Source organism: Bacillus sp. DWP3-1 (genome assembly GCF_049896565.1).
In the GTDB taxonomy this organism is placed as follows: Bacteria; Bacillota; Bacilli; order Bacillales; family Bacillaceae; genus Bacillus.
In genome coordinates this window covers 342,939-400,609 of the sequence record NZ_JAFCUN010000001.1, presented here as the reverse complement: position 1 = coordinate 400,609, position 57,671 = coordinate 342,939, and the positions used below count along the sequence as shown (strand labels likewise).

The window sequence follows — 57,671 nt, the reverse complement described above, 5'->3', positions numbered from 1 at the left end:
CTTACTACAACAATATGACCTGCTTTTTTTTGAATCATGGCTGGCAATAGGTGTTGGGTGAGCTCATATGGACTTGTGACATGCAGCTGCACCATACTGGCTAATACATCTTTTTCTGTATCTGTCACTAATCCGACATGACTTTTACCGCTATTTAATACAAGAATATCTGGGGATACAGGCAGACGGCTGACGAGCTCATCTGCTCCGCCCATTTTAGCTAAATCCGCTTGAACGACGTGCGTCTGAATATGACTTGTTTCTTCCAGCTGAGCGGCAAGCTGCACGGCTGCCTGTTCATTTTTGTGATAATGGAGCATCACGTGGCAGCCTTCATGGGCAAGCTTTTTGGCTGCCGCCTGCCCAATCCCGCCACTGGCACCTGTTATCAGCGCCCAACGACTCATCACATGGATTCCTACTTTCTATTTGAAATATCTATTCTTTTCGTTTAAATGGGAACCAGTTAGCTGATCCGAACAATTTCACCATCACAGGTACGAACAATGGTAGCACAACGAGTGCGTACAGCAAAAGTCCTGTTAGAACAAGTGTTGCAATCTGCAGGAGAGACAGCACTCCTGAAGGAAGCATTGCTGCAAAGGTTCCTGCCAAAATAACAGCAGCAGACATAATGACAGAGCCCATATTCTTCATTGATTCGGTCATAGCAAACTGAATGTCTTTTGTTTTGTATTCATTGAACCGCTCCATTAAGAAAATCGAATAATCGACTCCGAGCGCCATTAATATGACAAATCCAAAGAATGGAACAGCCCAGTTAATGCCCGGGTATCCGAAGAAATGGGTGAAAATAAATTCTGTCATCCCGATAGCTGTAAAGTAAGTCAAAATAAGTGAACCAACCAAGTACAGCGGCATAACAAGCGAACGGAACAGGATCACCAGGATGAGGAAAATACCGATCATCATGTAAAGAACCGTCTTATTGAAATCTTGGTCTGACAGCTGTTTTAAATCAGCGTTCATACTTGATACACCTGAAACGCCGAATGATGCATCTTTTAGGTTCGTTTCAGGAAGTGCCCGCTCGACAGAAGCTTCTACTTGTTTGATCGTCGACAGGGCTTCATTGCCATATGGATTTTTTTCTAAAATGACATCAATTTTTGTCATCTTGCGGTCATCCGACATGTATGAATCAAATACTTGCTTGAATGCTTTATTTTTCAGCACGTCTTTTGGGATAAACCAGCCGGCCATGTCTTGATCTGGTGCATTTTTCAGTTCGTCTAAGTAGTCACCTGCACCCATTAACCCGCTTGAAATTTTCTCCAGTCCACTTGCGCTTTTGTTCAGCCCATCTGTCAGCTTGGTCAGGTCATCACCAAAGCCGCCAATCTTTTCTTTCATTTGTTTTTGACCATCAATCACTTTGCCAGCTCCATTTGCAAGCTTCGGCATATTATCAGCTAACTGTCCTTGACCTTTAGACGTTTGATCAAGTCCAGTTTCAATTGCGTCTAAGCCAGCAATGAGCTCATCGATTTGACTCGTCAAGACTTTCTGCTGCTCTGAAGCTTTTGCGATAAAGGCATCCGCTGCTTCAAGCTGTTTTTTGGCTTCTTTTGCTTGTTTGGCATAGCTGTCTGCCTGTTTCACCCCTTCTTTTAACGTCGTAGAAAGTTCATTATATGAAGCTTTGATGGCTTGATACGATTGATTTTCTTTTACCTGCGGAATTTGTTTTTCGAGTGTACTAAATTGTTGATTTGCTTGTGTGATTAATGCTTTTACATCCGCTGCGGCAGAGGATGACGTATCAACTTGCGCTAATGCTGCCTTTAATTCTTTGGAAATGCTTTTATATAGCGCAACTTGCTGATTCACTTGTGCGACTTGAGCCGTTAATTCCTTTTTCGCACTTTTAATTTTTTCTTTAATCTCTGCTACACCGTTTTTGTTTTGATCGATTCCGCTTTGCAGTTTTCTTAACATTTTCTCGACATTTTGAATGCCTGTTTGTACTGATTCAGTGCCAGAAATCAGCTGGTTAATGCCTTTTCCAGATGATTTGATCTGCGGCGTTTGATCTTCAATAGATTTACTCATTGTCGTCAGTGCATCTTGGATTTTTTTCAAGCCTTCATTGCTTTTATCAAGTCCGGTATTCAGCTCTTTGGCTTGTGATTTCACGTACAGATCACTCAGCCCTTTACCGACAGGACGTGTCGCACTTCTCACTTTACTTACGCCATCTGTTTGTTCAATTGCACGGCTGAGCTTTTCAACGGCAATCAATCCTTTATTGTTGTCTAACAAATCAGCTGATTTGACGACAATCGTTGCCGGCAGTGCTTCTCCTGGCCCAAATTTGTCAGAAATGGTATTGAATGCATTGACTGATTCGTATTTATTACCGATTTCATCTAAGCTGTTATACGAAAGCGTTCCTTTATACATGAGAATGGGCGGAAGCGTAATGATTCCTACGATTAATAAACTGAAAAGTGGTTTTTTAAATGAAAAGCGTCCTGCTGTTTCCCACATTTTTGACTGCGGATGAGCAATATCACCTTTAATCGGCCAAAATAACACTTTTCCTAAAACCGCCATAAAGAACGGAACAATCGTGAGAAGCGCCACAATCAGCACAGCGACACCAACTGCTACTGCAACAGCTGATTTATAGAGCTGGAATTGCGCCAGGCCTATACAGGTAAAACCGATTAGCACAGCAATTCCGCTGAATAAAACGGTCTTTCCTGCTGTTTTATACGTAATCAGAATCGCCTCAATTTTATCTTTACCGTGTGCGATCTCTTCTTTAAAGCGACTGAGAAGCAGAATGCAGTAGTCCGTTCCTATTCCAAACATGATCGCGACCATGAAAATTTGGGTAAAGGTCGAGAGCGGGAAGTCGAGATATTTAACTAAATAAGCCACGATGGATTGACTCACCAAGTAAGACAGAGCTACTGCGACTAATGGTACGAAAGGCGCCACAGCTGATCTAAAGACAAGGACAAGAACGATGAGAATAAACCCAATCGTAATGAACTCTGTTTTCTTCAGACCTTCTTGCGAGCTTGTGATCACATCATCATCAATTAACGGCTGTCCTGTCATTTCAAATGTTAGGTTTAAGCTCTTCAGCTTTTCATTGACTTTTTCTTTAAAATCGGAAGCTTTGATTTTGTTTGAGTCATATGTAACTGGAACAAGAAGCGTTGTTTCATCTTTAGAGAGCATTTGTTTTTTGATATCTTTATTGGCTTCAAAATAAGAAGTGATGTCCTCTACATGAAGATCTTGATCTTTTTCTATAATCTCCATTGCCTTTTTTAAAGATGTTTCTCTTTCTTTTACGATGTTCTTTTCTTGAAAGACAATGACGATTGATTTTTCTGTATCGCCGTTTTCTGACATTTTCTTTAATAACTGATTCGCATATGAGGACGGATAGCCGTCTGGTACAGAAATTTGCCCTTTTTCTTTTGTTAATTGCGCCATATTAGGAGCGGTGATGAGTAACACTGCCGCTAATACGATCCATAGAATCGTGATCAGCCATCTACCCTTTATGATTGCTCTCATTAGTACTTTGTGCCTCCTCTTCGATGATCACTTGATAGATCTTTTCATATGTTTGAATAAATGATTCCATTTCTTTTTCTTCCAGCTTTTCAAAATAAGATCGAACTAGATCCTGAAGCTGCTTTTCCATTCGGCTGACCACATCTTTGCCCTCTGGCGTGACGTATAGGTGAACATTTCTTCGATCGGCTTGATCATGCTCACGGACAATATAGTTTTTCGTAAAAAGACGATTTGTCATGGAGGTTACAGCACTTTTGTTCACATTACATACATTTGCAAGGTCAGTTGATGTACATCCAGGATGTAAATTGATGTATCGAAGCGAGTAATACTGATCAAGCGTCAGCTCTTTATCAAGCTTTTCCGTGATCATACCCGATACCTTTTTTTCCATCATGAGATAGACGTCTGCATATCTCTGAATGAGCTGTGCAATTTTATTTTGTTCCATACGCTGCTCCTTTTTAGTTTAAGTGTTTAACTATTAAAGAGTTTAACTAACGAACAAATTGATTGTCAATGAAAATTCACACAATTAACATGCTTTTATCAATTAGACATAAAAAAGACAAACTCATTTGATCTGAGTTTGTCTTTTTTTATTTATTTTGTTTTCGGGACGACTTTGAAAACGGACATCCGTTCTTCATCAATTTCTTCCTCTAAAATTTGCTGAATGTCGGCTAATTGGATTTGTTCCAGCATGGTCACGACATCAAATAAGCTCATGTCTAAAAATGCATATCGAGTGAATTGGTTCGCAATGTATTCGGGAGAGTTCATGGCTTTTAAAAAGCTGCCGATTTTCTTCTTGCGCGCGAGCTCAATTTTTTCTTCTGACATCAAGTTCTTTGCTTGAAGAAGTGTTTCTTTTAATACTTTTGCCAGTTGATCAGGATCATTTGTATCTCCGCCAACTGACGTGAAGCCAAAGCCGCCTTCTTCCGTATAATCGTAGCTGAAGGTCTCATCAATTAAGCCTTTTTCATACATTTGTTCATATTGTAAGGAGCTTTTACCAAACAGCGTCTCTAAAATGAGATTCATCCCGAGCTCATGTTTTAGCAGCTGATTTCCTTTTTTATGAGGATTCTTTGTTTTCAACCCGAACATACATTTCGAGCCTTGTACGTTCATTGGAAGTTCGTATTCTTTTCGGTACACACCTTCAGGCTCATTGATGTCTTTTCGTTTAATCTCTGGCTGGTCTGTAAATGGCTTTTTCGCCTGATTCGCTCTGACTTGATCTAATATTTGCTTCGGATCAACGGGACCGACAACAAATAGAAGCATATTGCTCGGGTGATAGAACGTTTCATAGCATTCATACAAATGATCTTTTGTAATCGGAGCAATACTTTCTACTGTTCCAGCAATATCAATTCTCACGGGATGCTCTTGATATAGATTTTCAATCAGACCGAAGAATAAACGCCAGTCCGGATTGTCATCATACATGTTAATCTCTTGGCCAATGATGCCTTTTTCTTTTTCGACCGTTTTTTCAGTAAAATAAGGCTCTTGAACAAAATCAATGAGTGTCTCAAGGTTTTGTTCGACATTTGAGGTGCTTGAGAATAAGTAAGCTGTTCTCGTAAACGTTGTAAAAGCGTTTGCGGATGCTCCTTGCTTACTAAATGTATGAAATACGTCTCCATCTTCTTTTTCAAACAGTTTATGCTCTAAGAAATGGGCAATTCCGTCAGGCACTCGAATCATGTCTTCTTTGCCAAGCGGCACAAATTCGTTATCGACAGAGCCATATTTGGTTGTAAAGGTCGCATAGGTTTTGTTAAACCCTTGCTTTGGCAGCACATAGACGTCAAGTCCGCTCTCCATTTTTTCGTGATAGACCGTTTCTTGCAGCTGGTCGAATTGAATTGTTTTCACTGTCATGAAGCACCCTCCGTTCCTTTAAGAAAATAGGTCGTATCCCATTCGATTTTCTGACCCACTTTGATGATGTCCTCTTTTGTCACTCGGTCAAGTGCTTGTAAAAAGGAATCAAGCGTTTCTCTTGTTGGCACAACGGCATGCTGATACAGGTATTCTGCTGTCCCATAAGATGTATCGATCGTTTCAAGTAGCTGATTTTTGACGACAGCCTTTGTTTGGTCAATCGCTTCATCTGAAAAATCACCCTTTTGCATCGCTTCAAATTGTTCTTTAATAATGTCTACTGCCTGCTGGTAGTTGCCGACTTCAATTCCTGACATGACCATCATCAAGCCTTTAAAGCTCTCAAGTCTAGACACAGCGTAGTACGCAAGACTTGCTTTTTCCCGAACATTGATGAATAGCTTCGAATGCGAGAAGCCGCCAAATATGCCATTAAACAAATGCAGCGCCGGATAATCTTCATCTGCAATCGTCGTATGCGTGCGAAAGCCGATATTCAGCTTGCCTTGCTTCACGTCCTCTTCATCAATGACTTCTTTTGCTTCTTTTTGCGTTCTTGTTGAGTCAGCGTGTTGTTTGACCGGTTCTCTATCACTTGTTTTGAAGTATTGAGAGACCATTCGGCTGATGTCTTGTTCGTCAACATCTCCCACAACATAAAGATCAAGCTGATTCGATTGAAGCGCATGCTCATAAGCTTCAAAAAGCGAGTGAGCTGTGATCGTTTCGATATCTTCCATTTCTCCATTGACGTGCAGTGCATATGGTTCACCTTTGCACATTTCCTGCACAAGCCTTAAGTTCGAGTAACGCATTTTATCATCATACACTGCTTGAATTCGCTGTTTTAAAGTACGTTTTTCTTGATCTACATATAATTGACTAAACGCTCCATCTTCAACATACGGATGGAATAGTAGATCAGATAGTAAAGCAATTCCTTTTTCTAGTAAAGGTGTTTGATCCTTTAAATATTTTTCATTCGCCATTTCCAGGCGGAAGGTAATGATGTGATTCTCCCCTTTTTTCGCCATGTCTGCTGAAACAGTAGCACCATAAAGCTCATCAAAATAAGCACGCAATTCTCCTGTTTTCGGCATTTTTTCTGTTCCTCTTAACAGCACATGCGGGAAAAGTGAACGCATGGTGACGTCATCTTTCGATAGAGGCGCAAGCATTTTAAAAAGGATTGTGACCGTTTTAAATTTTTCTGTTTTGACAATATGAGTATGAAGACCAGGTGTGTCTAGTGTCTTCTCTTGTAAGTACGTCATGAGAAACCTCCTTTGTTCATCCTATTTATTATGTATTAGAACATAGCTGATATATACGTGAAACAGCCATTTAATAGACATTATATCAATCAGAGGAAAGGATAGGAAATAAAAACGCCTCTGCTATGAGCAGAGGCGCCGGTCGTTATTTCATTCTAAAAGGCCACCAATTCCATTTTCCAAAAATACGAACCATGACCGGAATAAAGAGAGGTAATACAACAAACGCATATAATAAAAGTCCAATGAGTATGACCGTTGCAATTTCAACAAGTGATAATACACCAGACGGCAGCATGGCGGCGAAGGTCCCCGCTAATATCGCGACTGCTGAAATAATGACAGAACCCATATTTCTCATCGCTGATATCATTGATGCTTGCACATGCTCTCCCTTCCATTCATTAAAGCGATCCATTAGGAAGATCGAATAATCAATGCCAAGGGTGACAAGAATGACAAAGCTGAAAAATGGGACAGCCCAGCTAAGACCGTCGTAGCCAAAAAATGTTTTGAAGATCCATTCTGTTAATCCGACGGAAGTAAAATACGTTAAAATGAGTGAAAGTGTTAAGTATATCGGCATGACGATTGACCGTAATAATATAATTAAAATGATAAAGATGCCAACTAACATGAAAATGACCGTTCGAATAAAGTCACCGTCAGATGTTTCTTTTAAATCTACATTTAAACTTGAGATACCAGACACACCGTAATTTGCATTCTTTAACCCGCTGACAGGTAAATATTGATCAAGGGTGTCCTCAATTTTGGCAACGCCTTTCATCGCTTCATTGCTGTATGGATTCACATTTAAAATAACTTCTAAGGTTGTTAATTTACGATCTGGAGACATATACGTTTTAAAGATTTGCTTAAATTCATGGCGTTTCAGCACTTCTTCTGGAATAAACCAGCCCGTTATTTCTTCATCTGGCGCTTGCTGAAGCTGCTTTAAATAGCCGTCCGCCTCGGTGAAGCCGCTTTTGACCTGCTCGAGCCCTTCAATACTTTCACCTAATCCATCTGTTAATAATGTAAGTTTTGATGAGAGCTGATTAAATCCTTTTTTGATGGCTTTTTGTCCGCCTGTCAGTTGATCTGCGCCATCTTCAATTTTAGGCATTTCTTTAATCAATTGTTTTTGTCCTTCATTTGTTTGTTCAAGACCGTCATAAATTTGATCGAGCCCGTCCATGAGTGCTTGCACTTGGCGTTTTACGTCTTTTTGCTTGCTTGATAAGGTTTGAATTACTTGATCTGCTTTTTTGATCTTTTGTTTAAAGTGAGAGGCTTCCTCTTCATACACACTCATTTGGTCCCCAGCTTGATCAAGCATTTCTTTTGTGTCTTTGAATACTTTCTTGATTTCTTTATATTCATCCATATCTTTTACTTCTGGAAGCCGTTTTTCAAGTGCTTCAAACGATACATTTTCATAGGAATTTTTTACTTTTTTAATGGTGGTCATCAGCTGCTGATTGGATTTCGCATGACGTTCTAGCGTACTCACCATTCGCTTAAGCTCTAGAATCATCGCTTCACTGCTGCGATATTCTTGCTCTAATTCCTTTTTCGCTTCTTTGATTTTACTTCGGATGGTCCCGACGCCATCTTTACTGCGCCTTACCCCATCTTCTAAAGAGATCAAGGACTCCCTTACTTCTCCAATTCCGCTTTTGATCGCTTTTGTTCCATCAATCAGCTGGTCAATGCCTTTAGCGGATTCTTGAATTTTTGGTTTTTGTTTGAGAAGGGCAAGATTTGTTTCGGTCAGGCCATCTGAAATTTTCCCGATTCCTTCGTGGCCTTTGCCAAGTTCTCCTCCCAGCTCTTTTGCTTGAGAGGTGACGTAAAGCTGACTTAGCCCGTCTCCAACAGGCCTAGTGACACTGCGGACTGTTTTTACTTCGTCAATGTCATTTAATTTACGGGTCAGTTTTTCAATCATGACAATCTTTTCTTGGTTATCTAACTTATTGTCACTTTCAACAAGTACATTCAGGGGCAGCGCTTCCCCAAAGCCAAATTGCTCTGATATCGTATTAAATGCAGACACTGATTCATACTTTGTCCCAATCTCATTTAAGCTGTTATAAGAAAGAGTTCCGTCATACATCAAAATAGGAGGCACAGTAATTAATGCAACTAAACCTAAACTGATCAGCGGCCTTTTAAATGAAAAACGCCCAGCCCATTCCCACATTTTACTTTGCGGGTGGCGAATGTTTTCTCTTTTAGATGGCCAAAAAAGGGATTTTCCGAAAACAGACATAAAAAAGGGAACGATGGTGACTAGGGCAATCAGCAGTATGCCAACTCCAACAGCAACACTAACGGCTGATTGATACAATTGAAATTTGGCAAACCCAATGCTTGAGAAGCCGACTAACACGGCTAAGCCACTGAAAAAGACCGTTTTCCCTGCACATTTATATGTGATGATAATCGACTCTTTGACATCACGACCTTGACCGATCTCTTCTTTAAAACGGCTTAACAGCAAAATACAATAATCTGTTCCTATACCGAACATAATAGCTACCATAAAAATCTGAGTAAAATTAGATAGAGGAAATTGCATATATTCTACTAGAAAAGCCACAATACACCGGCTGACGGCATAAGAAATGCCGATCGTAATGAGCGGAACAACAGGTGCCAAAATCGATCTGAAAACAATGATTAAAATAAAGAAAATAAAGATCATCGTAATAAGTTCAGTTTTCTTCAGACCTTGTTGAGAGCTTTTAATGACATCTGAATCCACAAATTTTTGACCCGTCATTTCATATGAGACATGATAGGGCTTTAAAACTTCCTCAATTTGTTCTTTAATCTTCACAGCTTTTGTTTCGTAGTGGTCGAATTTGAATGGAACAAGAAGTGTACTTTTATCCTTTGATAAAAGTTGTTTTTGAATGTCCGGATCTACATGAAAATACGAAGTAATTCCGTCAATGTGGAGGTCTGGGGCATGAGTCATGAGTGCAGATAAAGCCTTTTTTAATTCCTGCTCTTTCTCAGGGAACAGATGTTGTTCGGAGAATACAATGACACCCGTATCTTTTTTCCCGTTATGATCTGATAGCTTATCCAATAAGTGAAGTGCCTCAGCTGTTGGTGTCCCCTCCGGAACCTTTAATTGCCCTTTTTCTCTTGTTAATTCCTCTAAATTAGGCGCAGTAATAAACAGAATCACAGCTGTTATCATCCACACCACTAATACAATCCATCTTGCTTTAATTATTTGCAACATAGCTGCTTCAAGCTCCTTCTAGTTCATCAATCAATTTGCTGTATTTGAGCGTGTCTGAAGTGCTGACTGCGTCTCCTTCAACGTGCTAATGGCAGGATGACCTATTCAATTGTCTTTTCGTGTTGAAGAAACACATATTCATCATCAGCACGCGAGCTCAATTTCTGCCTGAAGAAAGACAGAAAATGAATGTTTTTGAACACCTCCTATTTGGGATAATTTAAAAGATATTACTATACATTAGTTTAACTATCAAAATTTTACATGTCAATTTATAAAAAAGAAAAAAGATGGCAAAATACCGTCTTTTTTCTAGATTAAACCGTTTTTAATTGTTCACTTTCATCCTTTTCATCTGGCTGGATGAAGAAGAGGACCAAAAATAGTGAAATAAGACTGCAAATGGTCGAGAGAATAAAAACGATGGAGTCCCCTTTATCCATGAGATAGGCGTAAATCGGAGGTCCTAAAGCGACACCGATAAAACGCATACTGCTGTAAAATGACGTAATGGTTCCGCACTGCTCTTTTTCGATTCCTTCTGTAATCAGGGCATCAAGTGCAGGCAGTACAATACCGATGCCAACACCGCCAACGCTTAAACAGATAAACAATACGTAAAAGCTGTGATTCCACCATAAAAACATATAGGAAAGTGATAACAAGGCCATGCCTACGATTATAAAGATTCTCATTTTCCCTTTTTCTTTTCCAATCGTTTTCCCAGCAATGTATGAACTGATGGATAGAAAAAGGAGCGGGATACTAAGCAGGAGCCCTTTTTTGACACCCTTAATTTGATAAGCTGCCTCTAGGTTATCAGATAAGTAAAAAAGCACACCAAAAAGAAGAAACATAATAAAACCGCCAATTGCAAAAATGGCATAAAGCCAGCGTCCCTCATGCTTAAAAATGGTCTTTGTTGATTTTAAAAATTCTTTGAATGTAGGCGGGTCCTCCTCTTTTTTCGCGGACTCTACCATGAACAGTACCATGAGAAAGCTGATGATTGAAAAGAACGGAATAAACCAAAACGGCACAAACCAAAACCATGAAGCTAGAAGCGCCCCAATAATCGGGCTTAATACCTTTCCAGCTGTGTTAGAGGTTTCGATGGCGCCAAGTCCCGCACTTACTTCTTCATCATCATGAAACAAATCTCCTATAAACGGCATCACGACAGGTGCTGCCCCGGCTGAGCCAACACCTTGAAGGACCCTTCCAAATAGAATCCACATGTAGGGTTCTTTCATGATCGTTGAGGCAACTGCTGCCACAGCCCCACCAAGACCTGCGATTAACAGACACGGCAGGAGTACCTTTTTACGCCCGATTCGATCCGATAAATAGCCGGCGATTGGAATACATAAGATCGCTACAACAGAGTATACCGTAATAATGAGGGAGACTTGAAAGGAAGTGATAGAGAGTGTCTTTTCTATCTCTGGCAATACAGGTATTAACATCGAGTTCCCAAGTGTCATGATTAGAGGCACTGATGATAATGCAATAATATTCTTTTTACTGACTGTTTTCTCGCCCAACATCATTCACCCAATTCTATATACTGTTACGTATTAGTGTGGCAAGTTTTACGGGTATTATGTATGGGCAAACAAAAAGCAACCGCTTATGGAAGCGACTGCTTGTTAAAATCGTTTACGTATCACATGAAAGCTGAATTTATCCGCTCGAAAATAATTAAGCGAGTATAAGACCGGCTGATCATCCTGATCATAGTGCATTTGTTTCAGTAATAATAATGCTGTTTCAGGGTCACATTCGAGTATCGGTGAAACCTGATCGTGGTAGCCGATTGGTTCGATGTCAGCAACTGCATATTTAATCCCGCTGTGTGGCTCTCTTCCAAACAGCTCAAAAAGAGACTCTTCTTCATGTGTAAAAGAAGCGGGAAGATGCTTGACCGGAATTTTATCTAAACAATATACCACTGGCTGTCCATCTGCCGTTCGAACGCGTTCCATTGAAAAAATCTCATCAGATTCATCACACTGAAAACGAATCACATCATTCTCTGTTGGCTCCCCTTCTTGCGAGGATAAAAAGATGGTACCAGGTGTCATATTGACCTGCTCGATCATTTTCGTGACACTTGCCAGCTGTTCTATGCCTGTTGAAAAGAGTGGTCTAGAGTTGACGAACGTTCCCACACCATGCCTTCTAATTAAATACTTCTCTTCTTCTAATACACGAAGGGCTTCACGCAGTGTCGCTCTGCTCACGCCTAAAAGCTTTGAGAGCTCAAACTCAGAAGGCAGCTTTTCTTTTTCTGCATATACGCCTGTTTGTATATCTTCTTTAATACGGTCAATCACTTTCAAATATAAATGGCGATTGTCTGTTTTGGTCGACATGTTTTCCCTCCGTCTAATCAATGCAAATGATAAGATGAGAAATCTCTATTCCGAGATAAGTTGAACACAACTATATCATGTTTTTGCAAATAAATAAATAGTCTGACTTCCAGTTAACATAATCATACTATCGTTTACTTCTTTTTTAGGAAAGCTCTCTTCGATTTATGAAGAGAGCTCGTCATATTGTTCTTTTGAGAGCAGGACTTCTCTCGGTTTACTTCCTTCATAAGGGCCGACAACGCCTCGCTCTTCCATTGCGTCAATCAGGCGGGCCGCTCGGGTATAGCCGATGCGGAATCTTCTTTGAAGCATAGAGACAGAAGCCGTCTGCATGCCGATGATGAGTTCCACTGCTTCATCATATAAATCGTCATCCACAGCTGTAAGCTGATCCTGCGTTTCTTCAGTTGGAATCATTTCTTCTTGATATTGTGCTTTTTGCTGGGTGATCACATGATCAACGACATGCTCCACTTCTTCATCTGATAAAAAGGCGCCTTGCACACGAACCGGTTTGTTTGCACCTACCGGTAGAAACAGCATATCCCCTCTGCCCAGCAGTTTTTCTGCGCCACCCATATCAAGGATCGTCCTTGAATCTGTTTGCGAGGACACGCTAAAGGCGATGCGAGATGGGATGTTGGCTTTAATGACACCTGTAATGACATCGACAGAAGGTCTTTGTGTAGCAATAATTAAATGAATCCCGGCAGCACGAGCCATTTGCGAAAGTCTTGTAATGGAATCTTCTACATCAGAGGAAGCGACCATCATTAAATCTGCAAGCTCGTCTACAATGACAACAATATAAGGAAGTTCTGGCTGTTTGGCCTCTTCTGATTGATTCATTCGTTTAATGTAATCATTGTATCCTTCAATATTTCTTGTCCCCGTATGGGAAAACAATTCATAGCGGCGCTCCATTTCGCTGACTACTTTTTTAAGTGCCTGTGAGGCTTTCTTAGGGTCCGTTACAACCGGTGCGAGCAGATGCGGAATGCCATTATACACATTTAGTTCAACCATTTTCGGATCAATCATCATCATTTTCACCTCATGAGGTTTCGCTCTCATAAGAATACTTGTGATAATACCATTGATGCACACACTTTTTCCGCTTCCAGTCGAGCCTGCTACAAGTAAATGCGGCATTTTGTTCATTTCAGCCAGCACAGCTTCACCGGAAATATTTCGGCCCAGTCCAATCAGCAGCTTGGCGTTTGGACGGTCATTTTGCTTTGATTCTAATACCTCTTTTAAAGAAACCATCGCGATTTCTGCATTAGGAACCTCAATACCGATGGCTGATTTACCAGGAATCGGCGCCTCAATCCGAATGTCTTTTGCTGCGAGAGCAAGGGCTAAGTCATCACTTAGATTGACGATCTTACTTACCTTCACGCCGACATCTGGATAGACTTCATATTTGGTGACCGCCGGTCCTAAGTGGACCTGTGTAACTTTTGCTTTTACACCAAAGCTTTGAAACGTTTTTTCAAGCTTTCTTGCATTTTCGTATATATTTTTCTTGTCTGTTTGCTGCCCTGAGTGCTGCGGCTCTGCCAAAATATCAAGTGACGGCAATTCGTAATCTTTGTTTTCAAGTTCAGTAAATGTCATCGGCGGCGCCTCTTTTGGTTCATCAGCAGAATCTGATGGAACCGGTGCACTTTGCACAGACTCTTGAAGAGGCTCTGTCTCTTTTGCCACCTGCTCTTTTTGAACGAGCGGGGTGAGAATGTCATCTCTGTCAGCAAAGCTTGAGATAATCGGCTGGCTATTGTCAGAAACCGGCGTTTCCTCTTCGATCAAGATCTGATCATCATCGTCCTCTTCCTGAATACGAGACCGTTTTTTCTTTTCACCTGTTTTTTGAGGGGGCGCGCTCTTTTTCGCCTGCCTGATTCCTTTCATATCTTCAACAAACGCTTTCCACTGCTTCACCATAAATTGTGAGACAGGCAGTGTCACTTTTTTCACCATTTCTTGAAGAGAACGATTTGTAATCAGCACAATTCCAATCAGCATCAGAACGATTGCCATAATTTGAGAGCCTGCTTGTGCAAATAAGAAATAAGAAGCAGCAAATAATACGGCACCGATCATGCCGCCTCCTAAATCAGGCGACCCAGTCTCACCTTTCATGTCCATCAAGAAAAGCTCAAATGTATTTCTCATCACACTTTGAGAGCCTATCGCGCCCGCAGATGAGAGGTGCTGAAAGAGCTTCACATGAGACAAAAGCAAGATACTCGCAATGATGCAGTATAGCCCTGCTTTTCTCCTTGTCAACATATCTGGGATTTGTTTTTTCCAGAAGATGGTCACGCCAAAAAGAAATAATCCGATAAGGCAGAGAATGAACCATTCACCTGCAAAGAATCGGAATAAATGTACGAAGGTTTGTCCAACGACGCCTAGCTGTAAAATGGCAATGATCGCTATGGCAATACAGACTAACCCATTTAATTCATATTTCAGTTTTAGCTGTTTATTTTGTTTTTTTCTCGTTTTCCGTTTTCTCTTTTTAGCCATACTCATCACCTTACTACGAAAGAAAATATAACCTACCGAAAGATCAGAAAGAAAGCAGCCTGGTTTTGGCTGCATCTTGTTGTAAGTTTTCCCTTTATTATAGCATAGAATCATTCATATGAGTCGGTTTGATTGGTGCCTAATTGTAACTTCAATCGCTTGCCTGGTGCAAGCTCTTGATTCAGAAAGTCCATTGGATTGGTACTCATGACTTGAACAATTTCTGCTTCATCCTCTTTCATTTCAACCATAACTGGCACGCCTTGGATGTTTACCTGTTGAAGTTTGCGATCTCCTTGTTCCTCCGCGTAAATGGCTTCATATGGCATAGGTGTATATAAAATCATTGGATCAGCCCCTCATTTTGAGATGCCCTGTCTCCAATCAGTTCGTTCAACTTTTTAATCGCTTGTCCTACGCCGCCTACTTCATTCATGAGTCCGTATTCTGCTGCCTCATGACCAACAACATTTGTTCCAATGTCTCTTGTCAAATTGCCTTTTGAGAACATGAGCTCTTTAAACTTCTCTTCTGTAATATTGGAGTGGCTTGTTACAAAGTTAATGACTCTTTCCTGCATTTTATCTAAGTATTCAAAGGTTTGCGGGACACCAATCACTAGACCAGTTAAACGCACAGGATGAATGGTCATCGTGGCTGTTTCTGCAATATAGGAATAGTCACACGATACAGCAATCGGGACACCAATAGAGTGGCCGCCGCCAAGTACAATCGATACAGTCGGTTTCGATAAAGATGCAAGCATTTCTGCAATCGCTAGTCCCGCTTCAACATCGCCGCCTACTGTATTTAAGATGATCAAAAGACCTTCAATTTTCGGGTTTTGCTCAACTGCGACGATTTGCGGAATGACATGTTCGTATTTGGTTGTTTTATTTTGTGGCGGAAGTTGCATGTGGCCTTCAATTTGTCCAATAATGGTAAGGCAATGTATATTTGTATCTTGCGGCAGCTGTGGTATGGCTGTTTCACCAAGCTGCTGTATTTTGCTCATAATGCTGTCTTTTTCTTCTGGCTTTCGCTCAGGCTGCTGTTCATTCTTTTCGTCCATTTGTCTCCATCCTTTCCTCAAACTCTCCTTCTATTATGAACAAGAAGGCCGTATTCAATCCGCATTCCTAGCGCCACATCAAAAAAGCCCAAAGAACTTATGCTCCTTGGGCTTTCTCATCACACTTCCATAATAATTGGAATGATCATCGGCTTACGTTTTGTTTTTTCATATAGGAATTGATTAAGTACGTCGCGCATGGATTGTTTCAATGTTGACCATTCAACAATTGAGTTTTCCGTTTGCTCTTTGACAATTCCTTTGACCATTTCTGTCGCTTTTACAATCAGCTCTTCGGATTCTCTGACATACACAAATCCTCTTGTGATGATTTCAGGTCCAGAAATTAATTGTTTCTTTTGTTTATCAAGCGTAATAACGACAATTAAGATACCATCTTGAGACAATAGGCGTCTATCGCGTAACACAATGTTCCCGATATCACCAACGCCAAGACCATCGATCAAAATATTGCCTTGGTGAACTTTTTCACCGATTTTTACGTTCTGTCCTCTAAACTCCACAACATCCCCTTTATCAATCAAGAAAATGTCACTTCGTTTCATTCCCACTTCTTCAGCAATACGAGAATGTGCTTTTTGCATACGATATTCACCATTCACCGGAATTAAATACTTTGGCTTTAGTAAGTTCAGCATCAGCTTTAACTCTTCTTGGCAGCCATGTCCAGAGACATGCACACGTTTTTGCGCAAAAATGACTTGTGCGCCGCTTCTTGTGAGGAAATCCACTGTTTTTGAATATGTGAGTTCTTGTCCTGGAAGAGGTGTAGATGCAATCACAACAGTGTCATCTTTTTCAATATGAAGCTGTTTGTGATTTTGTTTTGCCATTTTTGTTAAAGCAGCAAGAGGCTCTCCGTGACTTCCAGCTGTGAGGACGACCACATCGTTTTTCGCCATTTTCTTCACTTCTTGAACTGGTACAAATAATTCTTCGTCTGCTGTGACATAACCAAGTTTGATCGCCAGCTGAAGAATCGTCATCATATTCTTCCCTGCTACGGCAAGCTTACGGCCATTTTGATTCGCTGCATTAATGATCTGCTGCACGCGGTTAATGTTCGATGAAGATACAGCGACAATTACTCGATTTTCAGCATTGTACATCGCATTTGAGATTTCGTCTTGGACGAGCGCCTCAGAAGGTGTATAACCTGGTTTTTCAGCATTGGCACTGTCTGAAAGTAGTGCTAAAACGCCATTGTTTCCAATTTTCGCAATCTCTCCGATGTCACAGGCTTGGTTAAGCGCTGGGGTTTGATCAAATTTAAAATCACCTGTGCATACGATTGAACCAAGAGAGGTTTTGAAGCTGATCCCAACTGAATCAGGGATGCTGTGATTCGTTCTAAAGAATGATACCTTTGTTGTTTCAAACGTAATGACTGATTTCGCATGTACCTCACGTAAATCAGCTTTTTGATTGAAGCCATACTGCTTTAATTTTTCTCGAAGTAACGCAAGGGTCAGCTTCGTTCCGTAAACTGGTACAGACAATTTGCTTAAGCAATGGAATACGCCTCCGATTGCTTCATCATGTCCGTGGGTAAGAAAAATTGCTTTCACCCGATCAGCACGTTCTGTTAAATAAGAGATATCAGGAATAACGACGTCAATGCCTAGCATTTCGTTTTCTGGATGCATCAAGCCTGCATCTACCACATATATGTCGGAATCAATTTCAATGACATATAGGTTTTTCCCGATTTCTCCAACGCCTCCCAGTGCAATAATTCTTACGTTCTCTGTATTTTTCTTTTTCAAAATTCTTATCCTCCTAGTCTCAAGCCCGTCCATCATCGCTTAATGCTATTATAACTGAATCTAATTTTAGAAAACAAGATGAAGTCACATTTTAAGAAAGTGTTTATGTATAAAAAACGGTCATACTCAGGGACATCTGAGAATGACCGCTTACGAAATCTTTTGTTTTGATCAGCTGTTTAAGACGCTGCTTAAATCCAGTCTCTCTTCTTCTGACAAAGGTAAAAGCGGAAGACGAACAGATCCGACATCTAGTCCTTTCAGCTGAAGAGCTGTTTTGACAGGCGTTGGATTTGGCGCTGTGAAAAGCTGTTTCATGATTGGGAGCAGCTTTTGATGGATCAATGCGGCATTGGCCGTTTGACCTGAAGCATAGCTTTTCAGCATTTGCTGCATATCAAGCCCTACGATATGAGACGCCACAGAGACCACTCCTTTTGCACCAACAGATACAGCTGGAAGTGTTAAGCTGTCGTCACCTGAATATACATCGAAATCTTCTGGTGTCTCTGCAATGATTTTTGTCATGGCATCAAGATCACCGCTTGCTTCTTTGATCGCGACAATGTTAGGTATTTGCGCAAGTTTAATGGTTGTTTCTGGGGCTAATGACGCAACCGTTCTCCCTGGTACATTGTAAAGCATGACAGGAAGAGATGTAGACTCGGCAATGGCTTTAAAGTGTGCATACATGCCTTCCTGTGATGGCTTGTTGTAGTAAGGTACGACAAGCATCACTGCATCAACGCCCGCTTCTTCTGCTTTTTTCGTTAGTTTGATAGACGCATTTGTATTATTACTGCCTGTTCCTGCAATGATTTTACAACGACCATTTGCTAATTTCACCGATTGCTGAAAAAGAGCGACTTTTTCTTCAGTCGATAAAGTTGGCGATTCGCCTGTTGTCCCTGCAACGACTAAAGAGTCACTGCCGTTTTTTAATAAGTAATCAATGAGAATTGATAGCTTTTGGAAATCAATGTTGCCCTTTTTATCAAAAGGTGTAATCATAGCTGTTGCGATATTTCCGAAATTCATTTTTTTCACCTCATCATGATTCAATCACATTTATCTTGAAAGTTCAAACACTTCGTGCAGGGCATTGACAGCCGCTCTCATGTTTTCTTCGTTCACTAGCACCCAAATGGTCGTATGGCTGTCAGCCGATTGTAAAATCGGAATGTTTTGCTCGGATAGAGCCGATACAATTTTAGATGTGACACCTGGTACACCCATGATGCCTGCGCCAACAGCTGATACTTTTGCACAATTTGTTGTCACAATTGGCGTATAGCCAAGATCTTTTAGGATCGATGTTGCCTTTTCAGTCATTGCACCTGTCACTGTATACACAATCTCACTCGGTGTAATGTTGAAGAAGTCGACACTGATTTGTGCGTTAGCCATAGCCTTGAAGACCTCTGTTTGGACGCTGTACTGCCCTTCTTTTGCCGGGACCTTGATTTGCGTCACATCATTGACATGTGCAATACCCGTAATGAGGCGGTCGTACACATCATGGCTCATTTTATCTGAGTAGTGTGACGTGACGAGTGTGCCCTCATCATCAGAGTATGTTGAACGGACCCTCATTGGTACTTTTGCTTGCATCGCAATTTCGACAGCTCTCGGGTGAATGACTTTCGCCCCTTGATATGCAAGGTTGCAAATTTCCGTATATGTCACGACTCTGAGCGGCTTTGCATTTTCAACAATGCGGGGATCTGCTGTCATGACGCCTTCTACATCTGTAAAAATATCAATGAAGTCTGCCTGTAATGCAGCACCTAAAGCAGCTGCGGACGTATCACTGCCGCCTCGTCCGATTGTGGTCACGTCCCCATTTTTCGCAGCTCCTTGGAACCCAGCAACAACGACAACATCATGTTCAGACAGTGCCGCCTCGAGACGTTCACACTTCATATCAATAATTTTCGCACTCGTATGCTCCTTATCTGTCACAAAGCCCGCCTGTGCGCCTGTCATTGCTACAGCCTTTAGCCCGTTTTCATTCAGCATACTTGAAAACACAACAGCTGAAATATTCTCTCCGCAGGAAACGAGCAAGTCTTTTTCTCGATTTGTCATATGCTGCGCGCTGCCATAAAGCAGACCAAGCAGCGTATCTGTCGCATAAGGGTCGCCTTTTCGTCCCATTGCGGAAACGACGACAACCGACTTATAGCCTTTCTCTTTTGCCGATAAGATATGTGCAAGTGCCCTTTTTCTACCTTGATCATCTTTGACAGATGTACCGCCAAATTTTTGGACAATTATTTTCACTGTTTTCACTCCAAGTTCATTCTGACGTAACAGAAGAGAGCAGGCGAAAGATGCCTAACTCTCTTCTGTTCGTCCTCATCATCCATTGAATGTTAAACTAATTTTAATGCTTTTAAGCTTTCTGCAATTTGAACTGAGTTCCATGCAGCGCCTTTTAGCAGGTTATCAGATACAATCCACATATGGAACCCGTTTGGACGGTCCAAATCTTTCCGAATGCGGCCGACAAATACGTCGTTTTTTCCAACAGCATCTGCAGGCATTGGATAAATTTGCTGAGACGGATCATCTTGCAGTGTAATGCCTGGTGCATCTTTAAGAATTGACTTAATGTCGTCAACTGTTGCGTCATTTGATTCTAGTTCGACGTAGACAGATTCTGAATGTCCTGTTTCAATTGGAAGTCTCACACATGTTGCCGCTACTTCTAGCTCTGGCATATGCATAATTTTCTTCGTTTCGTTGATCATTTTCATTTCTTCAAATGTATAGCCATTGTCTTGGAATTTATCAATTTGCGGAATCGCATTAAATGCAATTTGATAAGGCATGACTTCCGGCTTTACATCTTCTTTATTTAAAATGGCTTGTGATTGGCTGTATAGTTCGTCAATGGCTTCATGTCCTGCACCTGATACGGCTTGGTAAGTGGACACGATGACTTTTTTCATGCCATACGCCTGACGAAGCGGTTCTAATGCCGCTACCATTTGAATCGTTGAACAGTTAGGGTTTGCAATGATTCCTTGATGGTCATGCAAGTCTTTTTCGTTTACCTCTGGTACGACAAGAGGGATGTTTTCGTCCATACGAAAAGCACTTGTGTTGTCTACAACAATCGCACCTCGTTTGACTGCTTCAGGAGCTAGCGCCTTGGAAACATTTCCTCCAGCACTGAATAATGCAATGTTCACTCCTTCAAAGCTTTCAGGTGTTGCTTCCTGAACGGTATACTCTTGACCTCTGAATGTCACTTTTGTTCCAGCAGAACGTTTTGAGGATAGTAGAGTCAGTGTATCCATTTCAAAATCTCTGTCAGCTAGTGTTTTTAACATTTGTTGACCGACAGCTCCAGTCGCTCCAACTACAGCTACATGCAATCCTCTTCCCATCAGTAAAACTCCTTCCGACCCATCCATGATTCTTTTCTTTCGGATGGCCATCCTATGACTTTTTACATTTTATTTTACCATAGAAAAGCAAGGCTTGAAGCATCTTTTTTGAATCTTTCATGATTTTCTAGTGAATCTATTATTCGTTTGCTCCAATTAAAATCGGCTGAATTTGTCTATGCTGGAGCGCCTCTTCTACTGTTTGAGAAAGCAAATCCATGTTTGCGACCATGGAGGTCGGTTTTTTAAATGGATCATCTTGGCCAAATGGAATAAAGAAAATATTCTTTGTCGACATCAGCCTCATCAGATTTGTACCATTTAAGCCTAGCGCATCATTTGTTGAAATTCCTAAAACGACAGGACGATGATTTCGAATGGTTGCTTTTGCAGCCATTAAAACAGGGCTGTCTGTCATGGCATTTGCGAATTTCGCCATCGAGTTCCCTGTTAATGGAGCAATGACCATACAATCAAGTGGCAGCTTAGGTCCGAGCGGCTCTGCTTTCACGATTGAGTCAATCGCCTTAAAACCAGTCAGCTTCTCAATCCGCTCAATCCAGTCAGCCCCATCTCCGAATCTTGTATTCGTACTCTGGACCGTATATGACACCACTGGACGCACTTCTGCTCCTTCTTTTACAAGTGCTTCGATTTGCGGATAAACAGCTTCGTACGTACAGTGGGAACCAGTTAAGCCAAAGCCGATTCTTTTCCCTTTTAATGTTGTCATGATTCCATCCCCCTTTTTTCCTCTGCAAGTTCACATAAGAGCCCAGAAAGCACTTTTGCAATGATTTGCCCTGCTGTCTTTGGTGCAACAATTCCCGGGAGTCCTGGTGCAAGAAGCGCCTTCACTCCGTGTTTTTGTGCAAAGTCAAAGTCTGTTCCCCCTGGGCGGGAGGCGATATCCAAAATGAGTGTCTTTGGTGTCATACTGACGATGACAGATGAATCTAATACAAGGCTTGGAATGGTATTGATGATGATATCTACATCCGTTACTTCTTCTTTTAACCGGTCCATTGAAAATGGATCGAGTCCCATTTCAAAGGCCCGCGCTAAATGCGCTGTATCTGCTGCCCCTACTTTTACGTCCGCACCGAGTGCCCGAAATGTGCGGGCAATGGTGAGTCCTGTTCTTCCGAGCCCGAGGACAGCAACACGTGATCCATGAATCGTATAATCCGTTTGCTGAATGGCCATCATGATAATCCCTTCAACTGTTGGAATAGAGTTATATATGGCAATATCATCTCGCTCAAACAGCTTCACAAGTTTTCGGTTCACCTGCTTTGCCAGATTGTCTAAGTACGTATTAGAAATACCTGAGTACAAGGTACAATGGGCAGGGGTTCTTTCTAAATATGTTGCTTCTAGTAAAACCTGTTCATTTGAGAAAACTGTCGCGACAACACCTTCATCCGTTGCGCCTGATACTGGCAGGATCATACTGTCTACCTGTTCGAATGGAAGTTCTGACATTTTTAGCTTTTCAGCCCCAATAAATCCGTGATCCAGCTGATCAAATCCAACCAAAAACACTTTGGCATGCTGCTGTGACAGCTTGCGAATAATTTCAAGCTGCCTTGCATCTCCCCCGATCACCGCAACCGTTAAACCGCTCAACATACTGACCGTTCACCTTCTTTATTTAAAAAAGTCTGTAATATTTTCTGAATCTCCCTTTCAGCATATGAGGAGAGGATTCAGCCTGTGAACAAATCGGAGAGAGAAAAGAAAAAGAGCACCCATTTATGATGGATGCTCTTTTTCCCCGGGCGGCTGAAGTGATTCAGGCACATCGAGAATGATCATATCTGATCCTATTTTTTGAATGTGATTCCACGGGACGCGGATGTCATTTCCTTGCTTTCGAAAGCCAAACCACTTCACGGAAGGTATGATGAGTGCTGTAATTTGACCGTCCTGTTCATTGATTTCAAGGTCGGTTTGTCCAAGCACGCCAAGCCGCTCCGCTCTTTTGATATCGACGATCTCTTTTCCTGACAGCTCACTTAGCCTCAAAATCGCATCACTTCCCTTCCGTATCATATATGCAGCCACAAGAAGAAATAGACCGTCCCGCTTTTTCAAGTTATGAATGATGCCAATTTGAATACCAAGCTGGTTTCAGTAGATGAAAGCGATCATGGTCTGCCAGCATTCTCTCCACTCGGTTCACCATTTCTTTTACATGTTTAGGGTCATAAGAAAGCGTCCATACAATAGAAGAAAAGCAGCTCATTGCTGTATAGATGGAAAAAAGAAGCCAAAAATCGTCTGTGGCCTGCGTACTTACATAGTAATCCAGTTGCCCTGCTGAAAACGGAATACTGCTTTCTCGACTAAATAAGGACAATTTATAAAAGTCATGAACCGGGTCACCCCAGTCAGATTGATCAAAATCAATCACGCCGGCATACTCACCTCCTTGAATGATGATATTCCCTAAATGAAAATCATCATGCTGGAACTGGTTCGGTCTCGCCTTTACCGCATCAACATGTGATTTGATAAAATCTAATACGAATTGATCTTGAGCAAAAGTTACTCCACTTGATTGATAGGCATGTACATACCGTTCATGTTTCGCCATGACCCTCTCATCCCACGGTGCGACATGAGAAGGTGCGGGACATGTATGCATGAAACTTAGCTCTCTACCTGCCCGCCTCCCGATTTCATACTGCTCTTCATTTGTGAGCAGATGGATGGATGCTCTAGCATTCTCTCCTTCAATCAAGGAGAAAATACGATAGGTACAGTTAAGTTCAGCATTCATTCCAATCTCCATCACTTCAGAACATAGAAGCCCTCGATCTTTTAACTTTCGCTGAACTGACGCTTTTCTTTTAAAGCTGGAATACGTTTTGAGGTTTGATAGCTTGAGCACTAGCTTTTCACTAGAGGATGTTGTGACGAGATAAGTACGGTTTCCTGAAAAGCCAGATGTCATCGGCTGGAAGGAGATGGCTTGTGTCAGGAGCGGAGAGAGGCGTTTCAGTTTTTCATGTTCCATGAAAGCAGTGCTCCCTTCTTCTTTATATACAATAAAACGGCAGACCTCTTAGAAGCCTGCCGTGTTGTTTACATTATGATGGCTGATCACCCGTCGGACTAATAAGCGAGAGCGCATAATCTTCTGTAAAGATTCGTTTTGATAAGTTATTCACGCCGTCTAATGTGACGTGGTTGATTTCGTCAATAATTTCATCGAGTGTACGATGTTTGCCAAGGAGCAGTTCATTTTTACCGTTTCGGCTCATCTTGCTGTTTGTGCTTTCAAGGCTGAGCATGAGGTTCCCTTTCATTTGCTCCTTAGAGTTTTCAAGCTCTTTTTGCGTGATTCCCTCACGTTTTAAGACGTCTAATGTTTGTAAGATGGTTTCAGAGAGCAGGTTTAACTGCTTCGCTCCAGTCCCGCCATAAATCGTCAGCATGCCGTTATCTGCAAATGAACTGTGATAGCTGAAAACGGAATAAGCGAGTCCTTTGTCTTCTCTTACATCCTGGAACAAGCGGCTGCTCATGCTTCCGCCAAGAACATTATTTAACACGATTAAGTCATAGATGCCTTTATCTCCAGCTGGAAGGCCATTAAAGCCCATGCATAGATGCGCTTGCTCTGTTTCCTTTTTGCGTGTGAGCTTGTCATAGTGAAATTGCGGCGCTTCTAAAGGCTGTTTTTTCCCTTTCGTTTCATACGAACCGAACAACTTTTCAACCTCTCGAATGAAGGTGTCATCCACATTCCCTGCAACAGAGATCACAACGCGGTCCGGCGTGTAGAATTCATCCATATAAGCTCTAAGAGAGTCTCCGTTAAAAGTAGAAAGTGTTTCTTCTGTTCCTAAAATCGGGAAGCCTAAAGAATGATCACCATAAATCGCTTTGCTCAACAGATCATGAACGATATCATCAGGTGTATCCTCATACATTTTGATTTCTTCATAGACTACATTTTTTTCTTTTTTCAGCTCTTCTTCATCAAAAGCGGAGTGGAAGAACATGTCGCTTAATACATCGAGGGCGTAGCCAGCATGTGAATCAAGCACCTTTGCATAGTAGCAAGTGTATTCTTTTGACGTAAAGGCATTCACTTGACCACCAATGCGGTCAAAGGATTCTGCGATATCACGTGCAGATCTCGTCTTTGTCCCTTTAAAGAACATATGCTCCAGAAAGTGTGAGATTCCATTAATTTCTGGTGTCTCATGTCTAGAACCAGTTCCAATCCAGACGCCAATTGCGACAGATCTTACAGTGGGATTGTTTTCAAGTACAATTCTTACTCCGTTTTGGCATGTATACGTTTTGACCAAGTTTTGCTCCTCCTATTCAACAAACAGATCGGATCACGGATGTCTTTTTTCACTTAGGAGGTCTGAAACCGTTCCTAATTCATATCCTCTTTCCTTAATTTGAGTGATAAGTGCGTCAAGACTTTTCGCCGTCGAATCTGTTGGATGCATTAATATCATCGCCCCATTGTGAATTTTCCCAAGCACCCGTTTTTGTAATATGTCTGGTGACGGTTTTTGCCAGTCAATGGTGTCTACCGTCCACATAATGGTTTCCATTCCTTCTTCAGCAGCGAGTTTCACTGTTTCTTCTTTAAAGCTGCCGCTAGGAGGGGCGAACCACTTCGGTTTTTTTCCAAGGGATTCTTCAATTTGACGATTCGTTTTGGTAATTTGCTCTAATGCTCGTTCTCTTGTCAGTGTGCGCATATCCGGGTGATTGTATGAATGGTTTCCAATTTCATGACCATCTGCCACGATTTTTTTAGCAAGATCCGTGCTTTTTTTCACCCATTTGCCCTCTAAGAAAAAGGTCGCCTTGACCTGATGCTTTTCCAGTGTCTTTAACATCTTGATTAAATGCTCGTCACCCCAAGCCACGTTGATGAGGAAAGCATTCATTTTTTTATCTGGATGTCCCTTGTAAATGGGCTCAGCACCAAGTTCGTGTAAATGAATAGAAGGTTTTGTTTCATTGAAAACAAGCAGCTTTTCATCAAATGACCCTTGTTTTTTCATTTTTTCATAAGAGGCATCGATATTGACTGTCTGTCCATTTAAACCAGGCATCTTTTTCCACACTTTATCAATCTTAGCATTTTGCGCCTTCACTTCATAGTCAGAAGACTTCGATTCAATCTCTTGATATAAAATATCTTTTGAAACAGATGCAACCTCAGCATGCTCTTTCATTGATTCAATATATGTAACAGCAGCCGGCTGCTTCATCGTTTGATATGACACGAGCAGTAAAAATACAAACACAATGAATGGTAACGTTTTTTTCAATGGCTGTCCCTCCCCTTTACCACAAATTATGATGGGGAGAAACAAGCTAGAACTATTGTTAGCGCAAGAAAAGAAAGAAGCCTGGTACGGATACCTGGCTTCTAACACATTTCATTAAGACTGTTTTTCTTCTTTTTCCTTTTCTTCACGTAAAACAGCTTTGCGAGAAAGGTTCACACGGCCTTGTTTATCGATTTCAGTGACTTTGACAAGTAATTCATCGCCAATCTTCACGACATCTTCAACTTTGCCTACACGGTCAAGCGCAAGCTCAGAAATATGAACAAGTCCATCTTTGCCGCTGAAGATTTCAAGGAAAGCACCGAATTTTTCAATGCGTTTTACTTTACCTAAGTAAAGTTGCCCCACTTCAACTTCTCTCACAAGATCTTCAATGACTTTCTTCGCTTTTTGGTTCATGTCTTCTTCTGTAGAAGAGATAAAGATTGTACCATCTTGTTCAATATCGATTTTCACACCGGTATCTTCAATGATTTTATTGATTTGTTTACCGCTTGGTCCAATGACATCACGAATTTTATCAGGATTGATCTTCATCGTTAAGATTTTTGGTGCATAACGAGACAATTCTCCTCTAGAAGCAGGAATCGTTGACAGCATGCTATCTAAGATTTCCATTCTTCCTTTTTTCGCTTGTTGGAGAGCTTCCTCCAAGATGTCTTTTGATAGACCATCGATTTTGATATCCATTTGAAGCGCTGTTACACCTTTTGATGTACCTGCAACTTTAAAGTCCATATCACCAAGTGCATCTTCCATTCCTTGAATGTCTGTCAGCACTGTGTAGTATTCACCAGATTTCACAAGCCCCATTGCAATCCCTGCAACTGGTGCTTTAATTGGAACACCCGCATCCATCATCGCAAGTGTGCTTGCGCAAATACTTGCTTGTGAAGTAGATCCGTTTGATTCCAATACCTCAGAGACAAGGCGAACCGTATAAGGGAAATCTTTTTCAGATGGAATCACTGGTTCTAATGCACGTTCACCTAGCGCACCATGCCCGATTTCGCGGCGGCCTGGGCCACGCATTGGACCTGTCTCACCAACACTGAATTGCGGGAAGTTGTAATGGTGCATGAAGCGTTTCGATTCTTCAACGCCTAGACCGTCAAGAATTTGCACATCGCCAAGTGCACCTAATGTACAAATACTGAGCGCCTGTGTTTGTCCTCTTGTAAATAGACCTGAACCGTGCGTTCTTGGCAGAAGTCCTACTTCTGAAGAAAGTGGACGGATTTGATCTACACCGCGTCCATCTGGACGTACTTTCTCTTCAGTGATCAGACGACGAACTTCATTTTTGACAAGCTTGTTTAATACATCCTTCGCTTGTTTAATCGTCGCTTCGTCGCGATCTTCTTCTTCAAACTTCTCAACCACAGCTTTTTTCACAGCACTGATTGCATCTTCACGTGCATGCTTCTCATGTACTTGAATCGCTTTCAGCAGGTCTGTTTCAGCAAGTGCTTTTACTTCGTCTGCTAACGTTTGATCTACTTCATATAAAGGAATATCGATTTTTGCTTTACCGACTGCCTTGACAATTTCCTCTTGGAATTCGATTAAGCGTTTGATCTCTTGGTGACCATACATGATGGCTTCAAGCATTGTTTCTTCTGGTACTTCATCAGCACCAGCTTCGACCATGTTGATCGCATCTTTTGTTCCAGCGACTACAAGGTTGATGTCACTTTGTTCAAGCTGCTCTACATTTGGATTGATGATCAGCTTTCCATCAACTCGTCCTACTGTAACGCCGGCGATTGGTCCCTCAAATGGAATGTCAGACACACATAATGCTAAAGATGAGCCAAACATTGCAGCCATTTCAGATGAACAATCTTGATCCACACTCATGACGATACTAATGACTTGTACTTCGTTTCTAAATCCATCTGCAAATAATGGACGGATTGGTCTGTCAATTAAGCGGCTCGCAAGGATCGCTTTTTCACTTGGACGGCCTTCTCTTTTAATGAAGCCTCCAGGAATTTTACCTACTGCGTATAATCTTTCTTCGTAGTTCACAGTGAGCGGGAAAAAATCAAGTGGTTTTGGTTCTTTAGAAGCTGTTGCTGAGCTAAGCACAGCTGTATCTCCGTAGCGTACGAGGACCGCTCCGTTTGCTTGCTTTGCAAGCTGGCCAGTTTCAACTGTCAGTTGACGTCCAGCCCAGTCTATGGTGAAGACATGTTTCTCTTGTCCCATTCTGAGAAAAACTCCTCTCTTATCTTGAAATTTTAGTTAATTCTTATTATGAACAAAATGATTTTCACATATCAATGTGAAAGGTGTATGTAGAAGGGTTTTTGCCATTCTTTCAACATTTTAACCATAAAATATTAGTGATTATACGATAAAAAAGCGGGAATCCTCCCGCTTTTTACGATTATCGACGTAAGCCTAGTTTGTTAATTAACTCACGGTAACGAGTTACGTCTTTATTACGTAGATACGTAAGAAGATTACGACGTCTACCTACCATTTTCAAAAGACCGCGACGTGAGTGGTGATCTTTCTTATGAGTACGTAAATGCTCGTTCAAGTTGTTAATTGATTCTGTTAGGACAGCGATCTGAACTTCTGGAGATCCAGTATCAGATTCGTGTGTTTTGAACTCATTAATTAATTGAGTTTTACGCTCTTGAGTAATAGCCATCCTGTTTCACCTCCAAATCATGTTAGCCCCATCTACCTCGCAACCGTCGGTGAAGTCGGCCTGCCAAGTAAGTGGTTTTAAAGCTACAGGAATAATCATACTAAAAATATGCTGAATTTGCAAATGGTAGAGCTGTTTTTCTATGAATTTTTTGTTTGCCTTAGCTGATCTTGAAAAAACTGAATCGCTTCTTCTTTATCTTGACTGATTTGAGCCGTTAACTCCTGGATTCCGTTAAATTTTTGTTCACTGCGAATGCGTTTGAACCACTGTAATTTAATCGGTTCACCATATATTTCTTCGTTAAAATCAAAGAGGTTTACTTCAATGGCAGGCTGATCAGGGCGCTTTTCATAAAAGGTTGGTTTATAGCCAACGTTACAAACACCGTCATACACTTTGCCTTTGACTTCTGCTCTTACTGCATAAACCCCTGTTGGCGGAATAATGTATTCAGCAGATAAACCGACATTTGCAGTCGGAAAGCCGATCGTCCGTCCTCGCTTATCTCCATGAATGACAATACCGCGCAGCTGATAAGGTTTTCCTAAAAGCTCACTCACATATTCAACATCCCCATTTTTCAATGCGGAACGTATGAGTGTAGAGCTGACTTTACGGTCTTGATTGGACAACTTAGGAACGATGGTGGCCGTGATACGCCCTTTTCCGTACTCATCGAATGTTTCCATTGTGCCTGCACCAAAACGGCCAAACGTAAAATCAAAACCGGCTACTGCGTGCTTCACATTCAGCTCATCCAAATATTGATCCACAAACTCTTGAGGAGACAGCGCTGCAAAGCTTTCGCTGAATTGCACAATGTATAAATAGTCAGCGCCCAGCTGTTCGATGAAATCAATTTTATCCTCAAGCGGTGTAATTAAGTCCTTTGGTTCACGTGCTTTTTGCAAAACATGTGATGGATGCGGATGAAAGGTCATGACTGCTAAAGCCAATCCTTCTTTTCTCGCAATGCTTTTCGCTGCGTCAATAACTTTTTGATGTCCGAGGTGAACACCGTCAAAATACCCTAAAGCCATAACAGAAGGGTCTTGATCCTTTTGATTCAATGTATGTGGGTGTGAAATATGTATAGTCTTCACGAGATGGTCACCTTTTCTTTAAGATTGCTTGTCCTGAGATAAGATCTTCGCCGGCTTCATCAGATTCTGTTTGGTCGGGTGCTTCATATATATCGCCATACAGCGGCCTGAAGGAGCAAAGACAGCGACACGTTCTTCCTCTGCAAAATGAGCGAATTCATCAGGCATTGGCAGGACTGCACCGTTTTCCACTTTACTTGCTAATGTATCATTTATCTCCCATTTCGGCAAATGATTGAGCGCGCGCTCGATCGAGACAAGGTGCTCATCTACTGCTCCTTCCTCGCTTATATTTCGGAGCTCATCAAGGGTGATGCATTCATCTAGTGTAAAATCACCTGACCCTGTGCGAATGAGATGTGACATATGGGCTGGAAACCCTAGTTTCTTTCCAATATCAACCGCTAAGGTTCTGACATACGTTCCTTTTGAGCATAAAACGGTGAATCTAAATGATACCTTTCCATTCTCAAATAAAGCAGGTGTTGTCCGCTCGATACGGTGAATCGTAATTTCACGGCTCGGCCGCTCAATTTCAATGCCTTCTCTTGCATATTCATAGAGTTTTTTCCCGCCAATTTTCACAGCAGAAAACATGGGAGGAATTTGTTCAATGGTTCCTTGAAACTGTTTCAGCACAGCATCAATTTCTTCTTCTGAGATGGGTTTTTGCACCTTTTCTTCTTCTACGATCTCACCTGTTTGGTCTTCTGTTGTTGTAGAAAAGCCAATCGTGATTTCTGCATCATACGTTTTCGATTTATCTGTTAAGTATTCGACAATCTTCGTTGCTCTTCCGATACAAATGGGCAGAACACCTGATACCTCCGGGTCGAGAGTGCCTGTATGTCCGACTTTTTTGGTATGCAAGATCTTTCTCACTTTGAACACACAGTCGTGAGAGGTCATTCCTCTTTCTTTATGTAATAAAAGAACACCATTTATCATCTGCGTTCTCTCCTTTCATAAACGATGAAAAAGGACAGACGATCATCGCCTATCCTTATTTCAACGTCTTATTCATGATCTTTTGTGTTTAGTTCAGCAATCAGGCTTTCAATTCGATTTCCATAATCTACGGATTCATCGAATTCAAAGTGCAGTTCTGGTGTTTTGCGAAGTCTAATTCGATTGCCAATTTCAGAGCGGATATACCCTTTAGCCTTTGCAAGGCCTTTTAAGGTTTCCTCTCTTTGTTTCTCGTCACCGAGAACAGAAATGTAAACTTTCGCAATTTGCAAATCACCGGATACTTCAACATCGGTTACAGTCAAAAAGCCAATTCTTGGATCTTTTAGCTTTCTGCCTAGGATGTCACCTAATTCTTTTTTCATCTGCTCACCCACGCGGGTTGCTCTCATACTCATGATCTTATCACCTCTAATTAAAACCACTCAGTTTTCGTGATCGTTCGTTCAATTTCAGGAAAAGAATCAATAAAGCTTAAAACACGCTGCAATTCCTTTTCCACTTGAACCCGAGAGGAGGAAATCACGGCGATTCCAATTGATGTACGCTGCCATGTGTCCTGGTAATCCATTTCAGCCATGGTTACATTGAATTTATGGCGCGTTCTTGTCAATATACGCTGAAGAACCGCACGTTTTTCCTTCAGTGAGGAGGCATCATAGATGATGCACTCACATTCGGTATAACCGATCATTTTCTTTCGATTTCTTGCATAACGAATGATTCCATGACATCACCTTCACGGATATCATTGTACTTCTTAATGGTAATACCACATTCATAGCCTTGTGAAACTTCTTTCACGTCATCTTTGAATCGTTTTAATACGTCGACTTCGCCTTCAAATATAACGACGCCGTCACGGATTAAGCGGATACCACTATCTCTTGTGATGGTTCCTTCAGTGACATAACCACCAGCAATTGTACCGATTTTAGATACTTTGAACGTTTGACGAACTTCAACTTGACCGATGACTTTTTCTTCATATTCAGGGTCAAGCATTCCTTTCATCGCAGCTTCAATTTCATCGATGACTTTATAAATAATGCGGTGTAAGCGGATATCTACGTTTTCTGTTTCAGCTGTGCTCTTCGCATTTCCATCAGGACGTACGTTAAATCCGATCACGATCGCATTAGAAGCACTTGCTAATATAATATCAGATTCTGTAATCGCTCCAACACCCGTATGGATGATTTTCACTTTTACGCCTTCTACTTCAATTTTTTGAAGAGCGGCCGTCAGTGCTTCAGCAGAACCTTGTACGTCTGCTTTCACGATCAAGTTGATATCTTTCACTTCACCTTGTTTGATTTGCTCAAATAGGTCATCTAGAGATAATTTCGCTTTGTCTGAACGCTGTTCATCAAGCTGTTTCGAAGCACGCGCCTCACCCACTTGACGAGCTGTTTTTTCATCCTTGAATACGAGGAACTGATCCCCTGCATTCGGTACATCGTTTAAACCAGTGATTTCAACAGGTGTAGATGGTCCTGCTGTTTTCACGCGGCGTCCGATGTCATTAACCATTGCACGAACGCGGCCAAATGTATTTCCGACAACGATTGGGTCACCTACATGAAGTGTACCAGTTTGAACAAGAAGGGTTGCAACAGATCCTCTTCCTTTATCAAGCTCAGCCTCGATGACAGTCCCTTTTGCCGCACGATTTGGGTTAGCTTTCAGTTCTCCAACTTCGCTGACAAGAAGGATCATTTCGATCAATTCGTCAATGCCTTCACCTGTTTTTGCAGATAGAGGAACGAAGATCGTTTCGCCGCCCCAAGCTTCTGGTACTAAACCATGCTCAGTTAATTCCTGCATCACACGGTCAGGGTTCGCTGTTGGTTTGTCAATTTTGTTGACAGCGACAATGATTGGCACTTCTGCCGCTTTCGCATGGTTAATGGCTTCAATCGTTTGCGGCATCACGCCATCATCTGCTGCAACGACCAGAATTGTCGTATCTGTTACCTCAGCACCACGTGCACGCATCGTTGTAAATGCTGCGTGTCCAGGTGTATCAAGGAACGTGATTTTCTTGCCGTTTTCTTCAATTTGGTAAGCACCGATATGCTGCGTGATTCCACCAGCTTCGCCTTCGACGACTTTCGTCTTACGAATGCTGTCAAGAAGCGTTGTTTTCCCGTGGTCAACGTGTCCCATGATCGTCACAACTGGAGGGCGTACTTGCATATCTTCTTCTTTATCTTCAACTTCATACTTTTCAAGTTCAGTTTCTTCTAAAATAATGACTTCCTCTACTGGAACGCCATATTCAGAAGCGATTAATTCAACTGTATCTTTATCCAGCTCTTGGTTAATGGTTGCCATAACACCAAGCATCATCAGCTTTTTGATAATTTCAGCTGTTTCTTTTCCAAGCTCTTCAGCCAACTGGCCGACTGTCATTGAATTTGTAAATTCAATTTTTTCAGGAAGCTCTTTCTTAGGCTTCACAGGTCTAGCTTGCTGATGCTGCGGTTTGTTATTCCCACCGCGTTTATTTTTGTTTTTGTTTTGGTTGTTGTTTTTTTTGTTTTTATTAAATTGATTATTCTGCACGTCATTCTTCTTTCTATCATTGTTTTTGTTAGATGATTGTTTTTTTTGTTCTGCGGGTTTCTCGTTAGCTGTCTCTTTTGCTTTGGCTTTTTTATAGATAGCGTCTAGCTTTTTCACAGTGTCGTTTTCAAGCGTCGCCATGTGGTTGTTCACTTCCACGTTCATATCCTTAAGCGCTGCTATAATATCTTTACTTGAAACATCTATGGCTTTTGCGTATTCATATACTCTCACTTTAGCCATTCGTTCACCCCCAAATAAATTAATCGAGCAAGCTTATCAGCTTCTTAGCGAAGCCTTGGTCAGTGACAGCGACAACTACGCGAGCTTCTTTCCCAATAGAACGTCCGAGAACGGAACGGTCTTCAACTTTTCTAACCGGAACATTATAAAATTTGCATTTGTCAGATACCTTTTTCTCTGTGTTCGATGAGGCATCTGCTGCAAGAAGAACCAGCTTAGCACGCGCATGTCTAATTTCTTTGATCACAAGATCTTCTCCTGACACGACTTTACGAGCTCGATTTGCTAGACCAAGCAAAGGATACCATTCAGATTGAGTCATTTGGTTTTTTCACCTTTTCAGCTAGTTCTAGTAATTCTTCAAATATGTGTTCGTCAATCTGTGTCTGAAATTGCTGCTGTAAACTGCGTTTGTTCTTTGCCGCAAGAATGGTTTCTTTATCGAGAGAAAGGTAAGCTCCGCGTCCGTTCTTTTTTCCGGTTGCGTCAACAGACACTTCACCTTCTTTAGATCGAACAACACGGATCAGTTCTTTCTTTGGTTTCATTTCTCCCGTCACGACACATTTTCTAAGCGGGATTTTTTTTCGGCTATTCACCTTTTACATCACCTCTTATTCGTCAGATTCCTCAGCTACTGGTTCAGCCTCTAAGAAAAGAGATTCAGAGTCTTCAGTTCTTGGGAAAATACCGAGTTCCCTTGCATCTGTTTCGCTTTTAATGTCAATTTTCCAGCTAGTCAGCTTTGCTGCAAGACGAGCATTTTGACCTCTTTTACCAATGGCTAACGACAGCTGATAATCAGGTACAATCACTGTTGTCGCCTTATCTTCTTCATTTACAATGACATCAAGTACTTTTGATGGACTTAATGCGTTGGCAACAAATTCAACCGGGTCATTAGACCAATGGACAATGTCAATTTTTTCGCCTTTTAGCTCGTTGACAATTGCTTGTACACGCTGACCTTTTGGTCCAACACAAGAACCAACTGGGTCAACATCAGGATCATCTGTACGAACAGATATTTTAGAACGGTCCCCAGCTTCTCTAGCAACCGATTTAAGCTCTACAGTACCATCATAAATTTCTGGCACTTCAATTTCAAATAAACGCTTTAAAAGACCTGGATGTGTTCTAGACACATAAATTTGTGGTCCTTTTGTTGTTTTTTCGACTTTTGTAATAAACACCTTAATGCGGTCATGTGGTTTGTAGTCCTCATTTGGCATTTGTTCGTTGACCGGAAGAAGGGCTTCGATTTTGCCAAGTGACACGTAAATGAATTTACTGTCAATTCGCTGAACGATTCCCGTCATAATGTCTTCCTCGCGATCGATAAACTCAGTGTAGATCACACCTCGCTCTGCTTCTCTCACTCGCTGCGTCACCACTTGTTTCGCAGTCTGAGCTGCAATGCGTCCGAAGTCTTTTGGCGTGACTTCAATTTCAACGACGTCACCTACCATGTAATTCGGGTTGATATTGGCTGCATCATCTACAGAGATTTCAAGGCGAGAATCATACACTTCATCTACAACATCTTTTCTTGCAAATACGCGAATCGTTCCCGTTTCGCGGTTTAAATCAACACGAACATTTTGTGCTTGATTAAAGTTACGCTTATATGCAGAAATGAGTGCAGCTTCTATCGCTTCAATAATAATTTCTTTACTAATACCCTTCTCTTTCTCAAGAACAGTCAGGGCATCTAACAACTCACTACTCATTTTTATGGTTCCCCCTTATATCAATGAAAAGGTTAATTGAACGAAACTGCTAATCTTGCGTTAGCTATTTTTTCGTATGGAATATTGATCTCTTTCTTTCTTGTCTTGATCTTCACTGTCACTGTTGCAATCTCACCATCAAAGCTTGTAAGCTCACCTTCAAATGCTTTTTCACCATCAATTGGTTCATATGTTTTCATGAAAACATTTTTTCCAAGTGCTTTTTCAAAATCAGCTTTTTTCTTTAATGGGCGCTCCGCTCCAGGAGAGGACACTTCAAGAAAGTAGTTTTGGCTAATCGGATCTGCCTCATCAAGCTTTTCGCTCAAGGCTTCGCTCACTTTGGCACATTCTTCGATATCGACACCTTTATCAGAGTCAATAAACACGCGAAGGAACCAGTTTTGACCCTCTTTGACAAATTCAACATCAACGAGTTCAAGCTGTAAGCCATCTAAAATTGGCTGCACCATTTCGCTTACGACATCCACTACTTTTTTGCTCATTCTCTTCCTCCTTGTGCTTTCGATAAACGCTCTTATCAATCATTCTGCATAAAAACCCTGCTTTATGTGAGCAGGGGGAGCAGAAAACGGATGAATAATGTCGAGACAAAAATTGCCTGTTCAATACAAAAGAGCGGGTTTCCCCACTCTTGTCTCGGTAATCGTTAGCATTTCCATAAAAACTATACCATATCCAATTTTTTTATGCAAATGAAGTTCCTTATTCAGCAGGCATTCGCCATCAGTTCTTTTCGTTCATTCTTTTCGCATGTTCACTGATAAGTGCTGCCTCCCTGCTCCCCTTTATGATGCGGAAACCGTCATAATCCGGATAGAGCGAATCATCGTCCTGAATACTTGTTAAAATCCAAAATTGACTGCCAGCTCCTCCGAGCCGCTCAACCGCTGACAGCCAGCTTTGATATACGTCAGGACGCGCTGATTGATTTTGAACGCCAAACTCTTCTAACACAACTGGTTTTCCGATTGACTTCCCGCGGGTGATATGGTCTTCGATCCATTTCACTCCCCAAGCAGCTGACTTGTTCCAGTGATCTGGGTACAGATGATAGGTTCCATAATCGATATTAGAGAGAGCCGTCAAACGGTCCCAATCGACGCCTTCTCCGCCTCCATAAAACCAGTCTTCATGTCCTGGTATGCGAAAGAACCCTTCATCTCCTACTGCAACAAGATGGTGACGATCCAGCGATTTGATCCACGTACTCATTTCATCTGCCCATTTGACTAGTATATTTCCCGTTGGATCTGACTGCACACGCGGCTCATTAGCTAATTCCCAAGTCATAATAGCTGGATCGTCCTTATATTGAACACCTGTGTACGTATTGGTTCTTTCTAATACATAGCGCACATAATTTTTGTAAGCTTTTTGTATACGAGGATCTGTATAAAAGGCATCATGCGTTCCTGCCTCGAACCACTTTACGTATTGATTCATCCCGCCAAAATCATCCCAATTGTTCACTAGTGGGATGACAAGTTTTATTCCTTCCTGTCCCGCTTTATAAATCGCATAATCTAGTTTTTGAAAACCCGATTCTTCATAGACCCCTGGACTAGATTGTAAGACTGAGTTTTCTTGAGGGGCCCCATCGTGAAATCCCCAAATACGTATGACCTTTAAATTCATTGCTTTCATATCATCGAACACAGCATCTACCATCTTTTTAGATTTGTAATGGAAATAGTAATTATTTGTGCCAGCGAAGTAAAATGGTTGATTGTTCAGCGTAAATTGTGTACCAGACGTCTGTACATAAGAGGCGGCCTTAATCGTAAGTGAAAACCAGCCGGCCCATATAGCGACCACAAGTATGAAGCAAAACACTCTTTGAGTCCATTTCTTCATTTAAATTCCCCTCACAATCTAGCCTTCTTCAGGTACGATCACATCTAGCCGAAACGGTGTTTGTTCATTTGAATCAAGTTCAATTGTTTGTTGTTTTAACAGTTTACTTTCTTTACCGATTCGAATCTCATATGTCCCGTGAAATGCTCGACATGTCACATTGCCATTCGCATCTGTTTTTTCAACTCTTTGTGTCGTCCACTCATTTAGAAGCTTTTCGTAACGTCGGCCTGCTTCATTTAAAGACCAATCATAATTCACGATGGCCGCATGCTCACCTCTCCAATGGGCACCTGCCCAAAATCCCCACATTAGCACTCCTTTTACGGCTGGATGACTAAATGCGACGCGATATAAAGCCTCTAGGTTATCCGCTCTTCTATTAGCGTCAGGGTGAACAGAATCGTACTCTGTAACCCATATAGGAAGACCAAGCTCAGCAAGCACATCGAGCCTCTCTTTTACAACGACTGGATCGACCCGTTCTTCAAAATGTCCTTGAACACCAATCGCCTCAATAGGTGCGCCTAACTGACGCAGTTCATTGATATGCGCTTTATAAGCGTGATGCTCACCATATGAGATCACATTATAATCATTCACAAACAATAGTGCTTGAGGGTCAATTTTTTTCGTTTCTTCATACATCCACTTCCAAATATTTTTCCCGAAGCGATCTTTAAAAAATGAACCATGCATCATTTCATTGTTTACATCCCAATGACGGAATCTCCCTTTAAAATGATTACCCGCATGCTCAAGCCGGTTTTTCATCGATTCATACACTTCGTGATTCGGTAGTGACCTCAGCCAGCTTGGATTCGCATCCTCTACCTCCCAAAATAAAGCGTGCCCTCTCACTGGAAGTTGATGTTTATCTGCAAAATTCAGCATCGCATCTGCTTTTTCGTAAGTGATTTTCCCTCTTTCAGGTTCATTCGCATACCATTTTGCCTCATTTTCAAAAACAGCCGAATTAAAATACTTCACAAAAAAATCGGCATATTGTTGATTAAACAACACTTGGTCATTCATCGCTGAACCAAATGCGAATTCATGCCTATTTTGCTTAATCTCAACCTCTATACCTGCTATTGGCTTTTTTTCATGATTTGTGACATTTATTTCAAGATCTCTTTGTCTATGCTCTGAAATTCGATCATTCGCCTCTTTTTTCCACTTCAGATTTATCTGCCCATTTTCGCCCTTGTTTAATGATTGATGAAGAAAACTTCTTTCTTTGACCATGTAAAAACACCCTTATCTTCACTGGATTTATATTTCCTAATCAAACTGCCGGCTCAAAGAAACCGGCAGCTTAAATTTGACCTGCTAGTTGATGAGACGATGATATTCAGCGTAGGCAGTGGCCATATCCACTTGAGACCAGAAACGGTGATAGGTGAAAACCGGTGCCCCATTCTCCCATTTGCCTGTTGCTTCATTAAATGAAGACTGATATTTACTCTCGAGTGAAGACCATGCTGGATCTTGTTTAATGTTCGGACGAAGATCAGCAAAACTCGTATAGACCCCATTACCTCCTCGCTGCGGATCAGAAGGAATAGTGCTGGCTCCAGGAATCTGATTCCCTTGACCAAATGTCCCGTTCCAACCATTTGGGAAATACACTTCTTTTTTAAAGAAGCGGTCATAGTCCTCTCTTTCTTCTTCTGTTACAATGCCCACGCCATCATTGTAATTCCACGCAACCTCAAGGAGCTGTGCGGCAGCATCTTTCGCTCTGACACCAAGCGCTGTATAATCCCCTGTTTCTAGCTTAGTGGCAGCAGCAAAGAAAGTTAAAGCCTTGACTAGACTCCCTAGTACGCCCGTATCCTGAGTTGGATCTTTTGTTACAGCTGTTAAGTTTGGATTTCCTGTTGCAGACTGGAACCCATTCCAAGTGTCAGGCTGTCCGCTCCAAGCAATATTTCCAGGAAGCCAAAACTCGCCAGGTGCACTCGTTGTAGCAACAGCAGCATTTGTTCCTCCTAGAATTCTTTGTCCTTGGTCATCTAAGAAATAACCCTCTTCATCCGACACAGGACGGCTGCCGATAAAAATGTAATCTAATGCATAGTTGACCCATTTTGTGATGCAAGATTTGGCCATTTGGACATTTTCAGATGTTTTGTCTCCATCTTTCACAAAAATGTAATAAAGCTCTGCTACGCGCTCCATCGGCCATGCCTGCATCCCAAACCAGTTATTAGAAGGCGGATCAAGATAAACAGGTGCATCCTCATATGCCATATCGTAAAAAGTACTTCTTCCCGCCGGATAAGCACTATAGTCTCCATTCCAGCTATTGGTTGCACCTCCTGCAATCGCTCCCTCTTTAGATTGAAGCCATACATAAAATTCAAGCTGCCTTTTTAATGTTTTTTCCCAATCGCTTGCACCAGTAGCGGAAGATGGCTTTAAGCCTCCTTTGTCTGAGGATAAAGCATAAGCGGCGACAGGGTTTTGATACCCTTGGTGACAATGGCTAGCTCCAATACGCCATGACCAGTTGGCATGGTCGCCAAGTCCTCCGCCCCAAGAGGTATACCACGCCATTAAGTAATGACAGGCACCCTTTCCGTTTCCAGGGTACGGATTCCCCTGTTTGCCGCTTCCAATCGTTTGAAAATATTTATCGTACATACCGTAACGAAGAAAATCCCCCATTTTTTTCGCTTTATCAAGATAGGCTGACTCATTATAGCCGAGTTCCTTCGCCCAATACATCACTTGTATTGCACGCGCATCAGCATCCGTCGCATTGGTATAGCGCCACTGAGCAGCTGGTGCTTGATTTTCTTTTGTGAACAAGCTCATAAAGCCTTCATTCGGCTTTCCAAAAGATTTATCATCTTGTGAAGGATGAGGGATGGCCTCCCATACGGATTCCTGTGGACCACGCTGGAATGTGTTCACATATGCAGCTGTATGTGATGGGTTGAGCAAGTTTCCATATTTATACCAGTTATCGACATCAAGCAGCCAGTGCATTAAATACGTTTCATTCGTTCCATAGGTTGATTTCAATTCACCATCAATCGGATCTTGACCCGCAGGACGAGCACCGCTTAACTGGCTAGGGTATTGATCCGGGTATGGTTTTTCTGCTGCGTATGTGGCTGGGCTAGAAGGATTGTAGGCGCTCATATGCGGCTGCTCATCATTTCCATCTTCATTTACTGGGATGATGTACTTCTCCATATTGTCCCAGGCTGCCTCTAATTTGCTCCAATCCCCTGTGTAATGTCCGTACAACACCTCAAGCCACAGCCAATAGCTATACGCTTCTGAAGTTGTCATATGCCCGTAATCAGGCGCTTCGCAAATGAGCGTCTCGATTGAATGATACGGAATTCCTTCTGATGAAAAATATCCATTCGCATCACTTTTAATTTGATGATAAAGCGTTAAAAACCGTTCTTTGTTTGACAAGTTCTTCACCCTTTCAATACATCTTGATTTTTATTTGTCTGGAAGTGCACCAAATACCAAAGCACCATCATCAAAAACAGGAATCCTCGCTGTTTTTTGCATATTGGAAGTTAAGCCTTGAAAGGAATAATCATTTGAGGCATCCCATATATTCGCCCCATTTGGTGCAGATAATCGAAATTGTATTTCCTTCTTATGCTCTGATTCTCCTCCAGGAAAAATCGCTACGCCCGTAAAATCAATTTCTGCATAATATACGTGGGCTGATGCGTCATATACCTTCAGCGGAGATAAGGAAGCGCCTTCATTGTAGGCTGCTGTCACTTGAATATCTTTTTCAGTGAATCCCTTTGCAAAGACCTCACTCAGATTGACATAATATCTAAAGGACAGCGTTTGACTGCTTCTTGCCGGCCAGCCGGACCGATTGTATAGAACCGCCTTCACCTGAGTTGATGTTGTATCGTTATTCATCAGAGCTGCCTCTACAAAAAACTCATCCTGAGCCTGTTCTTTAGGCGGGAAATTTGGAAGCTTAGATTGCCCCTTTCCAAACAGCTGCACCATTTTGGCTATATTTCCAGTAAAGGCGGCATTATAGTCCGTCGCCACCTCGTTTGATACATAATCGGAGATGTCATCGTCATATTGATCCTGTGCATTAGGCCCGCCAACAAGCGCTCCATAAAGAGTGTGCCGATGATACGGAGGATTTGTCAGCTGGTTAGACCATGAGCCATGTGCAGTTCGATGGTGTGGATGCTTCGGCGGGTTCTGGCCAAACCCAACGACATAGCTTCTATTGAGCGGATTATCACCAAGCATATAGTGAGTTTGATTGACCGCAAACGTTTGATATCGATTCTTTTTTTCTTCATCTGAAACCCAATCAGCATAGACAAAGGCTAAAAATGCTGCATTTGCTGTGTAACGAAGCGATCCCCATTGATCTAGCCATGCCAAACCGCCAGGCGTATAAGTGATTCTTTCGACTTTTCCATTTTGAACAAGACCTGTGGTCCAGTAATCGAGGTTACGCTCTGTCGATTCTATAAATCGATTTTCTTTCGTGATTCTGGCGAGTAAGATTTGCGAAGCAAAAAAAGTATTGTCCCATGACATGGTAAACGTATAATCCCAATCCTTCGGCCATTCTTCTACTGCTTTTAGTGCTTGATTTAAATAGGTCTCTTCATTTGTTGCCAAGTACAGCCAGATTCCGCCCCAAATGAGTTCGTCAATATAGCCGCTCCAGGAGTTGTAAAACGGCTGAGCGTTTGTGACACAATCTGTATACTCGCCGCGATACCTGTCAGCAAATGCATAAAGCTGTTTCGCGTGGGTCAGAAGCTTTGCTGCATAAGGGGCATCTGTCTCTTTAAAAATGATAGAACTCGCTGCTAAAGCTGCAGCAGTTTGTGCGGCTACTTCTGTTCCTGGACAATTTTCATCAATTTTAAAAGCTGGCCGGCTCATCGGCATCACTTCTGCCGGTCCCCACCAAGCATGATCAGCGTTCCCATCACCTACCTGCGCCCAAAACTCGTTAGGACCTGTATGTGCTTTCAAAAAATAATCCGTTGCCCACCTGATTTGATCGAGGATGTCATCAAGCAGTTCTGCCTCTTCATAGGCTTCTCGGTATTCATATACTGTCCATGCAAGCACAGCTGCTGAGTAGGCCATCGGAAGCCCAAATTTCACATGATCACCTGCGTCATACCAGCCGCCAGTTAAATCATGCCCTACATCCTTCCCGTCCTCTAGTCCAGAATCTCCCCGCCAGTTGAGACGGCTGCTTTCGGGAAGCTTTCCAGACCGCTGCGCTTCATAAAACAACAAGGATTTTTGAAGAACCTCTACATAGTTATAAGATGCCATTTCCGTATGACTCACTCCTTCTTTTTAGTCAAACATGAATAGACAAGCCACCTCCTTTTATTCAGAACGTGATTTGAACAGTTTTGAAAAGAATCAAATACGTTTCAAAAATAAGCATAGTAAACAGCAATCAGCTTTACGCTCATCGAAGGTTTTTTCTCTTGATTCTTTTTGTGACTGTACCCAGAATGATCATATGTCGCATGAGAACATTTCAGACGGCGAAATTCTCTTTTTTGCTCTATTTGGGTAGAAAGAATGACATACAATCTCTTCTCTTAAAACATCACGTTAAATCAAGGTATATGAATGAATAAGAAAATGATTCCATTTGGTGGAAAATCTTTATTAGTTAACATAATAAAATTATTGTATATGAAAAAAGAACGCCCCTTTAAGGACGCTCTTCATGAATCGCATTAAAACAAAGAAAGCTGGTTTTGATCGGGAAGTGCTTCTAAGCAGCCTTGACGATCTAAATATTCTAGAACCGTTTTCGACACTTTTCCGCGTTTTTGTAAATCTTCTTTTGAAAGGAATTCCCCGTCTTGTCGTGCGCGAACAATATTTAACGCAACGTTTGTTCCGAGTCCAGGGATCGAGTTGAATGGCGGAATTAATCCATCTCCATCAATGATAAACTCTGTTGCACTTGATCGATAGAGGTCCACTTTTTTGAAATGGTAGCCTCTTTCACACATTTCAAGTGCAAGCTCTAGTACAGTTAATAGGTTCTTTTCTTTCGGTGATGCATCTAGACCTTTTGAGTTAATATCGTCCATGACTGCTCGAATCGCATTCGATCCTTTTGTCATCGTTTCGATATCAAAGTCATCTGCACGAACGGTAAAGTAAGCCGCATAGTATAAAAGTGCATGATGCACCTTGAAGTAGGCAATCCGTACAGCCATTAATACGTAAGCAGCTGCGTGGGCTTTAGGGAACATGTATTTGATCTTTTTACAAGAATCAATATACCAGTTCGGTACATTATTATTCTTCATTTCTTCTTCCCATTCAGGGGGAAGTCCCTTTCCTTTACGAACAGACTCCATGATTTTAAATGCGAGTGACGGCTCTAAGCCCTGATAGATGAGATAGACCATAATATCGTCACGACACCCAATCACTTCACTTAGTTCACACGTTTTATTGTGAATGAGTTCTTGCGCGTTTCCGAGCCATACATCCGTCCCGTGTGATAGTCCAGAGATCTGAACGAGCTCTGAGAAGGTTGTTGGTTTTGTATCCTCAAGCATTTGCCGAACAAACCTTGTCCCAAACTCCGGAATACCGAGTGTACCTGTTTTACAGCCAATTTGCTCTTCTGTTACACCTAGAGGCTCTGTTCCTTGGAAAATTTTCATCACTTCTGGATCGTCTGTTGGAATCGTTTTTGGATCGATTCCGCTTAAATCCTGTAGCATACGAATAACCGTTGGATCATCGTGCCCTAGTATATCCAGCTTGAGCAAGTTGTCATGGATTGAATGGAAATCAAAATGCGTCGTTTTCCAATCAGAACCTGTCGCATCTGCTGGATATTGAATTGGTGAGAAATCATAAATGTCCATATAATCCGGCACTACGATAATACCGCCTGGATGCTGGCCCGTTGTCCGTTTGACCCCTGTACAGCCTTGGACAAGCCGGTCGATTTCTGCGCCCCTCATATGAAGATTATGATCTCCAGCGTAGCCTTTCACGTAACCATATGCTGTTTTTTCTGCAACAGTACCAATCGTACCTGCTCGGTATACATACTCTTCACCGAACAGCTCTTTCGTATAGTTATGTGCAATCGGCTGATATTCACCTGAGAAGTTCAAGTCGATATCAGGGACTTTGTCTCCTTTAAAACCTAAGAACGTTTCAAACGGAATATCATGTCCATCTTTTTTGTACGGCGTACCACATTCTGGGCAGTCTTTGTCAGGAAGGTCAAAGCCTGAACCAACAGATCCGTCATTAAAGAACTCCGAATGCTTACAGCTTGGACATACATAATGCGGGGCAAGTGGGTTCACTTCGGTAATCTCTGTTAATGTTGCAACAAGAGATGAGCCGACAGATCCCCTTGAACCAACAAGATATCCATCATCAAGTGATTTCTTTACAAGCTTATGAGAGATTAAGTAAATAACGGCGAATCCATGGCCGATAATACTTTTTAATTCTTTCTCAATACGGTCTTCTACAATTTTCGGCAAATCATCTCCGTAGATGCTGCGCGCCATTTGATAGCTCATTTCCCGTATTTCTTCATCTGCACCTTCAATTTTTGGTGTGTATAGGTCATCTTTGATTGGTTTAATGCTTTCGACCATCTCAGATACTTTTTTCGTATTCGCCACGACGATCTCTTTCGCTTTTTCGTCTCCTAGGAAGGAGAATGCTTCAAGCATTTCATCTGTCGTTCTAAAATGAACTTTTGGCAGTTCGTGACGGTTAAGCGGATTTGCTCCACCCTGTGATGAAATTAAGATTTTACGATAAATTTTGTCTTCTGGATGCAGATAATGCACATTTCCAGTTGCCACGACTGGTTTATTGAGCTTTTCGCCAAGCTTCACAATGTTTGTGATGATTTCTTTTAACGCACGTTCATCTCGAACAAGCTCCAGGTGCAGCAGATGCTGATACACTTCTGGCGGATGAACTTCTAAATAGTCGTAAAATGCTGCAATGTCTTCCACCTCATCAGGTGATTTTTGCATCATCCCTTCAAAGACCTCACCCTTATCACAGGCAGACCCGATAATTAAACCTTCTCGATATTTCTCAAGCTGTGAGCGCGGAATGCGCGGCACCCGGTAGAAATAATGAATATGAGAAAGAGAAACAAGTTTGAATAAATTTTTCAGACCGGTCTCATTTTGTGCGATCAGAATGGCATGGTAAGGACGTGAGCGCTGGTAGGCATTAGACTGACCCATGTTTTCATTCAATTGATCGTGATAGGCAATTTCTTTTTCAGCCGCATCTTTTAGCATCTTCAGCATGAGGTAGCCTGTCGCCTCTGCATCGTAAATGGCCCGGTGATGCTGCGTCAGTTCTATATCGAACTTTTTACAAAGTGTATTGAGCCGGTGATTTTTAAATTCAGGGTAAAGGAATCGGCCGAGTTCAAGTGTATCAATCACAGGGTTTGACGCTTTATCTGTTTTTAACAGGCGTTTGTACGCTGCATTTAAAAAGCCCATATCAAAACTTGCATTGTGCGCAACAAGGATATCTTGTCCAATCCATTCTTTGAAATCGCGCACGACATCGACGACATCTGGAGCATCTCTGACCATATCATCCGTAATACCCGTTAATTCGATCGTTGTCGCTGATAATGGGTGATGAGGATTTGCAAATGCCTCAAAGCGGTCAATGATTTCCCCGCCTTTTATTTTCACTGCTGCCAGCTCAATGATCGTGTCATAAACGGCTGAAAGTCCAGTTGTCTCTACGTCAAATACGACATACGTCGCGTCATCTAACAAACGGTGCTCCGGATTATAGGCAATGGGTACTCCGTCGTCGACCAAGTTGATTTCCACACCGTACATCATTTTGATGTCATGTTTTTTACTTGCTGCATACGCATCTGGGAAGGATTGTACAACCGCATGATCCGTCAGGGCAATCGCTTCATGTCCCCATTTTTTTGCTTGTTCCACCAGCCTGCCAATGCCAGTGACAGCATCCATTTGGCTCATTGGGGAATGCAAATGAAGCTCGACACGTTTCTCACCCTCAGGTGCCGTATCCTCTTTCAGCTGAGGTTTCATTTCATTGACGTCATTGGCAATCATGACAAGGTCTCTGACAAACGTATCGTTTTGAATGCTTCCTCTTGCTTTGACCCACATGCCTTTTTTCAATGATTTCATCAGCTGGGCATCTTCTTTTTCTCTTGCAAACATTTTGATTAAAATACTGTTTGTATAATCTGTAATCTTAAAGATACAAAGCGTTCTGCCGCTTTTCAGCTCACGCGTTTCTGCATCGAATACGTAGCCTTGAACGGTGATTCTTCGTTCCTCATCCATAATACTATCAAGCGTACGAATTTCTTCATTGTCTTTAATTTGATAGCCAATCATGAGAGGGCCAGACGGAGCTTCATCCTGCTCCTCACTTTCCTTCTTCTCCATCTCAGTGAGGGCTTGCATCGCTCTTTCTTGATCTTCAGCAAGCTTTTGTTCTCTGAACTTCTGAATCTCTTGATCTGATACAAAAATTTCTGTATCGAATTGCAGCTCTGGAAAGCCTACTTGTTTAAAAGCAGCCTGGAGCATTGGGCTGTACTTCTTCTTGATGGCCAAAGCCTCTGTTTCGCTTTTCGTTTTGATGATGATTTTATGTCCAGACAGCGATGGTTTTTGCTGCTGAAGCAAGCTGATGATTGGAGGAGAAATTCCTTGAAGCTCTTCCACACAATGTGACCAATACGATTGAACGAGCTCTTCAGAGATGTTCGGATCATTGACTTCAATCGTACAAGTGACTTGTGCAATATGAGAAAATGCATTTGTCAGCCTGCTGAGAAACATCGCATATACCTTGTAAGGCAGAAGCGCCTTAAATTTAAAAAGGAAATGCCACGTTTTCGTCGCCTTATGCACCGTCAATTTGACGATTTCTCCTTCTTCAAAGTAACGACTGAGGTCATCATCTGTCATTTGAATCTGATTGAGTAATATATGAAATTGCCGCCGTGTGATCGGTAATTGTTCATCCAAGACAGAACCCTCCTTTTGTCAATCAGAAAGGTACCTCTTTTCTACAGGAGGTACCTTCATTTTTTTGTTCGTTTTTATGCTTGGCGTATAAATGAAATCAGCTCATCAACAGATACTTCATGTGATTCACCTGATTTTCTAAACTTCACTTCAACAATGCCTTCTTCTGAACGTTTTCCGCAGCTAATGCGAATTGGCAGCCCAATTAAATCACTGTCTGCAAATTTTACTCCGGCACGCTCTTGGCGGTCATCGAAAAGTACGTCAAAGCCCTCATCTTCTAAGCGCTCGTATAACGTTTCAGCCAGCTCTTTTTGAGCATCGTTTTTCATATTTAATGCAAGGAGATGAAGGTCATATGGCGCAACAGTTTCGGGCCAAATGATTCCTTTCTCATCGTGATGCTGTTCAACAATTGCTGAAAGAGTTCTAGAGATACCGATACCATAGCATCCCATAATCATTGGCTGCGCTCGTCCATTCTCATCAAGGTACGTCGCATCCATTGACTCAGAATAACGAGTGCCTAGTTTAAAGACTTGTCCTACTTCAATCCCTTTGGCAAACTGGATTGTGCCTTCTCCATCTGGAGAAACATCTCCTTCTTGAATCAAACGAAGATCTGTGAATTCTTTCACTGATACATCACGCGCAGGATTGACATTGACATAGTGATAATCCGCTTCGTTTGCACCTGCGACAGCATTTGTCATGCCTTTAACCGCAAGGTCTGCATAAATATCGACTTCTGCTTCCAGCTTCACAGGACCAACAAATCCAGGCTCTGTTCCAATGACTTCTAGTACTTCTTCTCGAGTAGCAAGCTCTACAAGCTGTGCTCCTACCAAGTTTTTCACTTTCACATCATTTACTTCATGGTCGCCTCTAGTCAGGATTAGAACATACGCATCATCTGCTTTAAACAAAACAGATTTGATACAAAGAGAAGAATCAACTTCTAAAAATCCAGCGATGTCTTGAATCGTTTTCACTTGCGGTGTGTGGACTTTTTCAAGTTCTTTGAAGTCCGCAGGATTTGCTTCTTCTCCGTGATAAACAGCTTCAGCCATTTCAATGTTCGCAGCATAGGAAGATGTGTCAGAGTATGCAATTGTATCTTCTCCTACTTCTGACAGTGCCATAAACTCATGTGTATCTTTTCCTCCCATTGCACCAGAATCTGCAATGACTGGTCTAAAATTAAGACCTACTTTTGAGAATACATTGGAGTAAGCTGTAAACATCTTGTTGTATGTGTCATCAAGGCTTTCTGGTGAAGAATGGAATGAGTACGCATCCTTCATAATAAATTCACGTCCGCGCAGCAGCCCAAAACGCGGTCTCTGTTCATCGCGGAATTTTGATTGAATTTGATAAAGAGTTAAAGGAAGCTTCTTATACGATTTTACTTCGCTGCGTACGAGTGATGTGATCACCTCTTCGTGCGTTGGGCCAAGTGCGAACTCGCGGCCATGACGATCTTTCATACGCATCAATTCTGGACCGTATGTATACCATCTTCCTGACTCTTGCCACATTTCTGCCTGCTGCAGCACTGGCATTAACAGCTCAGCTGCTCCTGCCTTTTCCATTTCCTTGCGAACAATGGATTGAATATGCTGGATGACTTTATGAGCAAGCGGCAGATAATGATAGATTCCGCTTGTATTTTGTCTAATGAACCCAGCTCTTACTAAGAGCTGATGACTTTTTGCCTCAGCATCTGCCGGCACCTCTCGAAGAGTTGGAATGAAAGTCAGGGATTGTCTCATGTCGTTACACCTCATTTATGAAATAGGACTTCTCACAAAAACTCTTGTTTCCCGTAATGAGAAACAAGAGACATTGGTTTTTATAAAAATAATCGCTGGATGTCATTCCACGTAACCACTAGCATTAACAGCATGAGGAATGCAACACCGATAAAGACAACAAGTGCTTCTTTCTCACGATTAATTGGTTTACCACGAATGGCTTCAACAAACAAGAATAGTAAACGTCCTCCGTCTAGTGCAGGAATCGGTAATAAATTCACGATGCCTAAGTTGATACTAAGGAACGCCGCAAACTGCATTAATGTTAACACACCTTGCTTGGCTACTTCTCCTGTCATGTCATAGATCCCAACAGGACCTGCTAACATATCTAGTGAAAATTGTCCTGTGACAATTTTTTGCAAGTTCGTTAAAATCAGACCTGCTGTTGAAATCACAGTCGTTCCTGAGGATGAAATAACCTTCAGAAATCCATTTTCCGTTGGCGGATAAGATCCGAAACGGCCAATGCTTTTTCCGTCTGCTTTCACAGCTTCTGGTACAACCTGCACAGTGCTTTCTTTGCCGTCTCGGTCAATGACGACATTCATTTTTTTCTCAGGGTTCTTTTGAACGGTTTGAACGACGTCTGTCCAAGAATTCATTTTATCCCCGTTAATGGACACGATGTGGTCACCCTGCATGAGTCCAGCTTCTGCCGCTCGGCCGTCTTTCGTCAGCTTGCCGAGTACAGGATCATCAACGGTTACCCCTTGAATAAAACCTAAAGCAACCAAAATCACATACGCCAGGATAAAGTTCATAATCGGTCCAGCTGCGATCGCTTTAATACGCTGCCATACCGTTTTTGATCCAAATTGACGATTGTATGGTGCGATTTGAATTTCTTCACCATCTGCAATATAAAAGCTTGTTTGACTGACATTGTAGCCAGTTAAAATATCTTCATTTCCAGCTTCATATCCTGAGATTCTCATGGCATGATCTAAATCAATCTGCTCAACTTCGATGACAAGTGCATCAGGATATTTTTCTTTGTCATTTAAAATGATTTTTTCTACTTCATTTTGCTCATTGAATAAGAGCCCCACTGTATGACCTGGTTTAATTTCAATGACTTCAGGGTCCTCTCCTGCCATTTTAACAAATCCGCCAATAGGGAGCAGTCTAATGGTATAAACGGTTTCCTTTCGTTTAAAGGAGAAAATCTTCGGCCCAAAACCAATTGCGAACTCGCGGCATAAAATCCCCGCTCGCTGCGCCATAATTAAATGGCCAAGCTCGTGGAAAAAAACGAGCGTTCCAAAAATAATAATAAACGCAATCACTGTATTCACGAACATACCACCTTATGTGAGGATTGATTGAACAAAGTCTCGTGTATCTTTGTCCACTTCATGGATATCTTGCAAACTAGGCGTTGAAATCACATGATGTCTATTTAGTGCCTTTTCAATCAATTCTTCAATTTGCAGGAACGTTACTTTGCCTTTCAGAAATGCATCAACTGCCATTTCATTTGCTGCATTGAGCACAGCAGGCATTGTCCCTCCTATTTTACCTGATTCATAAGCAAAATGTAAGCAGCGATACCTGTCAAAATCCGCTTTTTGGAAATTCAATTGTCCAATCTCCCAAAGGTTCAATGATTTCGCTTCTGGTAATGGCGCCCTGTCAGGGTATGTGAGTGCATATTGAATCGGCACTCTCATGTCAGGTGTCCCTAACTGAGCCATGACGCTTTTGTCGTGAAATTCCACCATTGAATGGATAATGCTCTCTTTATGTAACAGCACATCAATTTGTTCATAAGGCATATCAAACAACCAATGTGCCTCAATCACCTCGAGCCCTTTATTCATCATCGTCGCTGAATCAATGGTAATTTTCGCTCCCATTGACCAGTTTGGGTGGTTCAGCGCTTCTTCAACCGTAACACCTTCAAGTTCAGTTCGTTTTTTATCTCGGAAACTACCACCTGAAGCTGTCACGATTAAGCGTTCAATGTTTTTAGCTTGTTCACCTTGCAGGCATTGAAAAATAGCGGAATGCTCACTATCGACAGGAAGTAAAGGTACATCATATGTTTTCGCGTACTCTTTTACTATATGACCAGCTGTGACAAGTGTTTCCTTATTTGCGAGTGCAATCGTCTTTTTTTGTTCAATGGCCTTTAATGTTGGAACAAGCCCAACACTTCCTACAAGTGCATTGACCACAACGTCCACTGCATCATAGGTCGCTGCCTCGATGTTGGCTTCATCACCAGCAGCCATCTTGACATCGTATTCAAATGAATGACCTTTTAGCGTCTGATAAGTCTCTTCACTTAAACATCCGACAAATTCAGGCTGAAACTGTTCTATGATTGGAACGGCCTTATCTACATTTCGGCCAAATGTCATGGCTTTCAGCTTAAATTTGTCTGGGTGCTGCCTAATCACATCTAATGTTTGTTCTCCAATTGATCCTGTTGCGCCTAATAGCGAAATATATTTCAAATTGCCACTCCTTCTCTCGTTCAATAAGTTTCTATGAGGTTAGCTGGCAAACGTTGCGAGCAGTAAATATAAAAACGGCAGAACGAATAAAAAGCTGTCAAACCTGTCCAAAATCCCGCCATGTCCAGGGAGAATTGTCCCTGAATCCTTTACGTGATAATGACGCTTTAAAGCAGATTCCACAAGGTCGCCCAGCTGTCCAAAGATACTGAGCAAAAGAGTAATAAACATAACAAGCAGATATGATGGCAAAAATCCTGTAACCGCCTGAAACACAAATGACAACACGACCGCTGTGACGATTCCGCCGATAAATCCTTCTACTGTTTTGTTTGGGCTGATCTCTGGCCAGAGCTTTCGTTTCCCCATAGATTTCCCAATAAAGTAAGCACCTGAGTCAGTGGACCAAATAATCACTGCTGCGAAGAAGATCGCACTCATGCCATATAAGCCTCTAATTTGGATGAAATAATAGAAACTGACGCCAATATATAATGTCGCTAATACAACAAAAGCAACCTCATCGAATGTGAAAGAGTTTTTGCTCAACACTGTATAAGTTAAAAGGATTAAGACTGCAAATAAAGCAATTTGCATTTTTGATGCGTCTACGTTCGGGAAGAAGCTGTTCTCTCCGCCCATTAAAAGCCAAAGCAATATTAAGCTGACAATACCAGGAAAGCTGAAAATCGATATCTTTTTCATTCTTAGAAGCTCAAAGAGAGCGACACTTCCCATTAAGTAAATCAGCAGGGTAAATGGCATCTGTCCATATATAACCGCAAGTAAAAAGACTGCAGCTGCCAAAACACCCGTCAAAATTCTTTGTTTCATCTGCACCACCCTCTAAATTCCACCGAACCTCCGGCCGCGGCGCTGGTATTCTCCGATAGCGCCTATAAGATGCTCATCAGAAAAGTCAGGCCAAAGCACATCCGTAAAGACAAACTCGCTGTATGCAATTTGCCAAAGCATAAAGTTACTTAATCTAATTTCTCCACTTGTGCGAATAAGCAAATCCGGATCTTGAAGAGATTCTGTCATTAAATAAGCTGAAAACATCTCTTCTGTGATGTCTTCTGCTTGAAGCTTACCTTCTTTGACTTTTTCAGAAATTTGTCTGCATGCGGAGACGATTTCTGTGCGCCCTCCATAGTTGAGCGCAAAATTCAAAACGAGTCCGTCGTTATTCGCCGTACTCTTTACTGCGTTCTCTACCGCTCTTTTCGTATGCTGCGGGAGGCCGTCTGGATCACCTGTTAAGCGCACACGGACATTTTCCTCGATGAGTTCAGGCAGGTAGATGTTCAAAAATTCTTCAGGAAGCTTCATTAAAAAGTCTACTTCTAGTTTTGGACGTTTCCAATTTTCCGTAGAGAAAGCATACAAAGTCAGCACTTTGACATTCAGCTCATTTGCAAGCTTTGTCATGCGCTTGACGACTTTCATTCCTTCATGATGTCCTGCTACCCGTGGAAGAGCACGTTTTTTCGCCCATCTTCCGTTCCCATCCATGATAATGGCGATATGTTCAGGAATTTCTCCATTTAATATGTCTTCTTTTGTCAGGCTTTCTAAGTTGGAAGCAGCAGTTTGCTGATTCTTCCAATTTTTGAGTATATTGAGCATGAGATTCCTCCATCACCCAAAAAGGTTGCGTTCCCGCTAATAATATAGTCACCAACAGTATTAACAAAAAAACCCCCTGTAAACATGAAGAGGGTCTTTTCACTATTATCTATTGTACATAGTTTTTTCTTAAACTTCCATGATTTCTTTTTCTTTATCTTTCGTCACGTCATCAATTTTAGCGACATATTCATCTGTCAATTTTTGAACATCCTCTGTCGATGATCTTAATTCATCTTCAGTGATCTCACCATTTTTCTCAAGCTTTTTCAACTCATCGTTTGCATCACGACGAACATTACGAACAGCTACTTTTGCTTCTTCTGAATATTTTCTTACCACTTTCACAAGCTCTTTACGTCTTTCTTCTGTTAGTGCAGGAATCGCAATGCGGATCACATTTCCGTCACTTGTTGGCGTGATGCCAAGATCAGACTTTTGGATCGATTTTTCGATATCACCGATGGCTGTTTTATCATAAGGTGTGATAATCAGCATACGTGCTTCTGGCACTGTGATTGACGCGATTTGGTTGAGTGGTGTTTGTGCACCGTAATAATCAACCGTCACTTTATCAAGCAATGAAGCATTTGCTCTGCCCGCACGAACAGTTGCTAGTTCACGTCCGTATGCTTGAACGGCTTTTTCCATTTTTTCTTTCGTTTGGTTCAATACTTCTTTTGACACGTTATTTCCCCCTCACAATCGTTCCAATTGATTCGCCATTGACGGCACGTTTAATATTTCCTTCTTCCATAATGGAGAATACGATTAATGGAATGTCATTGTCCATACATAATGAGGACGCAGTAGAATCCATTACAGCAAGCCCTTCTTTTAACACGTCAAGATATGAAAGCTTATCATATTTTACTGCATCCGCATCTGTACGAGGATCAGCACTGTAGACACCGTCTACATTATTTTTCGCCATTAAAATGACATCTGCTTCAATTTCTGCTGCACGAAGTGCTGCCGTTGTATCTGTAGAGAAATAAGGGTTACCAGTACCTGCAGCAAAAATCACGACACGTTTCTTCTCAAGATGACGGATCGCTTTTCTTCTTATGTATGGCTCTGCAACCTGTCTCATTTCGATAGAGGTTTGTACCCTAGACTGAATGCCAAGCGTTTCTAGGCTGTCCTGTAGCGCGAGTGAATTCATCACTGTTGCCAGCATGCCCATGTAGTCTGCTGTTGCACGGTCCATTCCCAAGTCACTGCCTGTCTTACCGCGCCAAAGGTTTCCTCCGCCTACAACAACTGCAACCTCAACATCAAGCTCTGCAATTTCTTTTACTTGCTTTGCAATTGATTGAATGACAGTTGGGTTAATTCCATTTCCAGCATCACCTGCTAGTGCTTCGCCACTTAGCTTCAGTACAATGCGATTATATTTCGGTTTGCTCATGATAACCTCCAAGTGTAAACTATACCGTCTCTTATTATGCGTAAGAAACTGTCTTTTGTAAATCAATATCCTCTAAAAAATAGGGAACACAGTGCTTGTGCTCCCTAAAAAAGCCCCAGAGAGCTTTTCAAACATTATTTTTTCACTTGGCTCATAACTTCTTCAGCAAAGTTGTCTTGACGCTTTTCAATACCTTCGCCCACTTCATAGCGAACATAAGTTTGAATGCTTGCGTTTTTCGCAGCTACTACTTGTTTCACTTTTTCATCTGGGTTTTTAACGAATGCTTGGTCAAGTAAGCAAATTTCTTCGAAGAATTTGTTTAGACGGCCTTCTACCATTTTAGCTACGATATTTTCAGGCTTTCCTTCTTGAAGCGCTTGCTGTGTTAATACTTCGCGCTCACGGTTTGCTTCTTCTTCTGACACTTGGTCACGAGAAATGTATTTAGGGTTTACAGCAGCAACGTGCATTGCAATGTCTCTTGCAAGCTCTTCGTCAGTTGTTCCGTTAAGAACAGCTAACACACCGATGCGTCCGCCCATGTGTAAGTAAGAACCGAATGCTGCGTTATCTTCTTTCGTGATAACAGAGAAACGACGTAGAGTGATTTTCTCTCCGATTTTTGCAATTGCAGATGTGATATGCTCTTCAACAGTTGAACCGTTTTCCATTTTAGAAGCATGAGCTTCTTCAATTGTTGCAGGTTTAGCAGCAAGCAAATGATCAGCAAGTTCGTTAAGAAGTGATTGGAATCCTTCGTTTTTCGCAACGAAATCAGTCTCAGAGTTCACTTCTAGGATCACGCCTGTGTTGCCGTCAGTTTTGATAAGAGTTAATCCTTCTGCAGCAATACGGTCTGCTTTTTTCGCAGCTTTTGCAATTCCTTTTTCTCTTAGAAGATCGATTGCTTTGTCGATGTCACCATCAGTTTCTGTTAACGCTTTTTTACAGTCCATCATACCTGCACCAGTTTTTTGACGCAGTTCTTTAACTAATTGAGCAGTAATTGCCATTTTACATTTCCTCCTTCTATGTTAAAACACGGATTACTAGGTGAAAAAAAGGTGATAAAAGGCATTTCCCTCTTATCACCTTTTGAATAGGTTACGCAGTTGTTGTTTCAGTTTCTGTCGTTTCTTCTACAACAGCTTCTTCTTCGCCTTGTTTAGACTCAAGAATCGCATCTGCCATTTTAGCAGTTAGAAGTTTTACAGCACGGATTGCATCATCGTTTGCAGGGATCACAACATCAATTTCGTCTGGATCACAGTTTGTGTCAACGATACCGATGATTGGGATATTCAATTTACGAGCTTCTGCAACTGCAATACGCTCTTTACGAGGGTCGATAATGAAAAGTGCATCCGGAAGACCTTTCATGTCTTTGATTCCGCCTAGGAATTTTTCAAGACGCTCTAATTCTTTTTTCAGTTGAACGACTTCTTTCTTAGGAAGAACATCGAATGTACCGTTTTCTTGCATTTTTTCAATATCTTTTAAACGTTTGATACGTTTTTGGATTGTTTCAAAGTTTGTTAAAGTTCCACCAAGCCAGCGTTGGTTCACATAGAACATACCAGAACGGATTGCTTCTTCTTTCACTGAATCTTGTGCTTGCTTTTTCGTACCAACGAAAAGGATTTTCCCTCCGTCAGCAGCAAGGTTTTTCGTGAAGTTGTAAGCTTCTTCTACTTTTTTCACCGTTTTTTGAAGATCGATGATGTAGATACCGTTACGCTCTGTAAAGATGTAACGCTTCATTTTTGGGTTCCAACGGCGCGTTTGGTGACCGAAGTGAACACCAGCTTCTAGCAATTGTTTCATAGAAATAACTGACATTTTGTTGCCTCCTAATATAATGGTTTTTTTTCCTCCGCTCAAGTCATGTTCACATAAAACTGCGCCACGGCAGCACCTTCATACGAATCATTAAGCGTGTGTATTTAACACCAAGAAATAATATAACACATGATGGACTGACAATCAAGAATCCTTTACAGCTTTCCGCTAAATTTTAATAAAAGCTCGATTTCTGTCTTGCCCGTTTTCAGTTCTTTCGCTATTTCTTCTAGCGAATGCCCTTTGTCATATAAGGTCTTCACTTGGTCCTCGAATGTTTCTTCTATTTCACTTTCAGAAGGCACAGAAGCTTCTGATTCAAGATGTGGAACGGGTTCGTTTACCTTCTCTTCCTGCACTTCAACTTCACTAAGGAGAGCCGACAAGTGCTCTGGTACTGGATCTTCACTTTCTACCGATTGCTGGGATTCAATTGGTGGTTGTGGCTGCTTTGGTGTCTGAAAATCCGATTTCAGCTCTTCAGCAGAAAAATCAGGGGAAGCGGCTGCCACTTTTGATAGTTTGTCATTCTCTTCTTTGACTTCCATCAAAAATGCAGCCAGGGTATTTTCCGTTTCTTCTAGAAGTTCTCGCTGCTTTTGTTCAGTTATCTTCAGCGAATTCATTCTCGTATATAAAATGATCACAAAATAAATAAGTGCAGCATGAAGCATGAAGCTAATCAGCCATAACATATTTTTTCACTCACTAACTCTTTAAGATTGAATGGCTTTATCAAGCAGATGCTTAAGCTTGAACAATGCCTTTGAATGAATTTGCGAAATGCGCGAGGTCGATAAATTGAGCAC

At 41.7% G+C, this 57,671-nt stretch carries 48 protein-coding genes (2 of these 48 cut by a window edge); all 48 read right to left on the bottom strand.

Features of this window, described 5'->3' with window-relative positions; all coding sequences use genetic code 11:
* Positions 1 to 407, bottom strand: the 5' portion of a protein-coding gene (gene ymfI, locus ACP7A0_RS02030) for an elongation factor P 5-aminopentanone reductase (protein ID WP_106038725.1). The gene continues 322 nt to the left of window position 1, outside the view; the window shows 407 of its 729 coding nt (coding positions 1–407); the start codon lies at positions 405 to 407; the stop codon falls past the left edge of the window.
* Between the two features lie 31 nt (positions 408 to 438).
* Positions 439 to 3,558, bottom strand: a complete 3,120-nt coding sequence (locus ACP7A0_RS02025; protein ID WP_426004071.1) for an MMPL family transporter — start codon at positions 3,556 to 3,558, stop codon at positions 439 to 441.
* Complete coding sequence (locus tag ACP7A0_RS02020) at positions 3,536 to 4,012, bottom strand: MarR family winged helix-turn-helix transcriptional regulator (protein ID WP_060596316.1); 477 nt, start codon at positions 4,010 to 4,012, stop codon at positions 3,536 to 3,538. The genes ACP7A0_RS02025 and ACP7A0_RS02020 overlap by 23 nt, the downstream gene beginning before the upstream one ends.
* A 152-nt stretch (positions 4,013 to 4,164) precedes the next feature.
* Positions 4,165 to 5,457 (bottom strand): EF-P 5-aminopentanol modification-associated protein YfmH, encoded by a 1,293-nt coding sequence (yfmH, locus tag ACP7A0_RS02015; protein ID WP_060596314.1) that lies wholly within the window; start codon positions 5,455 to 5,457, stop codon positions 4,165 to 4,167.
* Positions 5,454 to 6,734 (bottom strand): EF-P 5-aminopentanol modification-associated protein YfmF, encoded by a 1,281-nt coding sequence (yfmF, locus tag ACP7A0_RS02010; protein WP_375567501.1) that lies wholly within the window; start codon positions 6,732 to 6,734, stop codon positions 5,454 to 5,456. Before yfmF ends, yfmH begins: the two co-directional genes overlap by 4 nt.
* 145 nt (positions 6,735 to 6,879) lie before the next feature.
* Positions 6,880 to 9,996 carry an MMPL family transporter gene (locus tag ACP7A0_RS02005; RefSeq protein WP_106156156.1) on the bottom strand — a complete coding sequence of 1,039 codons (3,117 nt, stop codon included), beginning with the start codon at positions 9,994 to 9,996 and terminating at the stop codon, positions 6,880 to 6,882.
* A 317-nt stretch (positions 9,997 to 10,313) separates the two neighbouring features.
* Positions 10,314 to 11,543: an MFS transporter gene (locus ACP7A0_RS02000; RefSeq protein ID WP_223250456.1), complete on the bottom strand. Its 1,230-nt coding sequence runs from the start codon at positions 11,541 to 11,543 to the stop codon at positions 10,314 to 10,316.
* Between the two features lie 102 nt (positions 11,544 to 11,645).
* Complete coding sequence (locus ACP7A0_RS01995) at positions 11,646 to 12,371, bottom strand: GntR family transcriptional regulator (protein ID WP_060596309.1); 726 nt, start codon at positions 12,369 to 12,371, stop codon at positions 11,646 to 11,648.
* 165 nt (positions 12,372 to 12,536) lie between these two features.
* Positions 12,537 to 14,909 (bottom strand): FtsK/SpoIIIE family DNA translocase, encoded by a 2,373-nt coding sequence (locus ACP7A0_RS01990; protein WP_106072725.1) that lies wholly within the window; start codon positions 14,907 to 14,909, stop codon positions 12,537 to 12,539.
* A gap of 110 nt (positions 14,910 to 15,019) precedes the next feature.
* Positions 15,020 to 15,256, bottom strand: a complete 237-nt coding sequence (locus ACP7A0_RS01985) for a YlzJ-like family protein (protein ID WP_060596305.1) — start codon at positions 15,254 to 15,256, stop codon at positions 15,020 to 15,022.
* Positions 15,253 to 15,981: a ClpP family protease gene (locus ACP7A0_RS01980; RefSeq protein WP_034662249.1), complete on the bottom strand. Its 729-nt coding sequence runs from the start codon at positions 15,979 to 15,981 to the stop codon at positions 15,253 to 15,255. Before ACP7A0_RS01980 ends, ACP7A0_RS01985 begins: the two co-directional genes overlap by 4 nt.
* Positions 15,982 to 16,100: 119 nt before the next feature.
* On the bottom strand, positions 16,101 to 17,768 hold the full coding sequence (rnjB, locus tag ACP7A0_RS01975; protein WP_060596304.1) for a ribonuclease J2: 1,668 nt from the start codon (positions 17,766 to 17,768) through the stop codon (positions 16,101 to 16,103).
* A gap of 171 nt (positions 17,769 to 17,939) precedes the next feature.
* A complete protein-coding gene (gene dapA / locus ACP7A0_RS01970; RefSeq protein ID WP_044142095.1) occupies positions 17,940 to 18,806 on the bottom strand; it encodes a 4-hydroxy-tetrahydrodipicolinate synthase in 867 nt (288 codons plus the stop codon).
* 30 nt (positions 18,807 to 18,836) lie between these two features.
* Positions 18,837 to 20,051, bottom strand: a complete 1,215-nt coding sequence (gene dapG / locus ACP7A0_RS01965; RefSeq protein WP_034662253.1) for an aspartate kinase — start codon at positions 20,049 to 20,051, stop codon at positions 18,837 to 18,839.
* A 92-nt stretch (positions 20,052 to 20,143) separates the two neighbouring features.
* A complete protein-coding gene (gene asd, locus ACP7A0_RS01960; RefSeq protein ID WP_034662256.1) occupies positions 20,144 to 21,163 on the bottom strand; it encodes an aspartate-semialdehyde dehydrogenase in 1,020 nt (339 codons plus the stop codon).
* Positions 21,164 to 21,302: 139 nt separating this feature from the next.
* The gene (gene dpaB, locus ACP7A0_RS01955) at positions 21,303 to 21,896 is read right to left on the bottom strand and encodes a dipicolinate synthase subunit B (protein ID WP_060596299.1); all 594 of its coding nucleotides are present in this window, start codon (positions 21,894 to 21,896) and stop codon (positions 21,303 to 21,305) included.
* Positions 21,893 to 22,795 carry a dipicolinic acid synthetase subunit A gene (gene dpaA, locus ACP7A0_RS01950; protein WP_003212195.1) on the bottom strand — a complete coding sequence of 301 codons (903 nt, stop codon included), beginning with the start codon at positions 22,793 to 22,795 and terminating at the stop codon, positions 21,893 to 21,895. Before dpaA ends, dpaB begins: the two co-directional genes overlap by 4 nt.
* Positions 22,796 to 22,918: 123 nt before the next feature.
* Positions 22,919 to 23,191 carry a YlmC/YmxH family sporulation protein gene (locus ACP7A0_RS01945; protein WP_060596407.1) on the bottom strand — a complete coding sequence of 91 codons (273 nt, stop codon included), beginning with the start codon at positions 23,189 to 23,191 and terminating at the stop codon, positions 22,919 to 22,921.
* 70 nt (positions 23,192 to 23,261) lie between these two features.
* On the bottom strand, positions 23,262 to 24,185 hold the full coding sequence (locus tag ACP7A0_RS01940; protein WP_060596298.1) for an aminoglycoside phosphotransferase family protein: 924 nt from the start codon (positions 24,183 to 24,185) through the stop codon (positions 23,262 to 23,264).
* A 73-nt stretch (positions 24,186 to 24,258) separates the two neighbouring features.
* Positions 24,259 to 25,488 carry a M16 family metallopeptidase gene (locus ACP7A0_RS01935; RefSeq protein ID WP_034662267.1) on the bottom strand — a complete coding sequence of 410 codons (1,230 nt, stop codon included), beginning with the start codon at positions 25,486 to 25,488 and terminating at the stop codon, positions 24,259 to 24,261.
* Between the two features lie 33 nt (positions 25,489 to 25,521).
* The gene (locus ACP7A0_RS01930) at positions 25,522 to 26,415 is read right to left on the bottom strand and encodes a polysaccharide deacetylase family protein (protein ID WP_223250457.1); all 894 of its coding nucleotides are present in this window, start codon (positions 26,413 to 26,415) and stop codon (positions 25,522 to 25,524) included.
* Between the two features lie 174 nt (positions 26,416 to 26,589).
* Positions 26,590 to 28,707 carry a polyribonucleotide nucleotidyltransferase gene (pnp, locus tag ACP7A0_RS01925; protein ID WP_426004063.1) on the bottom strand — a complete coding sequence of 706 codons (2,118 nt, stop codon included), beginning with the start codon at positions 28,705 to 28,707 and terminating at the stop codon, positions 26,590 to 26,592.
* 181 nt (positions 28,708 to 28,888) lie between these two features.
* Positions 28,889 to 29,158 (bottom strand): 30S ribosomal protein S15, encoded by a 270-nt coding sequence (gene rpsO / locus ACP7A0_RS01920; protein ID WP_008354438.1) that lies wholly within the window; start codon positions 29,156 to 29,158, stop codon positions 28,889 to 28,891.
* A 140-nt stretch (positions 29,159 to 29,298) separates the two neighbouring features.
* Complete coding sequence (gene ribF / locus ACP7A0_RS01915) at positions 29,299 to 30,264, bottom strand: bifunctional riboflavin kinase/FAD synthetase (protein ID WP_034662277.1); 966 nt, start codon at positions 30,262 to 30,264, stop codon at positions 29,299 to 29,301.
* Positions 30,265 to 30,282: 18 nt separating this feature from the next.
* Positions 30,283 to 31,212 carry a tRNA pseudouridine(55) synthase TruB gene (gene truB, locus ACP7A0_RS01910; protein ID WP_106030863.1) on the bottom strand — a complete coding sequence of 310 codons (930 nt, stop codon included), beginning with the start codon at positions 31,210 to 31,212 and terminating at the stop codon, positions 30,283 to 30,285.
* A 68-nt stretch (positions 31,213 to 31,280) separates the two neighbouring features.
* Positions 31,281 to 31,631 carry a 30S ribosome-binding factor RbfA gene (rbfA, locus tag ACP7A0_RS01905; RefSeq protein WP_426004059.1) on the bottom strand — a complete coding sequence of 117 codons (351 nt, stop codon included), beginning with the start codon at positions 31,629 to 31,631 and terminating at the stop codon, positions 31,281 to 31,283.
* Positions 31,632 to 31,648: 17 nt separating this feature from the next.
* Positions 31,649 to 31,927: a DUF503 domain-containing protein gene (locus tag ACP7A0_RS01900; RefSeq protein WP_012009994.1), complete on the bottom strand. Its 279-nt coding sequence runs from the start codon at positions 31,925 to 31,927 to the stop codon at positions 31,649 to 31,651.
* Positions 31,924 to 34,044 carry a translation initiation factor IF-2 gene (gene infB, locus ACP7A0_RS01895; protein WP_106047799.1) on the bottom strand — a complete coding sequence of 707 codons (2,121 nt, stop codon included), beginning with the start codon at positions 34,042 to 34,044 and terminating at the stop codon, positions 31,924 to 31,926. The genes ACP7A0_RS01900 and infB overlap by 4 nt, the downstream gene beginning before the upstream one ends.
* Before the next feature lie 19 nt (positions 34,045 to 34,063).
* Complete coding sequence (locus ACP7A0_RS01890; protein ID WP_034662287.1) at positions 34,064 to 34,366, bottom strand: YlxQ family RNA-binding protein; 303 nt, start codon at positions 34,364 to 34,366, stop codon at positions 34,064 to 34,066.
* The gene (rnpM, locus tag ACP7A0_RS01885) at positions 34,353 to 34,643 is read right to left on the bottom strand and encodes an RNase P modulator RnpM (RefSeq protein WP_058013969.1); all 291 of its coding nucleotides are present in this window, start codon (positions 34,641 to 34,643) and stop codon (positions 34,353 to 34,355) included. Before rnpM ends, ACP7A0_RS01890 begins: the two co-directional genes overlap by 14 nt.
* Positions 34,644 to 34,658: 15 nt before the next feature.
* Positions 34,659 to 35,774, bottom strand: a complete 1,116-nt coding sequence (nusA, locus tag ACP7A0_RS01880; protein WP_007499530.1) for a transcription termination factor NusA — start codon at positions 35,772 to 35,774, stop codon at positions 34,659 to 34,661.
* A gap of 32 nt (positions 35,775 to 35,806) precedes the next feature.
* Complete coding sequence (gene rimP, locus ACP7A0_RS01875) at positions 35,807 to 36,280, bottom strand: ribosome maturation factor RimP (RefSeq protein WP_003211398.1); 474 nt, start codon at positions 36,278 to 36,280, stop codon at positions 35,807 to 35,809.
* A gap of 241 nt (positions 36,281 to 36,521) precedes the next feature.
* Positions 36,522 to 37,652, bottom strand: coding sequence for a glycoside hydrolase 5 family protein (locus ACP7A0_RS01870; RefSeq protein ID WP_426004055.1), 1,131 nt, complete (start codon positions 37,650 to 37,652; stop codon positions 36,522 to 36,524).
* Positions 37,653 to 37,670: 18 nt separating this feature from the next.
* On the bottom strand, positions 37,671 to 38,900 hold the full coding sequence (locus tag ACP7A0_RS01865; RefSeq protein ID WP_426004053.1) for an endo-1,4-beta-xylanase: 1,230 nt from the start codon (positions 38,898 to 38,900) through the stop codon (positions 37,671 to 37,673).
* 84 nt (positions 38,901 to 38,984) lie between these two features.
* Positions 38,985 to 41,090 (bottom strand): glycoside hydrolase family 48 protein, encoded by a 2,106-nt coding sequence (locus ACP7A0_RS01860; RefSeq protein WP_426004051.1) that lies wholly within the window; start codon positions 41,088 to 41,090, stop codon positions 38,985 to 38,987.
* 30 nt (positions 41,091 to 41,120) lie between these two features.
* Positions 41,121 to 42,971, bottom strand: a complete 1,851-nt coding sequence (locus ACP7A0_RS01855) for a glycoside hydrolase family 9 protein (protein ID WP_426004049.1) — start codon at positions 42,969 to 42,971, stop codon at positions 41,121 to 41,123.
* A 419-nt stretch (positions 42,972 to 43,390) separates the two neighbouring features.
* Positions 43,391 to 47,644 carry a PolC-type DNA polymerase III gene (locus ACP7A0_RS01850; RefSeq protein WP_426004472.1) on the bottom strand — a complete coding sequence of 1,418 codons (4,254 nt, stop codon included), beginning with the start codon at positions 47,642 to 47,644 and terminating at the stop codon, positions 43,391 to 43,393.
* Positions 47,645 to 47,778: 134 nt separating this feature from the next.
* Complete coding sequence (locus ACP7A0_RS01845) at positions 47,779 to 49,476, bottom strand: proline--tRNA ligase (protein ID WP_060596281.1); 1,698 nt, start codon at positions 49,474 to 49,476, stop codon at positions 47,779 to 47,781.
* Between the two features lie 80 nt (positions 49,477 to 49,556).
* Positions 49,557 to 50,822 carry an RIP metalloprotease RseP gene (gene rseP / locus ACP7A0_RS01840; protein ID WP_095285177.1) on the bottom strand — a complete coding sequence of 422 codons (1,266 nt, stop codon included), beginning with the start codon at positions 50,820 to 50,822 and terminating at the stop codon, positions 49,557 to 49,559.
* Positions 50,823 to 50,828: 6 nt separating this feature from the next.
* A complete protein-coding gene (dxr, locus tag ACP7A0_RS01835; protein ID WP_375567474.1) occupies positions 50,829 to 51,980 on the bottom strand; it encodes a 1-deoxy-D-xylulose-5-phosphate reductoisomerase in 1,152 nt (383 codons plus the stop codon).
* A 39-nt stretch (positions 51,981 to 52,019) separates the two neighbouring features.
* A complete protein-coding gene (locus ACP7A0_RS01830) occupies positions 52,020 to 52,814 on the bottom strand; it encodes a phosphatidate cytidylyltransferase (protein WP_060596276.1) in 795 nt (264 codons plus the stop codon).
* A gap of 12 nt (positions 52,815 to 52,826) precedes the next feature.
* Complete coding sequence (locus tag ACP7A0_RS01825; protein ID WP_034662319.1) at positions 52,827 to 53,609, bottom strand: isoprenyl transferase; 783 nt, start codon at positions 53,607 to 53,609, stop codon at positions 52,827 to 52,829.
* Positions 53,610 to 53,738: 129 nt separating this feature from the next.
* Positions 53,739 to 54,296: a ribosome recycling factor gene (frr, locus tag ACP7A0_RS01820; protein WP_003212469.1), complete on the bottom strand. Its 558-nt coding sequence runs from the start codon at positions 54,294 to 54,296 to the stop codon at positions 53,739 to 53,741.
* A gap of 1 nt (position 54,297) precedes the next feature.
* Positions 54,298 to 55,020, bottom strand: coding sequence for a UMP kinase (pyrH, locus tag ACP7A0_RS01815; protein WP_008344767.1), 723 nt, complete (start codon positions 55,018 to 55,020; stop codon positions 54,298 to 54,300).
* Between the two features lie 134 nt (positions 55,021 to 55,154).
* Positions 55,155 to 56,036 (bottom strand): translation elongation factor Ts, encoded by an 882-nt coding sequence (gene tsf / locus ACP7A0_RS01810; protein ID WP_012009978.1) that lies wholly within the window; start codon positions 56,034 to 56,036, stop codon positions 55,155 to 55,157.
* A 91-nt stretch (positions 56,037 to 56,127) separates the two neighbouring features.
* The gene (gene rpsB / locus ACP7A0_RS01805; RefSeq protein ID WP_003212093.1) at positions 56,128 to 56,862 is read right to left on the bottom strand and encodes a 30S ribosomal protein S2; all 735 of its coding nucleotides are present in this window, start codon (positions 56,860 to 56,862) and stop codon (positions 56,128 to 56,130) included.
* A 155-nt stretch (positions 56,863 to 57,017) separates the two neighbouring features.
* Positions 57,018 to 57,557 (bottom strand): hypothetical protein, encoded by a 540-nt coding sequence (locus ACP7A0_RS01800; protein ID WP_060596274.1) that lies wholly within the window; start codon positions 57,555 to 57,557, stop codon positions 57,018 to 57,020.
* Between the two features lie 21 nt (positions 57,558 to 57,578).
* Positions 57,579 to 57,671, bottom strand: the 3' portion of a protein-coding gene (locus tag ACP7A0_RS01795) for a FliA/WhiG family RNA polymerase sigma factor (protein WP_012009976.1). It continues 675 nt past the right edge of the window; only the last 93 of its 768 coding nucleotides appear in the window; its start codon lies off the right edge, out of view; it ends in the stop codon at positions 57,579 to 57,581.

What these genes read in the sequence shown, in the direction of transcription:
- ACP7A0_RS02025 (WP_426004071.1), bottom strand. Translation starts at nt 3,558, where the DNA reads ATGAGAGCAATCATAAAGGGTAGATGGCTGATCACGATTCTATGGATC.
- ACP7A0_RS02020 (WP_060596316.1), bottom strand. Translation starts at nt 4,012, where the DNA reads ATGGAACAAAATAAAATTGCACAGCTCATTCAGAGATATGCAGACGTC.
- yfmH (WP_060596314.1), bottom strand. Translation starts at nt 5,457, where the DNA reads ATGACAGTGAAAACAATTCAATTCGACCAGCTGCAAGAAACGGTCTAT.
- yfmF (WP_375567501.1), bottom strand. Translation starts at nt 6,734, where the DNA reads ATGACGTACTTACAAGAGAAGACACTAGACACACCTGGTCTTCATACT.
- ACP7A0_RS02005 (WP_106156156.1), bottom strand. Translation starts at nt 9,996, where the DNA reads ATGTTGCAAATAATTAAAGCAAGATGGATTGTATTAGTGGTGTGGATG.
- ACP7A0_RS02000 (WP_223250456.1), bottom strand. Translation starts at nt 11,543, where the DNA reads ATGTTGGGCGAGAAAACAGTCAGTAAAAAGAATATTATTGCATTATCA.
- ACP7A0_RS01995 (WP_060596309.1), bottom strand. Translation starts at nt 12,371, where the DNA reads ATGTCGACCAAAACAGACAATCGCCATTTATATTTGAAAGTGATTGAC.
- ACP7A0_RS01990 (WP_106072725.1), bottom strand. Translation starts at nt 14,909, where the DNA reads ATGGCTAAAAAGAGAAAACGGAAAACGAGAAAAAAACAAAATAAACAG.
- ACP7A0_RS01985 (WP_060596305.1), bottom strand. Translation starts at nt 15,256, where the DNA reads ATGATTTTATATACACCTATGCCATATGAAGCCATTTACGCGGAGGAA.
- ACP7A0_RS01980 (WP_034662249.1), bottom strand. Translation starts at nt 15,981, where the DNA reads ATGGACGAAAAGAATGAACAGCAGCCTGAGCGAAAGCCAGAAGAAAAA.
- dapA (WP_044142095.1), bottom strand. Translation starts at nt 18,806, where the DNA reads ATGAATTTCGGAAATATCGCAACAGCTATGATTACACCTTTTGATAAA.
- asd (WP_034662256.1), bottom strand. Translation starts at nt 21,163, where the DNA reads ATGGGAAGAGGATTGCATGTAGCTGTAGTTGGAGCGACTGGAGCTGTC.
- dpaB (WP_060596299.1), bottom strand. Translation starts at nt 21,896, where the DNA reads ATGACAACATTAAAAGGGAAAAGAATCGGCTTTGGCTTAACTGGTTCC.
- dpaA (WP_003212195.1), bottom strand. Translation starts at nt 22,795, where the DNA reads ATGTTGAGCGGTTTAACGGTTGCGGTGATCGGGGGAGATGCAAGGCAG.
- ACP7A0_RS01940 (WP_060596298.1), bottom strand. Translation starts at nt 24,185, where the DNA reads ATGGAACATGAAAAACTGAAACGCCTCTCTCCGCTCCTGACACAAGCC.
- ACP7A0_RS01930 (WP_223250457.1), bottom strand. Translation starts at nt 26,415, where the DNA reads ATGAAGCAGCCGGCTGCTGTTACATATATTGAATCAATGAAAGAGCAT.
- pnp (WP_426004063.1), bottom strand. Translation starts at nt 28,707, where the DNA reads ATGGGACAAGAGAAACATGTCTTCACCATAGACTGGGCTGGACGTCAA.
- rpsO (WP_008354438.1), bottom strand. Translation starts at nt 29,158, where the DNA reads ATGGCTATTACTCAAGAGCGTAAAACTCAATTAATTAATGAGTTCAAA.
- truB (WP_106030863.1), bottom strand. Translation starts at nt 31,212, where the DNA reads ATGATAAATGGTGTTCTTTTATTACATAAAGAAAGAGGAATGACCTCT.
- rbfA (WP_426004059.1), bottom strand. Translation starts at nt 31,631, where the DNA reads ATGAGTATGAGAGCAACCCGCGTGGGTGAGCAGATGAAAAAAGAATTA.
- ACP7A0_RS01900 (WP_012009994.1), bottom strand. Translation starts at nt 31,927, where the DNA reads ATGATCGGTTATACCGAATGTGAGTGCATCATCTATGATGCCTCCTCA.
- infB (WP_106047799.1), bottom strand. Translation starts at nt 34,044, where the DNA reads ATGGCTAAAGTGAGAGTATATGAATACGCAAAAGCCATAGATGTTTCA.
- ACP7A0_RS01890 (WP_034662287.1), bottom strand. Translation starts at nt 34,366, where the DNA reads ATGACTCAATCTGAATGGTATCCTTTGCTTGGTCTAGCAAATCGAGCT.
- nusA (WP_007499530.1), bottom strand. Translation starts at nt 35,774, where the DNA reads ATGAGTAGTGAGTTGTTAGATGCCCTGACTGTTCTTGAGAAAGAGAAG.
- rimP (WP_003211398.1), bottom strand. Translation starts at nt 36,280, where the DNA reads ATGAGCAAAAAAGTAGTGGATGTCGTAAGCGAAATGGTGCAGCCAATT.
- ACP7A0_RS01870 (WP_426004055.1), bottom strand. Translation starts at nt 37,652, where the DNA reads ATGAAGAAATGGACTCAAAGAGTGTTTTGCTTCATACTTGTGGTCGCT.
- ACP7A0_RS01865 (WP_426004053.1), bottom strand. Translation starts at nt 38,900, where the DNA reads ATGGTCAAAGAAAGAAGTTTTCTTCATCAATCATTAAACAAGGGCGAA.
- ACP7A0_RS01855 (WP_426004049.1), bottom strand. Translation starts at nt 42,971, where the DNA reads ATGGCATCTTATAACTATGTAGAGGTTCTTCAAAAATCCTTGTTGTTT.
- ACP7A0_RS01850 (WP_426004472.1), bottom strand. Translation starts at nt 47,644, where the DNA reads ATGACAGATGATGACCTCAGTCGTTACTTTGAAGAAGGAGAAATCGTC.
- ACP7A0_RS01845 (WP_060596281.1), bottom strand. Translation starts at nt 49,476, where the DNA reads ATGAGACAATCCCTGACTTTCATTCCAACTCTTCGAGAGGTGCCGGCA.
- rseP (WP_095285177.1), bottom strand. Translation starts at nt 50,822, where the DNA reads ATGTTCGTGAATACAGTGATTGCGTTTATTATTATTTTTGGAACGCTC.
- ACP7A0_RS01830 (WP_060596276.1), bottom strand. Translation starts at nt 52,814, where the DNA reads ATGAAACAAAGAATTTTGACGGGTGTTTTGGCAGCTGCAGTCTTTTTA.
- ACP7A0_RS01825 (WP_034662319.1), bottom strand. Translation starts at nt 53,609, where the DNA reads ATGCTCAATATACTCAAAAATTGGAAGAATCAGCAAACTGCTGCTTCC.
- pyrH (WP_008344767.1), bottom strand. Translation starts at nt 55,020, where the DNA reads ATGAGCAAACCGAAATATAATCGCATTGTACTGAAGCTAAGTGGCGAA.
- tsf (WP_012009978.1), bottom strand. Translation starts at nt 56,036, where the DNA reads ATGGCAATTACTGCTCAATTAGTTAAAGAACTGCGTCAAAAAACTGGT.
- rpsB (WP_003212093.1), bottom strand. Translation starts at nt 56,862, where the DNA reads ATGTCAGTTATTTCTATGAAACAATTGCTAGAAGCTGGTGTTCACTTC.
- ACP7A0_RS01800 (WP_060596274.1), bottom strand. Translation starts at nt 57,557, where the DNA reads ATGTTATGGCTGATTAGCTTCATGCTTCATGCTGCACTTATTTATTTT.